Annotated in this window: 36 protein-coding genes and 1 tRNA gene; 24 read left to right on the top strand and 13 right to left on the bottom strand. The window is 72.2% G+C overall.

Translation table 11 applies throughout. The features are described from left to right. A partial coding sequence (locus NBZ83_RS05160; RefSeq protein WP_261565470.1) for a hydrogenase maturation nickel metallochaperone HypA occupies positions 1 to 363 on the top strand: 363 nt, incomplete at its 5' end. Between the two features lie 90 nt (positions 364 to 453). Next, positions 454 to 1170 carry a hydrogenase nickel incorporation protein HypB gene (hypB, locus tag NBZ83_RS05155; RefSeq protein ID WP_261565469.1) on the top strand — a complete coding sequence of 239 codons (717 nt, stop codon included), beginning with the start codon at positions 454 to 456 and terminating at the stop codon, positions 1168 to 1170. Between the two features lie 553 nt (positions 1171 to 1723). On the opposite strand, the gene NBZ83_RS05150 is transcribed toward hypB, so the two are convergent. Then, entirely contained in the window at positions 1724 to 2101 is a 378-nt protein-coding gene (locus NBZ83_RS05150) for a hypothetical protein (RefSeq protein WP_261565468.1), read from the bottom strand. Positions 2102 to 2585: 484 nt separating this feature from the next. Then, positions 2586 to 3227, bottom strand: a complete 642-nt coding sequence (locus NBZ83_RS05145; RefSeq protein WP_261574437.1) for a DUF4232 domain-containing protein — start codon at positions 3225 to 3227, stop codon at positions 2586 to 2588. A gap of 566 nt (positions 3228 to 3793) precedes the next feature. Here NBZ83_RS05145 and NBZ83_RS34465 point away from each other — a divergent pair. The 4 genes from NBZ83_RS34465 (at position 3794) to NBZ83_RS05125 (ending at position 7851) form a co-directional block, all read left to right on the top strand. Further along, complete coding sequence (locus NBZ83_RS34465) at positions 3794 to 3925, top strand: hypothetical protein (RefSeq protein ID WP_498041041.1); 132 nt, start codon at positions 3794 to 3796, stop codon at positions 3923 to 3925. Between the two features lie 616 nt (positions 3926 to 4541). Beyond that, positions 4542 to 5819 carry a glucans biosynthesis protein MdoC gene (gene mdoC, locus NBZ83_RS05135; protein WP_261565466.1) on the top strand — a complete coding sequence of 426 codons (1278 nt, stop codon included), beginning with the start codon at positions 4542 to 4544 and terminating at the stop codon, positions 5817 to 5819. A gap of 232 nt (positions 5820 to 6051) precedes the next feature. Further along, positions 6052 to 6303: a hypothetical protein gene (locus NBZ83_RS05130; protein WP_261565465.1), complete on the top strand. Its 252-nt coding sequence runs from the start codon at positions 6052 to 6054 to the stop codon at positions 6301 to 6303. Positions 6304 to 6948: 645 nt separating this feature from the next. Beyond that, complete coding sequence (locus tag NBZ83_RS05125) at positions 6949 to 7851, top strand: NADP-dependent oxidoreductase (protein ID WP_261565464.1); 903 nt, start codon at positions 6949 to 6951, stop codon at positions 7849 to 7851. 199 nt (positions 7852 to 8050) lie between these two features. On the opposite strand, the gene NBZ83_RS05120 is transcribed toward NBZ83_RS05125, so the two are convergent. Continuing rightward, positions 8051 to 8123: transfer RNA gene (locus tag NBZ83_RS05120), tRNA-Arg, on the bottom strand. 235 nt (positions 8124 to 8358) lie between these two features. Then, the gene (locus NBZ83_RS05115) at positions 8359 to 9258 is read right to left on the bottom strand and encodes an aldo/keto reductase (protein ID WP_261565447.1); all 900 of its coding nucleotides are present in this window, start codon (positions 9256 to 9258) and stop codon (positions 8359 to 8361) included. 380 nt (positions 9259 to 9638) lie between these two features. On the opposite strand from NBZ83_RS05115, the gene NBZ83_RS05110 reads away from it, so the two are divergent. Then, a complete protein-coding gene (locus NBZ83_RS05110) occupies positions 9639 to 10385 on the top strand; it encodes a single-stranded DNA-binding protein (RefSeq protein ID WP_261565446.1) in 747 nt (248 codons plus the stop codon). A gap of 17 nt (positions 10386 to 10402) precedes the next feature. Further along, complete coding sequence (locus tag NBZ83_RS05105) at positions 10403 to 12676, top strand: DUF7846 domain-containing protein (protein ID WP_261574435.1); 2274 nt, start codon at positions 10403 to 10405, stop codon at positions 12674 to 12676. Positions 12677 to 12699: 23 nt separating this feature from the next. On the opposite strand, the gene NBZ83_RS05100 is transcribed toward NBZ83_RS05105, so the two are convergent. Next, complete coding sequence (locus tag NBZ83_RS05100; protein ID WP_261565444.1) at positions 12700 to 14034, bottom strand: DUF1254 domain-containing protein; 1335 nt, start codon at positions 14032 to 14034, stop codon at positions 12700 to 12702. 185 nt (positions 14035 to 14219) lie between these two features. Here NBZ83_RS05100 and ettA point away from each other — a divergent pair, with 185 nt between their 5' ends. After that, on the top strand, positions 14220 to 15902 hold the full coding sequence (gene ettA, locus NBZ83_RS05095; protein ID WP_261565443.1) for an energy-dependent translational throttle protein EttA: 1683 nt from the start codon (positions 14220 to 14222) through the stop codon (positions 15900 to 15902). Between the two features lie 78 nt (positions 15903 to 15980). On the opposite strand, the gene NBZ83_RS05090 is transcribed toward ettA, so the two are convergent. Beyond that, positions 15981 to 16385 (bottom strand): globin, encoded by a 405-nt coding sequence (locus NBZ83_RS05090; RefSeq protein WP_261565442.1) that lies wholly within the window; start codon positions 16383 to 16385, stop codon positions 15981 to 15983. Positions 16386 to 16434: 49 nt separating this feature from the next. Continuing rightward, on the bottom strand, positions 16435 to 18228 hold the full coding sequence (locus tag NBZ83_RS05085; protein ID WP_261565441.1) for a glycoside hydrolase family 13 protein: 1794 nt from the start codon (positions 18226 to 18228) through the stop codon (positions 16435 to 16437). A gap of 476 nt (positions 18229 to 18704) precedes the next feature. Between NBZ83_RS05085 and NBZ83_RS05080 the strand changes: the two genes are divergently transcribed. Further along, positions 18705 to 20987: a SpoIIE family protein phosphatase gene (locus NBZ83_RS05080; RefSeq protein ID WP_261565440.1), complete on the top strand. Its 2283-nt coding sequence runs from the start codon at positions 18705 to 18707 to the stop codon at positions 20985 to 20987. 73 nt (positions 20988 to 21060) lie between these two features. On the opposite strand, the gene NBZ83_RS05075 is transcribed toward NBZ83_RS05080, so the two are convergent. Both NBZ83_RS05075 and NBZ83_RS05070 read right to left on the bottom strand, forming a co-directional pair. Continuing rightward, on the bottom strand, positions 21061 to 22722 hold the full coding sequence (locus NBZ83_RS05075; RefSeq protein ID WP_261574434.1) for an SDR family oxidoreductase: 1662 nt from the start codon (positions 22720 to 22722) through the stop codon (positions 21061 to 21063). A 52-nt stretch (positions 22723 to 22774) separates the two neighbouring features. Beyond that, complete coding sequence (locus NBZ83_RS05070) at positions 22775 to 23290, bottom strand: HNH endonuclease (RefSeq protein WP_261558065.1); 516 nt, start codon at positions 23288 to 23290, stop codon at positions 22775 to 22777. A gap of 399 nt (positions 23291 to 23689) precedes the next feature. On the opposite strand from NBZ83_RS05070, the gene NBZ83_RS05065 reads away from it, so the two are divergent. From NBZ83_RS05065 to NBZ83_RS05040, 6 genes are all read left to right on the top strand, one after another. After that, positions 23690 to 25006, top strand: a complete 1317-nt coding sequence (locus tag NBZ83_RS05065) for a mechanosensitive ion channel family protein (RefSeq protein ID WP_261565438.1) — start codon at positions 23690 to 23692, stop codon at positions 25004 to 25006. 176 nt (positions 25007 to 25182) lie between these two features. Next, the gene (locus tag NBZ83_RS05060; RefSeq protein ID WP_261565437.1) at positions 25183 to 25896 is read left to right on the top strand and encodes a response regulator transcription factor; all 714 of its coding nucleotides are present in this window, start codon (positions 25183 to 25185) and stop codon (positions 25894 to 25896) included. Positions 25897 to 26141: 245 nt separating this feature from the next. After that, positions 26142 to 27641 (top strand): HAMP domain-containing sensor histidine kinase, encoded by a 1500-nt coding sequence (locus NBZ83_RS05055; RefSeq protein WP_261565481.1) that lies wholly within the window; start codon positions 26142 to 26144, stop codon positions 27639 to 27641. After that, entirely contained in the window at positions 27638 to 30037 is a 2400-nt protein-coding gene (gene malQ, locus NBZ83_RS05050; protein WP_261574433.1) for a 4-alpha-glucanotransferase, read from the top strand. Before NBZ83_RS05055 ends, malQ begins: the two co-directional genes overlap by 4 nt. Before the next feature lie 10 nt (positions 30038 to 30047). Further along, on the top strand, positions 30048 to 30488 hold the full coding sequence (locus tag NBZ83_RS05045; RefSeq protein ID WP_261565435.1) for a hypothetical protein: 441 nt from the start codon (positions 30048 to 30050) through the stop codon (positions 30486 to 30488). Further along, positions 30475 to 30906, top strand: coding sequence for a DUF5130 family protein (locus tag NBZ83_RS05040; RefSeq protein WP_261565434.1), 432 nt, complete (start codon positions 30475 to 30477; stop codon positions 30904 to 30906). The genes NBZ83_RS05045 and NBZ83_RS05040 overlap by 14 nt, the downstream gene beginning before the upstream one ends. Before the next feature lie 84 nt (positions 30907 to 30990). Here NBZ83_RS05040 and pepN read toward each other — a convergent pair whose 3' ends face one another. Further along, entirely contained in the window at positions 30991 to 33537 is a 2547-nt protein-coding gene (gene pepN / locus NBZ83_RS05035; RefSeq protein ID WP_261565480.1) for an aminopeptidase N, read from the bottom strand. A gap of 604 nt (positions 33538 to 34141) precedes the next feature. Between pepN and NBZ83_RS05030 the strand changes: the two genes are divergently transcribed. Genes NBZ83_RS05030 through NBZ83_RS05020 form a run of 3 tightly spaced genes read left to right on the top strand, consistent with a single transcriptional unit; the run spans position 34142 to position 36567 of the window. Continuing rightward, the gene (locus NBZ83_RS05030; RefSeq protein WP_261565433.1) at positions 34142 to 35344 is read left to right on the top strand and encodes an AI-2E family transporter; all 1203 of its coding nucleotides are present in this window, start codon (positions 34142 to 34144) and stop codon (positions 35342 to 35344) included. A 46-nt stretch (positions 35345 to 35390) separates the two neighbouring features. Beyond that, on the top strand, positions 35391 to 36059 hold the full coding sequence (locus NBZ83_RS05025) for a DsbA family protein (RefSeq protein ID WP_261565432.1): 669 nt from the start codon (positions 35391 to 35393) through the stop codon (positions 36057 to 36059). A 19-nt stretch (positions 36060 to 36078) separates the two neighbouring features. Then, on the top strand, positions 36079 to 36567 hold the full coding sequence (locus NBZ83_RS05020) for a ribose-5-phosphate isomerase (RefSeq protein ID WP_261565431.1): 489 nt from the start codon (positions 36079 to 36081) through the stop codon (positions 36565 to 36567). Here NBZ83_RS05020 and NBZ83_RS05015 read toward each other — a convergent pair. Then, a complete protein-coding gene (locus NBZ83_RS05015; protein ID WP_261565430.1) occupies positions 36510 to 36968 on the bottom strand; it encodes a hypothetical protein in 459 nt (152 codons plus the stop codon). The two genes, NBZ83_RS05020 and NBZ83_RS05015, sit on opposite strands and share 58 nt — an antisense overlap. A gap of 661 nt (positions 36969 to 37629) precedes the next feature. Here NBZ83_RS05015 and NBZ83_RS05010 point away from each other — a divergent pair. The 3 genes from NBZ83_RS05010 to NBZ83_RS05000 all read left to right on the top strand — a co-directional run bounded on the left by NBZ83_RS05010 (position 37630) and on the right by NBZ83_RS05000 (position 43937). Then, positions 37630 to 38976: a dolichyl-phosphate beta-glucosyltransferase gene (locus NBZ83_RS05010; protein ID WP_261565479.1), complete on the top strand. Its 1347-nt coding sequence runs from the start codon at positions 37630 to 37632 to the stop codon at positions 38974 to 38976. Between the two features lie 256 nt (positions 38977 to 39232). Further along, on the top strand, positions 39233 to 43306 hold the full coding sequence (locus tag NBZ83_RS05005; protein ID WP_261565429.1) for an alpha-(1->3)-arabinofuranosyltransferase domain-containing protein: 4074 nt from the start codon (positions 39233 to 39235) through the stop codon (positions 43304 to 43306). A 64-nt stretch (positions 43307 to 43370) separates the two neighbouring features. Further along, positions 43371 to 43937, top strand: a complete 567-nt coding sequence (locus NBZ83_RS05000) for a RyR domain-containing protein (protein WP_261565428.1) — start codon at positions 43371 to 43373, stop codon at positions 43935 to 43937. Between the two features lie 10 nt (positions 43938 to 43947). Here the strand turns inward: NBZ83_RS05000 and NBZ83_RS04995 are convergent, their stop codons facing one another. Beyond that, positions 43948 to 44595, bottom strand: a complete 648-nt coding sequence (locus tag NBZ83_RS04995) for a hypothetical protein (protein ID WP_261565427.1) — start codon at positions 44593 to 44595, stop codon at positions 43948 to 43950. 574 nt (positions 44596 to 45169) lie between these two features. On the opposite strand from NBZ83_RS04995, the gene NBZ83_RS04990 reads away from it, so the two are divergent. Beyond that, positions 45170 to 46537, top strand: coding sequence for a condensation domain-containing protein (locus NBZ83_RS04990; protein WP_261565426.1), 1368 nt, complete (start codon positions 45170 to 45172; stop codon positions 46535 to 46537). 53 nt (positions 46538 to 46590) lie between these two features. Here the strand turns inward: NBZ83_RS04990 and NBZ83_RS04985 are convergent, their stop codons facing one another. Further along, positions 46591 to 48288 (bottom strand): glycosyltransferase family 4 protein, encoded by a 1698-nt coding sequence (locus NBZ83_RS04985; RefSeq protein WP_438803288.1) that lies wholly within the window; start codon positions 48286 to 48288, stop codon positions 46591 to 46593. Positions 48289 to 48430: 142 nt separating this feature from the next. On the opposite strand from NBZ83_RS04985, the gene NBZ83_RS04980 reads away from it, so the two are divergent. After that, on the top strand, positions 48431 to 49624 hold a 1194-nt coding region (locus NBZ83_RS04980; protein ID WP_261574432.1), incomplete at its 3' end, for an MATE family efflux transporter.

The following is a 49624-nucleotide window of genomic DNA, read 5'->3' as shown; positions in this document are numbered from 1 at the left end:
ATGCATGAACTGTCGATCTGCCGATCCGTCGCGGACATCGTCACCCGGCACGCGGCCGGCCGGCGGGTGACCCGGGTGCATCTACGGGTGGGTGCCCTGCGGCAGGTGGTGCCGGACACCCTGATCTACTGCTGGGAGTTGGCGCACGCCGACCGGCCCGAAGCCGGGGTGCTGGCCGGGTCGGAACTGGCGGTCGAGTTCGTCCCGGCCGCAGCGCGCTGCCGAGCGTGCGGCGCGCACAACGAGCTCGCCGTGCCGGTCCTGCGTTGCGCCGCGTGTGGCGCCGCCGATGTCGACCTGGTCAGCGGCGAGGAATTCCTCGTCACCTCCTTCGAGGTGGCGACAGACGCGGCGGAGGCGTGACGAAGTATGGGCCGATTCCATCCGCACCCGGACAGTCATCCGCACCCGGACAGTCACACGCACCCGGACAGTCACACGCACCCTGGTTCGGTGGGGGACCATTCCGGCTACAGCACCGGCGCGGAGCGGGTCGAGGTGCTGGAGCGGATTCTCGGGGAGAACGAGCGGGTCGCGCGGGCCAACCGGGCGGCGTTCGACGCGGCCGGCGTCACCGTGGTGAACCTGATGTCCGCACCCGGCGCGGGGAAGACGATGCTGCTCGCCGAGACGCTGCGTCGCCTCGCGCCGCACCGGCGGATCGGGATCATCGAGGGGGACATCGAGACCAGCCTGGACGCCGATCGCCTCGAGGGGTTCGGCGCCGCGATCGCCCTGGTCAACACCGGAAACGGCTTCGGCGGGGAGTGCCACCTGGATGCGCCGATGGTCGCCTCGGCGCTGCCTCGGCTGCCACTGAGCGAGCTCGACCTCGTCATCATCGAGAACGTCGGCAACCTGGTCTGCCCCGCCGAGTTCGCCGTGGGGGAGGACCGGCGCGCAATGATGTTCGCCGTGACCGAGGGCGAGGAGAAACCCCTCAAATATCCGGTGATGTTCCGTTCCGCAGATCTTGTACTTGTCAACAAGACGGATCTGTTGCCTTATCTCGACTTCGACGCCGAGGCGTTCCGACGTAACCTCGACGCCGTTCATCCGAGGGTGGACGTGCTGGCGGTCAGCGCCCGCACCGGCGAGGGAATCGACGCCTGGTGTGACTGGCTGGCGAACCTGCTCGGAGCACCTGGAGTGGCGCCGATCCAGCGTTGAGATGTGCCGGGATTATTTGACATTTCGGCGTCGGCGGGAATTCCGGTGGTCCGTCTGCGGCGGGACGGTGATCCAGAGAAGTTCGGGTAATGGATCGAGGGGGGCTCGGCGCGTCGCGTTCGGTGATCGCAACCGATCCGTTAGAAAGACAGCGATCGGAAATGGCGGCACGTGGAGAGGTCGAGACATGCGTCCATCCAGCAGTAATCGCAAGCATCCACGTAACGCGAGAAAGCGCCGGGCCCTGGCCGCCGTCGCGGTGGCCGCGACCTTCGGTTTTCTCACCACGGGCGCCGGCTGCCCGCCCCCCGGCAACCCCTGTCCGCCGTACCCGCCGTCGGCGGTCTGCTAAGCCCTGCCGGCGCGGGGAATCATGCGAAACATTCCCCGACGCGAGCGCCCTCTCCGTGCCGGGCTCACCGACACCTTGCTGGCCGCGCCGCTCCCACCCACCTGGGCGAGGCGCGGCCAGCGAGGCGCAGCATGGCCACCTGACCGCGCTCGGCTACCTCACGACAACGGCCCCCGTCGCAACTCGGACATCGGGTAGTACTCAGACATCGGGTAGTTCGGTGTCCACCGCTGTCGGGACCGCCTCACCGCTGGTGACCGCGGCCGGCGCGCCGGCGAGCTCCGGCCTGCTGGGCGGGTTCGACTTCGTCCCGGCCCAGGTGCCCCGGAGCACGGCGACGGCGTGGTCGTAGGCATCGTGGGTGGGCAGCAGGCGACGGATGTTCAGGGGCAGCAGATCCTCTCGGTTGGTTCGGCCGCAGCGAGGGCAGGTCTGCTGGCTGAGGGGGAGCAGCACGCCGCAGCCGCCCTCCTGCGCCCCGCAGCGGCGCCAGTCCCGGCCGACCTCGATGTGCCCGGTCGGCTGCCAGCGGCGCGCGGCCGTGGCGGGCTCCATCATGGTGGTCGCGCCGGTCTCCACCAGGGCGAACGCCCCCGGGCGGAACCATCGTGCGCTCCTCCTCGCGGTCCATCGCGATGACAAGGCGCAGCGCCTCCCTATTCGTCCGGTTACTACCTATCTTGTGGTGGTTCCTCCCTGGCCTCTCCGAGGGAATCGCCTGGCGCGGCTGTAGGCAAGCGAACGGCACCTTCGGGTGATGCGCCGACTGCGCCCGCCCTCGCGTTTCAGCTGCCTCGCCGGGACCGTGGCGATCCTGACGATCCGGGTGATATCCGTCCCAGCCTGGGTCGCAAGGCGCGCGCCGCCGCACAGGCCGCCGACGGTCTCCCCTTCCGGCTAACCCGGCGCGCAGGGGCAGCCGATCGCCACCCGGGGAGTTCGAACGCTCGTCACTGCGGTATGCGGGCCCCAACCTCGCCGTGCGCTCGCCTGGCGGCGGTCCCGTAGGTGTCCGCCGTGGCCTCGACCAGGACGGTCGTCGGTGTCGGTGTCGGTATCAATGTCAGGATCTCGGCTCGAGCGCCGAGATGTATGTTCCGGGATGCGTGGCAGCGTCCTGCCCGAGGACGGGGCCGAGTGTCCACGGGATTATCAGCGAGGTCTGTTCGTCAGGCGGTATGAGAACGAGGTCGGTCGGGCTGAAGACAGGGTTCCCGGTGCCGTCACTGGGATCGGTCGGCAGGTAGGTGAGCGTTGCGTGGGCCTGCGCGCCGGGCGCGAGGTTGATCGGCCTAAGGGTGACGCTGGGGGAACGTGCGAGGTCCCACCTGTCTCCGGTCGCCGACCGGAATTGCGCGCCGGGATATCCGTACAGTGTGCATTGGGCCGAGGACCGATTCCTGAACGTCACGTGGATCCTCTTCTGTGACGTGCCAGGGGTGGGCGTCTCGGGTATGGACGCGCGAAGGTCCGCCGTCGTGCACCGGCTGGCCGCCGCTGCCGTGGTTCCGGTGGACGGTCGGGCGGTCGACGCCGTGCCGGTCTGCTCGCCGGTCGACGCGGCCGCGCCGGCCGACGCAACGGAAGGTCTTGTCCCGGTGCCGGCGGAACTGGCGGAGCCGCTGCATGACGACAGAACGGCGACCAGGAGCAAGACGGGCCCTGCCGCCCACCCGTGCCGCACCACACCTGACAGCTGACGCATCCATCCTCCACGCTGTTCGTCTTTCGAGGCCATTGGCTGGCCGCGGCCGTGCCGTGTCCGGTCATGGCCGACGTCCCTGCCAACGCAGTCTCCGTCAGGGGCCCGGCTGCCGCGGCGCATCGCGAGCATGGGTGGCCGCCTCAGGGGTCGGTCGGATAATAGGGCAAAACGTACGATCCGGCCACTGGCGTGACGTCAGCGGCAATGCACACCCAGCCCGACGGCGCGGCCCGGCGGTGAGGCCATCGACGGAGCTGTGGAAAGAATTGTGCCGAGCGTCAGGATCGCGATCAGAAAAAATTACTTCGGACCCTTCCGGAACTTCATCGCTACTGCCTCCGGCGCCGCGCCGCCACCGCTTCGGAAAAATCCCGTGGACCGCGAGCCAGAGATAATCCGGGTACGGCTGTGCCAATATCTTCGGCGGTGCCGTAGGGAATCACCGATGTCGCCGAGAGGTAGGAATCTGGTGGCTCAGCGCCTCGCGATCGTCGAGGCCCATGCGGGACGGATGCGCGCGGTGCGGGCTCGAGCTATAGTTCGTCAGGATAATCCCGGATCGTGCGGTGATCGCACGATGGCGAGTCCGGCGGGGGTCCAGTGGAGAAGTCCGACTACATTTTTCTGATGGTGCTCGTGACCGTGAACGTGCTTGCCCAGGGGCCGCTGGTATGGCTTGTGCGCTCCCGGCATGGTGAGGGCGCCGGGACCATGACCCTCGATGTCACGCGTGGCGCCTATGGTCTGATCTCAACCGTATGGGTGTCGGTCACCTGGGGTTTTCTCTGGCCGGGGGCCGTGGTTGGCCTGGGAATGCTTTTGGTCATGGTGGGAACGTGGCTGTACCGGCACCGCGTCGCCATGAGACTTCAGATGCAGGCAGAGCAACAGGTTGCGCCCGACCCACGTGAGCCGGCATAGCGCCTCCACGTGGACACAGCGCCTCGGGGCGTAATCACCTGACCTGACAGCCACCGCGCCGTTCTGATGCGGGTCGCGCTGTCCAGGGGCGAACGGGTCGAATCGCCCGTCGCGACAGCCCACCAGGCATCCGCTCTATCGAGCCGCCACAACTACGCACATCTTAAGCTCTTCTGCAACACAATAAAAGAACAACGCAGCGAAAAGGCCGGGCTCCAGGTCGGAGTCGACCGGCTGTCCGGCCGCAGCCCCTTGGCGCTCCCGACCCCGACGCGCGGGACAACCGTCGCTTTCCATATGATATGGCGAATAAGGGGTCCGGCCGCCTCTTCGTCGGAAGGCGTCGTCCGTAGGGGTATGCCGGAGCGGTCCGGTGGTCTTGGTGGAGGCATCGTGGGGGGAAAGACGGCACCGTCCGCGCCGGACGCGCATTACCATCATCTGGACGCGTTGCGCGGCATCTTCATGCTGGGCGGAGTCTTCGTACACGCCTCGACGCTCGGTGACGATCCGATCTTCAACGGGATCGCCTACGCCTCCGGTCTCTTCCGGATGGCGGACTTCTTCCTGATCTCCGGATTTCTCTCCGCGATGCTCGTCGGGAAGTACGGACCCGCGCGCACCGTGCGCCGCAGGCTCGCCAGCGTGGGAATTCCCTTCCTGTGCACCCTGGTCCTGTTCAACCCCACCGCCCTGTGGCTGAGTTACAACTTCCACAACCCGGACGTCTCGTTCCTGGACTTCCTGCGCGGACACACCGTCCCCGAGCCGGTGGGCGAGCTGCGCTGGTTTCTGCAGCTGTGGTTTCTCGTGGCGCTGCTCGCCTACGCGCTGTGCACCCCGGCGGCCGTGACCCTCCTGTCCCGCCTCGCGTCCAACTCCGTCTACCAGCGGGCCACCAACGGTCGACCCCGCATCATGGCCACGATCATCGCGTTCGCCATGGTGAGCACCGTCCTCATTCGCGGGGGATACCGGGCCGCCGTCGTTCCCGTCATCGGCGCCGATCCCCTCGACCTCCCGGTCGAGGAGACGCTGGACTTTCTACCGTTCTTCCTCCTCGGCGTGCTTCTCTACCTGGATCGGCGGCGGCTCCTGCCGGCCTTCCAGCGGCTCGCGCCGATACTGCTCTGTGTGGCCGGCGTCCTGCTGCTGGCGGCCACCCGGGGCTGGGTGGGCGGGCTGTCCTCGTCCACCGGAGTGGTACTCAGCCGGACCCTGTTCACCATCGCGATCACCGCCAATCTGTTCGCCGTGGCGAACCGACTCGTTCCCGGGCCCCGGCCGGCCGTCCGCTACCTTTCCGACGCCTCCTACACCGTCTACCTCTTCCACTACTTCTGGATCTACGTCATCGCGACGCTTCTCTCGTTCGACCCGAGCCTGCACTGGCCGCAGATGCTCCTGGTCACTGTTCTCACCTTTGGCGTGACCCTCGCCCTGCACCATTTCGTCATCCTGCGGTCGCCGTTTCTCCGCAAGATCTTCAACGGGAAGTTCCCGGCCGCCGGCCGCCACGGCGCCGGCCGGCCCGCCGCGGCGACCGCGACCGCGATTCCGGCCGCAGCGGCCGCCGGGCCGGAGTCCGAGCTGACCCAGCCGCTGCGCTGGCTTCCCCAGGCCGGCCAGCTGGACCCGGAGCGGACCCAGCGCCTCCACTGGACCCTCTAGCCTCGGGCTTTCCCGGTGATCGTTTGCGGGTGGGCCGGGGATGGGAAAGGTGCTCCTGGCCTGAGGGGATGAGGTTGTCGAGGCCTTATCCGCCCGGGGCGGAGATGGCCCTGCTGTGCGCCGAGTTCATAGGTCCGCGGGTTGGCCGCTTCGGATCCGATGCTGCATCCGGGGAACGCCGGGGCAAACACAGTGATCTCCAGCGGGCGCTGCGGTGGGTGATAATCAGGTCGTGGCGGAGCGTCCGGCAGCACGGCGAGATGCGGTCCGGGATCGCTGGACCGTGCATCACTTCTCGCAGGCAAATCCCGCGGGGCCCGGTCAGGACGACGTGGGTGCCCTGCTGCGACGGGTCGCTGACTCGATCGATGCACTGGGTGACGTCGAGGTTCAGGATCTGGTGATGCATGCCGAAGCCACGGCCGACGGCAGTTGGCACTCAATCACCGTCTACTACCAGTGCGACGCTGAACCAGAGGACTAGGGGTCACGTCCACCGCTGATCCACCCAGCCATGCATCTGCGGCCCCGGTCCACCTCGGCCTCCAACGCCAGCAGCTGCTCGTCATCGAGCCCGGCCCGGGGCTGGCTGATACCTGGCGCCCCAAGCTCACGTCGCCAGCGGCCTACGCATCCGTGCAGCGTCGTCATCGCAGCGTTGTCCGCTGGTCGATCGACAAGGTCGGGAATAGCGGGCCCGCGGTGGGCGTCTCAGTACAGGATTGAGGCTGTGAGCACGGGTGATGGTCCGCGCGGACGACGACGGGAGCGGGTGTGATGGTGCGGTCCGCGCGATCGGCGCGGTGCCCCGTCACCGAGGCCCTTGCCTCATTCCGGGCCTACCGGGCGCTGCACGTCGATCTGCAGCGGGTCAGCGCCGCACTGTGTTCGCACTGAGCGCGTCCGTCTTCCGCAGCTGACAGCGCCGCCGAATCCGCGCCGTGGCGATCTGATGGGCGGCGAGGCCCCCCGTCGAGCACAGCCGACCCGGGGTCACCCGCAACGGCAGGGCGGCGATCCGGTACCCAGAGTCTCACTCGGCGAGTCTCACTCGGCACACGTCGACACCGGCCCGCGGTGTCGACATCGAACCGATGACCACATCGAACCGATGACCAAGGAGTCCAGGATGAGCGTGAAGATCTATTTCGAGGAGTACGGCAGCCCGACGGTGCTGGTGCAGGCCGAGGAGACGGTGGGGGAGCCGGGTGCGGGGGAGGTCCGGATCGTGAACCGGGCGATCTCGGTCAACCCGGTCGACTGGAAGGTCGTCGCCGGCTACCTGAAGGACTTTGTGCCACTGCAGTTGCCCGCCGTGCCGGGTAACGAGACGGCTGGCGTGGTCGACGCGGTCGGCTCGGGCGTGGACGGGTTCGCCGTCGGTGACGAGGTCATCTGGTCAGGTTTCACCGGTGGTTACCGCGCGCAGGCCAACGTGCCCGCGAAGTCATTGATCGCGAAGCCGGCCGCCGTCGACTTCGAGCAGGCGGCGTCACTGCCCGTCGCGGCCGGGACCGCGTACTCCGCGGTGCACCAGATCGGTGTCCGGGAGGGCGACACCGTGCTCGTCCACGCCGCGGCCGGGGGAGTGGGAACGGCGACGGTCCAGATCGCCAAGGCGCTCGGCGCCCGCGTGATCGGCACGGCCTCCCCGGCCAACCACGACTACCTCCGCTCGATCGGCGCGGAACCCGTCACCTACGGGGATGGTCTGGTGGATGCCGTGAAGGCTCTCGGAACGATCAACGCCTCGGTCGACAATGTCGGCGGTGCGGCGTCGGTCGCGGCGACGGTGGCGCTTCTTCCCGACCTGTCCCGCGCGGTCACGGCCGTAGCCGACGAGCATGCCGCCGCCGCCGGGATTGCGGCGGTCGTCGCGTCCGAGGACAGGCTGACCGCGGTCGCGAAGCTGGCCGAACAGGGCGTGATTCGTTTCGAGATCCAGGACCGCTTCCCCCTCGCCGAGGCCGCGAAGGCGTTCGAGCTCAGCCTCACCGGCCACGTCCGCGGGAAGATCATCCTTGTCCCCTGACCCAAAGCCCTGACCTGGGCGGATCGCCGGAACCATGAGACACGGAGGCCGAGGGCCGGACACAGCCCTCGGCCTCCTGGCGATCCGGCCACCCGATGACCTTGGCAGTGGCGAGGGCTCTTGCGACGTGGGCTGCGGCGTAACCGGCAGACATGACGAGGGGATCGAAAAGGCGCAGCATCTGGGCCCGATCCCCGAGTGCGCCCGGCAGGGATCGAACCTGCGACCTGGTGCTTAGAAGGCACTCGCTCTATCCACTGAGCTACGGGCGCGTTGATACGGGATGGGCCTACCAGGAAGCTCCACCCGAGGGTAGACCCAGGGTAGCAAGCTCTGATCAGGCGTTGGACATGCGGGGACACGTTGCCGGCCGGTGCGTCGGGGCGACGACGTGGGGGCGCTGGGGCGGCTAGAGAAAGCGGCCGCGGTCCCGGTTCGCTGGTCCGATCGGGCCTGCCGAGGACGCGGGAACCGGGGCGCTAGACCTCGGGTGCGGGTGGCCGGGAGTCAGGAGGCCAGGCGGGACAGGTCGGTGAACTCGTCGTCGGTGAGCTCGACACCGGCCGCGGCGATGTTCTCCTCCAGATGGGCCACGGACGACGTGCCCGGAATTGGCAGTATCACGGGGGAGCGGCGCAGCAACCAGGCGAGGGCGAGCTGGGCGGGGCTGGCGCTGTGGTGCTTGGCGGCTGCATCGAGGACGCTGCCGGGAAGGGCGAGCCGGCCGGTGTCGACAGGGTTCCACGGGATGAAGCCGATGCCCTCCCGGTCGGAGTAGTCGAGGACGTCCTCGGCGGTCCGGTGGGCGAGGTTGTAGCGGTTTTGCACGCTGACGATCGACACCAGGGCGCGGGCATGGGCCAGTTCGGCGACGCTGACCTCGGACAGGCCGATGTGGCGGATCTTCCCTTCCTCCTGCAGCGCGCGCAGCTCACCGAGGGAGTCCTCGACGGGGGTGTCGGGGTCGATGCGGTGGAGCTGGTAGAGGTCGATCCGCTCCAGCTTCAGCCGGCGCAGCGACATCTCCACCTGCTGGCGCAGGTAGGCAGGACGGGCGACGGGAGTCCACCGGTTCGGGCCCTGCCGGGTCAGGCCGCCCTTGGTCGCGATGACCAGCCCCTCGGGGTAGGGGTGCAGCGCCTCGGCGATCAGCTCCTCGCTGACGTGCGGGCCGTAGGAGTCGGCGGTGTCGATGAAGTTCACCCCGAGCTCCACCGCCCGCCGCAGCACGGCACGGGCCTCGTCCGGATCGGCGGGGGGACCCCAGATTCCGCGGCCGGTGATGCGCATGGCGCCGAACCCGAGCCGGGTGATCGGCAGGTCGCCGCCGAGCAGGAAGGTGCCGCTGCCGGTGGCCGTGGTGGCGCCGTCCGGGCTGGTGCTCGAGCTGGTCGTGGTTGTCGACATCGCTGTCCTCCGGTTACGACGGTGCTGGTGGGCAACCACGTCAGCGGGACGTGATCGCCGGGCATCGGGTCGGGCGGGTGAACGCCGGTCCGGGTACCGCATCGTCCGATCGGGCCATGGCCGGGCGTCTCGCCGACTCACGGATCGGCAACCGGGCATCTGGGGACGGTGTTCCCGCTCCGGTCGTCCGTATTGCTCGCCTGGCCCGAACGGGGTCCGGCTGGGGTGGTCCGAAGCGGGGATGCGCAGGCTGTGGACGGACGCCGGTTATCCACAGCCCGACGGTCGGGGCTTCCGAGGTCGCCCCTCGCGGCTCACAGTGGAACGACGCCGGCGCACTGCCGCGCCGGCGCCTTCCTCCCTGATCCGAGGAGCACGCCATGCTGGACACGACCATCACCCTCGTCGGCAACCTCGTCGACAACCCGGAGCACCGGACGACGACGAACGGCGCCTCGGTGTGCAGCTTTCGCCTGGCCTCCACCCCGCGCCGCTTCGATCGTTCCGAGAATCGGTGGGTCGACGGCGCGACCCTGTTTCTGCGGGTGTCCTGCTGGCGGCAGCTGGCCGACAACGTCGCCGAGAGTCTCGCGCGCGGGGACCGGGCGCTGGTCTACGGCCGGCTACGCCAGCGTTCGTTCGAGACCAGCGAGGGAGAGCGGCGCGTCAGCTACGAGATCGACGCCGACGCCATCGGCACGGAGTTGACCTGGCACGCGGCGCGATCCCAGCGGCTCACCCGGGGGTCCGCCGTACCCGCCGCACCCGCCGCCGTCCCCGTCGCGGACACCGGGCTCCGTCTGCCCGGCGGTGGGCCGCTGGTCGACCTGCGCGAGTCCGCCCTCGACGAGCGGCTGGAGCCGGAGCCCATCGCGCCGATGGCGGTGACCGGTGGCGGGGAGGAGCTGGTCCATTCCGCGGCGTGGGACGGCCAGCCGATCGGGGTCGCCGCGATCGGGTCGCGTTCGGCCGGCCTGGCGTCGGGGGTTTCCGTGCCGCTGGCCACGGCGGCGGCACGGGCCGACGGACTGGGCACAGGGAGTGCAGGGGCCGCATCCTTCCCGTCAGGGGCGGGTGCGGACGGGTCGCCCTGGCGGTCGTTCTCCACCGCCGCTGAGCAGCGCTGATCGCCTCATATCCCAAGGTGACCGCATTGAGCAAGGGTGGGGTGGCCCTGCCGCCGGCGCTGCCGCCGGCGCTGGGTAGCGTGCCGGGGGTGAGTAGCCGGCACGAGAACAGGCAGCGCATACCCGCGCGCGCCGGGCCGGACTCCGGTTCGGTGATGCCGGCTGTCCCGGCGCAGCGGGCAGCCCGGGTGAGGGTCCCTCCGGGCGGCGGCGAGGAGCCGGGCGGGGACACCCTCGGCCGGCGACTGCAGGGCCGCCTCGCTGCTGTCCCAGGGGCCGCGCGGTACGTCGCCGTGCTGGCCGTCCTGAGCGCGGCCGCCGCCGTCGCGCTGCGGCACACCGTCTTCCCCCTGCTGTCGGTCAACAACGACGAGGGCATCTACCTGCTGCACGCTCGGACACTGGCCGAGGGCAGGCTGTTCCCGCCCGCGCCGCATCCCGCGCAGTCCTACCTGCCGTGGCTCGGCACCGTCGTCGACGATCACTACGTTCTGAAGTACACGCCCTTCGTGCCCGCGATCTTCGCGGCCAGCCTGTTCGTCGCGGGCAGCATCGATCCGGCGCTTGCCGTGATCGCGGCGGCGGCGGTTGTCGTCACCTACCTGCTCGGCGTCGAACTGTCGGGCAGCCGCAGGGTCGCGGCGCTGTCCGCGACCCTGCTCGCCCTGTCCCCACTGGTCCTCCTGCAGAGCGCCATGGTGCTTAGCTATCTGCCGGCGCTGGTCCTGCTCCAGGCGACCGTGCTCGGGGTGCTGCGGGGCCGGCAGTCTCACCGCGCGCCGCCCCTGGTTGGCGCCGGGGTCGCGCTTGGCGTCGCCGCGGCGGTGCGGCCGTATGACGTCGTGCTGCTGCTGGTGCCCCTCGCGGTCTGGCTGCTGGTGTCCTGCGCCGGGCGGCGCTGGTGGCTGCTGCGCTGGCTGCTGTGCGGCCTGGCCGTGCCGGTGGTGATCGTTCTGCTCACGAACGCGGCGGCGACCGGGAACCCGTTACGCCTGCCGTTCGCACTGCTCGAACCCGACGATCGGATCGGCTTCGGGCGGCGCAGGCTCTACCCGGCCGATGGGCGCCACGACTTCGGCTTCACCGAGGGCCTGAGCTCCGTCGGGGACCATCTGTGGCTGCTCGGCGGCTGGGCCTTCGGCGGAGTCGTGCTCGCTGTGGCGGCACTCGCGGCCGGGGTGCGGCGGCGGCTGCCCGGGCCAGCCGTGATGCTGGGCCTCGGCGGACTGCTGTTCCTGATCGGCTACGTCGGTTTCTGGGGGGCGTGGAACGCCGCCGAGCTGTGGGGCGGCATCCGCTACGTCGGCCCCTTCTACATGGTTCCCGTTCTCATCCCGCTCGTGCATCTCGGCGCGTCCGGATCCGCGTGGGGTGCGGCGGCACTGGTCGCCCGTGGCCGCCGGCTCGGGTTCGCCGTGCTCGTCCCCGTCGTCGCCGCCGTCGTCGCTCTCACGATCGTCGTTCTCGCCGCGGCGGTGCGTGACAACCTCACGTTGACCGGCAACGACCGGGATCTGCGCGCCATGATGCGCCGGCTGCCGCAGCGGCCGCTGGTGTTCGTCGCGGCCAACCCGGCCTTCCTCGGCCATCCCACCCCCGTGACGGCCAACGGCCCGGATCTCGACGACCCGGTGCTGTATGCGATCGCCCGCGGCGGCGACGACCTCATCGTGGCCGCGGATCATCCCGAACGGCCGGCCTACCTGCTGCGCCTCGCCCCCGCGTACGACCAGTCGCCCAGGTCGCCGTCGAGGGCGCGGGTCGAGCGGCTCGCGGTCCAGACGGGGGACCGGGTGGCGGCGACCATCGCCGTCCCGTCCGGCGCCACCCCGCGCGGGGCGCGGTCCGCCCGGCTCGTGCTGACCGCCGGAAAGACCCGGTTGTCCGTCCCCGTGGACCCGCGAGCCGCGACGTCCCTGACGGTCACCGTCGACGCCGACGGCCTCGACGCGGACGACGTCGACCTCGACGACTCGGAGCCGGCTCGGCCGGGTACGGCTCGCAGACCGCCCGCCCGCCCGACCGCGACGGTGGTACGCGACGGTCGCGGCACCTCCGTCACGGTGACGCTGTACGCGACGGATCGTGCGGGGCGCGAGCGCGGCGTCGACCAGCAGATCCTCCCCGTGCGGCTCGCCGGCGCCCGAGCCGCGCCGGACCCGGGCGGCGAGCCGGCGGTCACGGTGCTCGGGTCGGTGGGGCAGGTCGACGAGGTCGGCACGGGGGCCCGGCCGCCGCTGCGCATCACCCTCGCCGGCGTTGCCCGAAAGCCGACGTCACAGGGGAGATAGCTAAGGTCGCCCAGACCCGGCGATCAGTCGATGCGGCGGATCGGGGGCGGCGTGTACGTGCCGTCGAGGACCTCCTCGCCGGGGCCGTAGATCCGCAGCGCGGGCCGGAAGTCGCCGGTCGCCGCGGGCAGCCAGTCGGCCTGCTCGACCTCGTCGGCCGGGGGATCGCTCTGGATGCGGACGCGGACCGAGCCGTCCGGGCCGCGACGCAGGCCGCGGCTTCGGCTGCCCACGAAGTACCTGTGCTGGGGATTGTCCACCAGGTAGTACTCGGGGGCGTCGTACATCGTCACCGACCAGGACGCCGCCGGAGGCGGCGGCGCCAGGTCGAGGAGGTAGCGGTGCGCGCCCGTCAGACGGCGGCCCTCGGCATCCACCAGGCAGGTCGCCTCGATGCATTCGTAGCCGTGGGTCGCGCCGATCGGCTGACGCGCCGTCATCGCCCGGGCCAGCCGGGCCTGGACGCGGTCGGTCATCCGCCACGCCGGCTCGTCGCGAGTCCCCAGGCCCAGGTGGTCCAGGTTGAAGTCGAGGGAGTGCGGGGAGCTCGACCAGCCGTTGCTCAGCGCCCGCCCGGCGTGAGCGACGCGTTCCAGCCGATCGCGGCCGGCGCGCAGCCCGCCGCGCAGCGACCAGGTCAGCGCCGGATCAGGATCGACATACGGCGAGGGATCGTCGAGGATCCCGAGCGGGGCGAAGCGGCGGGCATGGTCGGCCTCAGCCGGCGGCGGGGGGCAGGCTCGCAGCCAGATCCGCAGCTCCTCCCAGAACCGCAGGTCGTCGCAGACGCTCTTCGAACGCTCCGGCGGTCCCTCCGCCCGGCGCGCGCCCGGATCCAGGGGACTCAGCCGGAGCTCGTCCTGGAGCCCGTGAACTGTGTGGGCGTCGGCCGGGTCGTCGAAGCCGAACTGGACGATCGCGGTCAGTAGGCGGGTTGGCGTCTCGATGCGGATCAGATCCGGCGGCGTGCCCTGCGCCCAGCCAGGCGGAACCAGCACGTAGGCGCCGCCGCGCCCGGCGCCGGTCCGCCGCCCCACATAGGCGAAGTTGTTGCGCCAGGCGTCGACGAACAGCAGCAGGCTGTACCGATCACCGCTGTCCGGGACGGACAGGACCAGCGGACCCGGGGCGAGGTCCACCTGCGCCACCGAGTGCAGCACGTCCGCGTGGACGCCGACGAACTGCGAGTATGGGCCCGGCAGATCCCGTATGTGGGCGAAGGCGTTGAACCCGGCGGGCGCGAGTGGCCCGATCCCCCCGTCGGCGAACCGACGGCTCAGCCGGACGGTGCTCACCAGCGGAAAGCCGAAGACATAGGCCTCGGCCGCAAGCCCGAACCGATGATCATCCGCACGCATGCCTCGCCGTCCCGCCGCCTCTCGCCGTTCTGTGTCGACCCTCGTACCGTCCGTGCCCGCAATCCGGTGGATGTATCCCATCGATGGCGCGAGGACAGGGCCGACCGGCGGTTGCGGGCAGCAGGCGGGTACCCCATCGATCACCGCCGCGAGGTTGGCCGCCGCGATGCCCTAGGGTTGACGACATGGCGCAGTACGTCTTCCAGTTGCGCAAAGCGCGCAAGGCCCACGGTGACAAGGTCATCCTCGATGATGTGACCCTGGCATTCCTGCCCGGAGCGAAGATCGGGGTGGTCGGTCCGAACGGGGCGGGGAAGTCGTCCCTGCTCAAGATCATGGCTGGGCTCGACCATCCGAGTAACGGCGAGGCACTCCTCAGTCCCGGCTACTCGGTGGGCATGCTCGCCCAGGAGCCGACGCTCGACGAGACCAAGGACGTCCGCGGCAACGTCGAGGACGGCGTGCGCGAGATCCGCCGGGTGCTCGCCCGCTACGAGGAGATCAACGAGAAGATGTCCGCGCCCGACGCGGACTTCGACTTGCTGCTCGGCGAGCAGGCCGAACTCATCGACAAGATCGAGGCAGTGGGCGCCTGGGAGCTCGACAGCCAGCTCGACCAGGCGATGGACGCGTTGCGGCTGCCCCCGGGCGACGCCGACGTGTCGTTGCTGTCCGGCGGCGAGCGGCGCCGGGTCGCCCTGTGCAAGCTGCTGCTCGAGGCGCCCGACCTGCTGCTGCTCGACGAGCCGACCAACCATCTCGACGCGGAGAGCGTCGCCTGGCTCGAGCAGCACCTCGCCCGGTATGCCGGCGCCGTGCTCGCCGTCACCCACGACCGGTACTTCCTCGACAACGTCGCCGGCTGGATCCTCGAGCTCGACCGGGGACGCGCCCACGCCTACGAGGGCAACTACACCACCTACCTGGAGGCCAAGGCGGGCCGCCTGAAGGTCGAGGGCCAGAAGGACGCCAAGCGGCGCCGGGTCCTCGCCCAGGAACTCGAGTGGGTCCGCTCCAACCCGAAGGCCCGCCAGACCAAGAGCAAGTCACGCCTGTCCCGCTACGAGGAGCTGGCCGCCGAGGCGGACCGGGCCCGTCCGCGCGACTTCGAGGACATCCAGATCCCGCCCGGCCCGCGGCTGGGCAACCAGGTCATCGAGGCCAAGGGCCTGGCCAAGGGATTCGACGGCCGTCTGCTCATCGAGGACCTGTCGTTCACCCTGCCGCGCGGCGGCATCGTCGGTGTGATCGGCCCCAACGGCGTCGGCAAGACCACGCTGTTCACGATGGTCACCGGGCAGGCGAGCCCCGACGCGGGCAGCCTCGTCCTCGGTGACACCGTCGACATCGCCTACGTCGACCAGTCCCGGGCCGGCCTCGACCCGAAGAAGAACGTCTGGCAGATCGTCTCCGACGGCCTCGATCACATCGTCGTCGGCAAGGTCGACTTCCCCAGCCGGGCGTACGTGTCGTCGTTCGGGTTCAAGGGCCCCGACCAGCAGAAGCCCGTCGGGGTGCTGTCCGGTGGCGAGCGCAACCGGCTCAACCTCGCCCTGACCCTCAAGCGCGGCGGTAACGTCCTGCTCCTCGACGAGCCCACCAACGACCTCGACGTGGAGACGCTGCGGTCGCTGGAGGAGGCGCTGCTGGAGTTCGCCGGCTGCGCCGTGGTCATCTCCCACGATCGCTGGTTCCTCGACCGGGTCGCCACCCACATCCTCGCCTGGGAGGGCACCGACGAGGACCCGGCCCGCTGGTTCTGGTTCGAGGGCAACTTCGCCGACTACGAGGCCAACAAGATCGAGCGGCTCGGCCAGGAGGCCGCCCGCCCGCATCGTGTCACCTACCGCAAGCTGACCCGCGACTGACACCCCACCGCCGCCCGAGCGGGAGATTCCGCACGGGCGGCGGGCGGCGGGCCGCCGGTGGCGGCTGGGGCGACGAGCTCAGTCGGCGCGGTTCTGCAGCGAGTTCGCCGCCATCCGCAGATAGTCCCAGAGCGTCTTGTGCTGGTCGGGCGGCAGGCCCAGGGAGTCGACCGCCGCGCCCATCACGGCGAGCCAGGCGTCCCGCTGGACCGGGCCGATCGCGAACGGCACGTGCCGCATCCGCAGCCGCGGGTGGCCCCGCAGCTCCTGATAGTCGCTCGGGCCGCCCCAGTACTGGATGAGGAACAGGCGCAGGCGCTCCTCCGCGCCCGCCAGATCCTCCTCCGGGTACAGCGGGCGTAGCACCGGATCGTTTGCCACCCCCTGGTAGAACCGTGCGACCAGGGTGCGGAACGTCGGCTCCCCGCCGACGGCATCGAAAAGGGTCGTCGTGGGCTGGGCCGGAGTGTGGGGCTGGCTCACCCATCCATTGTGCGTCACATCGGCGCGCGTCCGGACCGCCGGTACGATCTCAGCCGTCGCGGGGCGCGATCCACGCCGTGGTATCCGGCGGCAGGGTCAGCGTCGCGCCGTCATAACCCACAGGTCCGCTCGCGAGCACCAGCCGGCCGGCGAGGTTGATCGTCGCCTCCCGCCCTACCGACATAACGCATGTCATTCTCGCCGGCCCCACCGAGGTGGGCGCCCCCGGGGTCGCCCGTTCGAGGGCCGCCGCGCCGGCGGTCCGCCCGTCGGCGTCCGTCCGCCCGTCGGCGTCCGTCCGGTCGAAGGCGAGGCAGCCCGCGGGTGCGTCGTCGCGCCAGTGCAGCTCGTCGCCGCGCAGGTGAGGCAGGGCCCGGCGCAGCGCGAGCGCCCCGCGCAGGAGCCGCCAGGTCGACATCGGATCGCCGGCCTGCGCGAGCACCGCGAGGCCGGCCCAACCGGGCGGCTGCGGCAGCCACGGGTCGACTCCGTCCGCGGTGAACCCGTACGGCGGTGCGTCGCCCGACCAGGGCAGCGGCACGCGGGCGCCGTCCCGTCCCGGCAGAGTGCCCCCCGAGCGCGTGAACGCCGGGTCCTGGCGCGCCGCCGGCGGCACGTCGGCCTGCGCCAGCGCCAGCTCGTCACCCTGGTAGAGCACGGCGACACCGGGCAGGGCGAGCAGGGTCAGCAGCGCCGCCCGGGCGCGGCGCGTGCCCACCTCCCCGCCCCCGTAACGGGTCACCGGCCGCACCACGTCGTGGTTGGCCAGCACCCAGGTGGCCGGCGCGCCCACCGCCGCGAGTGCCGTGCGTTCGGTGTCGATCACCGTCCGCCAGGCCGGAGCCGACCATGGAGCGCTCAGCAGGGAGAAGGAGAACGTCAGGTGCAGCTCGTCGGGGCGGACGTACCGGGCCAGGCGCGTCGGGTCGCGTACCCAGGTCTCCCCGATCAGCACCCGGGGGCGGCCGTCCCGGGCGGTGTACTCGTCGGTGATCGCCCGCCAGGTCCGGTAGATCTCGTGCACGCCGTCCTGATCCCAGACCCGCGGTTCGCCATCCTCCCGGAACCCGCTGTCGTCGAGCACCAGACCGGGCGGGTTGTCGCGCAGCTCGCCGTCCTTGACCAGGCCGTGGCTGACGTCGATGCGGAAGCCGTCGACGCCCCGGTCGAGCCAGAAGCGCAGGGTCGTCTCGTGATCGGCCCGCACCGCGGGGTGATCCCAGTTCCAGTCGGGCTGCCCGGTGTCGAACAGGTGCAGGTACCACTGGCCGTCGGGGACCCGGGTCCAGGCGGGGCCGCCGAAGACGGACATCCAGTTGTTCGGGGGCTCGGCGCCGTCCGGTCCCCGCCCGTCGCGGAAGATGTACAGCTCCCGCTCGGGTCCGCCCGGCGGGGCCGCCAGCGCCGCCTGGAAGGCCGGATGCGCCGAGCTGGAATGGTTCGGGACGAGGTCGACGAGGACGGCGAGACCGGCCTCGGCGGCGTCGGCGAGCAGCGCGTCGAGGTCGGCGAGGCTGCCGAACAGCGGGTCCACATCGCGGTGGTCGGCGACGTCGTAGCCATGGTCGGCCATCGGCGACCGGTAGAAGGGTGTGATCCACAGGGCGTCCACGCCCAGCTCCGCGAGGGCCGGCAGATGCTGGCGCAGCCCGGTGAGGTCGCCGACGCCATCGCCGTCCGAGTCGGCGAAGCTGCGCAGGTACACCTCGTACAGCACGGCCCGCCGCCACCACCCGGCATCCCGGTCACCAATGCTGCCCGGAGACGAACGGGGGGTTTCCCCCCCGTTACCAGACCTCGATCCACTCGTGTAATAGTCAGTACTGGAATGATGTATCCCCATGTGATCCTTTCTTGTACCCATGGCCCCGTCTGGACCGGTACCCACTCTGGCGGCGTCGCTGGCGCAGGCGGGATGCCGGCTGTCCTGGTCGCCGACGGCGCATCGAGCATCGCGGGCCTGCCCGATCTGCCCCGACCGGTCCGACCAGTCCGATCGGTCCCACTGCTCCGAACTGTCCCACCGCGGCGGTTGTCCGGCTGCCGACGGACGGTCGGCCGCCCAGGTGCGACACATGCTCCTCCGGCGCGGGATCGGCTGTGGCAAAGCCGGCTTGAGGGTGCGAAGGGATGGCGATGGGGTACCGCTCCCGGGTCGGGCCGAGATTCTCGCCATGCGCGATATCCGGTTACCGAACTAGACTTCCGCGGGTGGACCAGGTGACTGGCCGTTACGGCGTAGTCCCGAGAGTCGGATTCGGTCGGGGGCGGAAGGATTCAGCCCCGACGTCCGGACCTGTCACCGAGAATTCGTCCGGCATGCCCGCGATCACCGTCGCGGCGGATGCCGAACTCGACCGCAGTTCGCGGGGGGCGGCCCGAATGTCGCAGCAGGTACGCCGCTCGGCGTCCGCGGGATTGCGCGGCGCGTGGGGGATCGCCCGCGCGCTGCGCGGTGGCGCGGGCAGCGATGGCAGGGGTGGGCCGGCCGCCTCGCCGTCGTCGTTCCTGGCCGACGCCGGCCTCGTCCTCGCCGGCACCCTCGATCCGGAGCACGTCCCGGACCTGCTCGCCGGGCTCGCGGTGCCGCGCTTCGGCACCGGCGCGATGGTCTGGGTGCGCGACGGAGACGACGTGCGGCTGGATGCCAGCGTCTTCGTCGATCCGAAGGTCGACAAGATCATGCGGGCGGTCGTCGCGATCCGCCATCCCACGCTCACCGACGACTTCCCGCCCGGCATCGTGCTGCGCAACGGGCAGACATACTGCCTGCCCGACTTCGACAAGGTGCGGGCCTCGCTGTCGTTTCCGCACGAGCCCGCCTACCAGCAGTTCCGCCGCATCCAGGGCGGCCCGACGGTGAACGTGCCGCTGTCGGCGCACGGGCGGATCCTCGGCGCCATCACCGTCGGCCGCCGCGCGGGCTTCTACACCAACGCCGAGGTCTCCCTGCTGGAGGACCTGGCCCGTCGCGGCGCCCTCGCGCTGGACAACGCCCTGCGCTTCAAGGAGGCTCAGGAGTCCGCGCTGACCCTGCAGCGTTCACTGCTGCTGGCCCATCCGCCCGCCCTCGAGGGCGTCGAGATCGCCATGGAGTACCGCCCGGGGACGGCCGGTACCGAGGTCGGCGGCGACCTCTACGACGTGATCCCGCTGTCCGGCGGCCGGGTGGGGGTCGCCATCGGCGACGTGATGGGCCGTGGGCTGCGGGCCGCCGCGGTGATGGGCCAGCTCCGCGCGGCCCTGCGGGCCTATGCGCTGGAGGACTGGTGTCCCGCGGAGGTCCTCACCCGGCTGGATCGGGTCGTCGGCCTGCTGCCCGGCCTGCAGCTGGCCACCTGCATCTACGCGGTCTACGACCGGCACACCGGCCGGGCGACCATCGCCAACGCCGGGCACCCCGCCCCGCTGGTGATTCTCCCCGACGAGGACCCGGACTACCTGGTGCTCGACCCGGGCCTGCCGCTCGGCGTCGGCGAGGGCGGCGGCTTCAGCGAGACGACGGTGACGCTGCCGCCGGGGTCGGCCCTGGTGATGTTCACCGACGGACTGGTGGAGTCGCGGCGCCGGCCACTGGTCGACGGCCTGGAAAACCTGCGCTGCGGGTTGATCGAGCAACGCGCCCGGGTGGCCGCCGCGCGGTCCGGCCTGACCGCGGCGGACGGCACCCCCGACGACGGTCGTCGGGCGAGCGCCGAGGACGCCGATGCGGCCGGTGGGCCGGCCAATGGGTCGGGCGGGGCGTCGACCGGCGTCTGGATCGACCGGCGGGCGCCCGGGCCCTCCCTCGGACCGCCGCGGGGCATGGCTGACCGCCGCAGCGGCCGGGAGCGTCGGACCGGCCCGGACCGCCGGGCCGGGGAGGATCTCCGCGCCGGCGGGGATCGCCGCGCTGGGGCCGACCGGCGCCGCCGGACCCGCGGCGACAGCTTCGCCGCGCGGAGCTGGTTCGGCCCGGACACGGTCGCCGGCACCGGCGAGGGCCCCGCCGAGGAGACGGCCCGTTCGCTGCTCGAACGCTGCCTGATCGCAGCCGACCTGCCGGCTCGCACCGACGACGACACGGCTTTGCTGGTGCTGACCACCCAGTCCGTGAACCCGCCGCTGCTCGAACTGGCGCTGCCCGCGGTGGCCGCCTCCGCCGGGCAGGCCCGGATGGCGATGCGCGACGTCATGCTCGACTACGGCATCACCGCGGTGGACGACGCGACCCTGCTGGTCAGCGAGGTGGTGACGAACGCGGTCCTGCACGCGCGCAGCGACCTGGTGCTGCGGGCGTCACTGGAGCCCGGCCGGCTGCGGATCAGTGTCGAGGACCGCGAGGGCGGGCATCTGCCGCGGCCGGGCGCGGCGGCGGCGAACAAGCCCGACCCCGAGTCGGGCTGGGGCCTGCTGCTCGTGGAGGCGCTGTCGCTGGCCTGGGGAGTCGAGACCACCCCAGGCGGCAAACGGGTCTGGTTCGACATCGAGATCCCCGACGTGCCGGGGGGCGGAATCATGGGCCGACTGCCGGCCGGATCCGAACCGCCGCCGGGGGTCGATCCGCCGGGGCGCGAGTCGTTTCCCCCCGATCCGCCCGCCCAGGGCCGCGGCTGGGCCTGACCGTACCCGTGCGGGCGCTCGCCGCCGTCCGGATGCTCGTCGCCGTGCGGGCGCTTGTCGTCGTCCGGACGCCTCAGTGGTGGTCGGCCGCCATGGGGGACGCCAGGGTTGTCTCGGCGGTGCGCACGATGTTGCGCAGCATGCCGCCGAACACGGCCGCGTGGAACGGACTGACCGCCCACCAGTAGAGCTGGCCGGGCAGCCCGCGAGGCAGGAAGATCGCCCGTTGCCGGTAGACGGTTGCGCCGTCGTCGTCGACGGCGGCACGCAGCTCCAGCCAGCCGTCACCGGGCATCTTCATCTCCGCACGCAACCGCAGTAGCCGGCCGGGCTCGATCTCCTCGACGCGCCAGAAATCCAGCGCCTCGCCGACGTGAACCCGCTGCGGATCCCGCCGGCCGCGGCGCAGGCCGACGCCACCCAGCACGGTGTCCAGCCAGCCCCGGGCCGACCAGGCCAGCGGCCACGAGTACCAGCCGTTCTCTCCGCCGATGCCCTCGATGACCTGCCAGAGTCGGCCCGATGGGGCGGCCACCGACATGCTGCGCTCGTCGACGTAGAGCGCCCCGCCGGTCCACTGCGGGTCCGCGGGGGTCGGCTCGCTCGGCGGCCGGGAAGCGCATGTGACGCCGCCACGTTCTGCCGCCGCCGTTCCCGGGGTCGGCGGCGGCAGGGCCCCGCCCGACTGGGCGATCCCGGCCAGTTGCGCGCCTGCGGGCGGGGTCACGGCCGGTTCCGGCGATGCGGCCGGCCACCTCGATCGAACGGACGAGCGGGTCGGCCAGACCGCCGTCGACCAGCGGGTCTCGACGCCGCGTTCGCGGACGCGGGCGAGGGCGTAGGAGGCCGCGGTGTCGAAGGGCATCAGCCCGTCCGGCGGGTCGGGGATCCACTGGCGAATCGCGCGCGTGTCGCGGACGACGACCTCGCTGCGCAGCGACCGGACCAGCGGCTTCGCGATGGCCTTGGGCACCGGGGTGACGACGCCGACCCACAGCGAGGACAGCCCTGGGGACAACACCGGCACCGGGATGATGACGCGCCGGCGCAGTCCCTCCACCGCCGCGAAGCGCTGCATCATCTCCGCGTAGGTCAGGATGTCCGGGCCGCCGACGTCGAACGACTGGTTGACCTCCGCGGGCACCCTGAGCGCACCGATCAGGTAGTACAGCACGTCCCGGACCGCGATCGGCTGGATGCGGGTGCGCACCCAGCGGGGAGTCAGCATCACCGGCAGTCGCTCGGTGAGGTAGCGCAGCATCTCGAACGACGCGCTGCCGCTGCCGATGATGATCGCCGCCCGCAGCACGACGGTGGGGACCCCGGAGTCCAGCAGGATCCTCGCGACCTCCTGGCGAGAGCTCAGGTGGGCGGACAGGCCGCCGCCGTCGTCCGCCGGGCTCAACCCGCCGAGGTAGACGATGCGCCGCACCCCGGCGGAGCGGGCGGCGGCGGCGAAGGCGCTCGCCGCCTCCCGATCCACCGTGGCGAAGTCCCCGCCTGAGTCGATGGAGTGGATGAGGTAGTAGGCGACGTCGATGCCGGCCATCGTCGCGGGCAGCGAGGCCGGGTCGCGGGCGTCGGCCTCGACCACCTGCGCCCGGTCCGCCCAGGGGACGTCGCGCAACCGGGCCGGGTCGCGGGTCATCGCCCGCACATCGTGGCCCTGGTCGAGGAGGCGGGGGGCCAGCCGCCCGCCGATGTAGCCGGTCGCTCCGGTGACGAGGATGCGCACACGGGCTACCTGCCCAGCAGTGACGTGGCGTACCCGGGACCGGACGGGCGCCTCAGGCCGAGGCGGCCTCGGTTACATCCGTGCTCAGGTAGGCCGACCAGCGCGGGTCCATCCGCCGGGACCCCAGAATGCGCCAGGCGGCTCCGCTCGGCGCTCGGGGGGCCGTACGGAGCCGCCAGCCAAGATCAGCCACGGCGCGGTCGGCTTTGACATGGTTGCAGCGACCACAGGCCGCCACGACGTTCTCCCACACGTGCGGGCCCCCGCGGGACCGTGGAACGACATGGTCCAGCGATGTTGCCGGCGCATTGCAGTACACGCACCGGTGATGATCGCGCGCCAGCACACCCTTGCGGGTCAGCGGGACCTGTGAGCGGTATGGAACCCGGACGAAACGCGCTAACCGGACCACGATCGGGACATCGACGGACGTCGTCGAGGACCGAAGAACCTGGCCCGCCGATTCGACCATCACGGCCTTGTCGGTCAGGACCAGGACCAGTGCGCGCCTTTGCGACACCACGCACAGAGGCTCGTACGTGGCATTGAGAACCAGCGCCTCTGCCACGCGCCGACCTCCTGCCCACCGAGGGCCCTTTGCGGGCCGTTCTGCCCAGCGTCTCCGGTGACAATGGACAGTCAACCGTCTTCGGCGGCAGAACGCGAGCCTGTTTGCATGGTCATCGGCATTCGTACCGTGGCGCTGCACATATCTGGTGGCCTTTGTCACTCTCTGCCTACCATTTGGTAAGGTTTCGACTACTCACCGTCGACCACTCGTCGGCGGGGGCATCATTGCGGCGCGTGGCCGCCCGTCGGCTCGATCCGGGGGTGGGCACCGATGGGCCGCCCTCATGGGCGAGACTGACCTCCGATCGTCGCCCCCAGGGTCGTGGGCGCGTCAGGCCGCGGATCGGCCGGCTCGGGGGTGTCACGACCACCATGATCGCCGGAACCGACAGGAAGGATGGCCGACGTCGTGACGCCCGCCCCGTCCCTGCTGGCTCAACCGCTCATCCCCGGGCTGGGGATGCTGCTGTCAGCCTCACCGTCACCCACCGAACAGTCGGGCACGCTGTCCGCTGCCGTGGCGACCACCCCGCTGCCCTCACCGAGTCCGTCGGCGACCACGGATCCGCTGGTCTCGTTCGAGGGGGTCGCCAATGCCCTGCGCGACGCCTGCGGGACCAGCCCCGGGCTGCTGTGTCGCACCGTCTATAACGCTACACACAGTAACTATCTTGCCTCTGGCGCTGAGGTGTTCCTGGGCACCCCGATCAGGATCATCCTCATCCTGCTGATCGCCCTCGTGGTGCGGGCGCTGCTGCACCGGTTCATCCGGCGGACCACGGAACGGGCCGGTTCCGGCGGCGCTGGCGGGCTCTTCCGCGGTTCCCGCGCCGGGACGCTGCTGGGCGCGTTCGGGGACCCGACGGTACTGATGGAAAGGCGCCGGCAGCGGGCCGCAACGGTCGGTTCGCTGCTGCGCAGCGTGACCTCCATCTTCGTCTTCGGGTTGGCATTCCTGAGCGTCCTGGGCGAGCTGGGCATCAATCTCGCGCCGATCGTCGCCAGCGCCGGAGTACTGGGAATCGCCGTCGGTTTCGGTGCGCAGAACCTCGTCCGTGACTTTCTGTCTGGGATGTTCATGCTGCTCGAAGACCAGTACGGCGTGGGTGACGTCATCGACGTCGGCCCCGTCTCGGGCACCGTCGAGGCGGTGAGCCTGCGGATGACGAGATTGCGCGATGTCGAGGGAACCGTCTGGTACGTCCGTAATGGTGAAATCACTCGTATCGGTAACAAAAGTCAACAGTGGGCGCGGACCGTGCTCGACGTCCCGCTCGACTACGACACCGAGGTCGCCAAGGCCAAGAGGGTGCTTGCCCGCACCGCCGACACGCTGTGGGCGGACCCCACCTGGAGCAGCCTCATCCTCGCCGAGCCGGAGGTGTGGGGCATGGAGACCATGACGGCCGACGGCTACACCCTGCGCGTCGCCATCAAGACCCAGCCGCTGAAACAGTGGGAGGTGGCCCGCGAGCTGCGGGAGCGGGTGCGCACCGCGCTCGGCGCCGCCGGCATCGCCCTCGGCACCGTCCAGCGCAGCGAGGTGACCGTGGTCGACGACGACGACGAGGACTCCGAGCGCAGCGGCGAGGAGGCGGAGGACGACGCAGGGAGCAGCGTGCCGGCGCTGTCGGGCGGTGGCCAGGGCAACTCGATCACCGAGGACCTGCCGCGACCGCGGCTGGACCCGCCGAGCCCGTCGCGCTTCGGCTGAGCCCGCCGGTGCGTCCTCGTCGCCCGCCGGCGGGCCGTACCCGGCTCGGATCCCCAGCCACCGCCGCGGATCCGGGCCGGCGGCTTGGCTGAAGCCGGCCTGAAGATCGCGGTAGGTGTTCCTGAGACAGCCCGGCGGCGTTCCACCCGCCCACCCGGCACAGGCAGACTGGAACCGTGCGGGTACTGGTGGTGGACGACGACGCGGCTGTACGGGAGTCCCTGGAGCGCTCGCTCCGATTCGAGGGATACGAGGTGAGGACGGCGGTCGACGGTGCGGACGCCCTCGACGCGGTGGGCCGCGACCAGCCGGACATCGTGGTCCTCGACGTGATGATGCCCCGCATCGACGGGCTGGAGACCTGCCGCCAGTTGCGGGCCCGCGGCGACGACGTCCCGGTGCTCATGCTGACCGCCCGCGACGGCCTCGCCGATCGGGTCAGCGGCCTCGACGTCGGCGCCGACGACTACCTGGTCAAGCCGTTCGCCCTGGAGGAGCTGTTCGCCCGGCTGCGGGCGCTGACCCGGCGGGCGGCGCTCGCCGCCCGGGCCGGCGGGCCGGGCGCCATGCCCGACTCGGTGCTTCGCTACGGCGGCGTGGACCTGGACCAGGCCAGCCGCCAGGTGACCCGGGGCGAGCGTGAGCTGACCCTGACCAAGACCGAGTTCGAACTGCTGGAGCTGTTCCTCAGCCATCCGCGGCAGGTGCTGTCCCGCTCCATGATCATGGAACGGGTCTGGGGCTACGACTTCGGCCCCACCTCCAACTCGCTGGAGGTCTTCGTGAGCTACCTGCGACGCAAGCTGGAAGCGGGCGGCGAGCCCCGGCTGCTGCACACGGTGCGTGGCGTCGGCTACGTACTGCGTGAACCGGTGGGGGACCGCGGGTGACGCGAGCCGGCGGGGGACCGCCGGGCAGTCAGGCGGGGCCGCCGGGGGCGGCGCCGCGATCCTGGGGGCGGCCGGTGCTGGCCTACCCCGCGCCCTCCGGCGGCGGTGAGTCCGGGCCGCCGGGCGGCGCGGCCCGACGCGACGGGTTCGCCCGCAGGGTCGGGCCGAGACAGCGATCCCGGCTCAAGTTCTCCTCACCGTTGAGCCGGCTCACCCTGCGGGCGCGGCTCGCGCTGCTCGTCGGCATGGCGGTGGCCGCCGCGGTCGCGGTGGTCGCCGGGGTCTCCCTCGGCGCCACCAGCATCGTGCTCAACCAGGCCATCGACGACCAGCTCATCGAGCAGGCGGAGGCGTCCGCGGACACCATCCAGACCAACTCGCTGGGCCTGGGACTCGGCCTGCAGGCGTTCAGTTTCGGCCTGGAGGGCCAGTTCCTCGACACCTCCGGCAACCCGCTGGAAAACGCCGTCTCATCCTGGAACAGCGTGCGGATCCCGGTCGACCCCGCCGACGCCCAGGTCGCCCGCCGGCAGCGGGCCCAGAACCTGCGCACGGTGACCATCGGCGGCCAGTCCTACCGGCTGGTCACCGTCCCGCTGCAACGCCCGGCGTCCGGCGGGGCGCTTCAGCTCGCCCGGCCCACGACGGACGTCGACCGCACCCTGCGCGATCTCGGGCTGGTGCTGCTCGTCGTCGGGATCGTCGGGGTCGTCGGCTCGGCGCTGGCCGGCCGGATCGTGGCCAGGGCCGCCCTGAAACCCGTCGACGCCGCCGCGGCGGCCGCCGAGGAGGTCGCCCGCACCCAGGACCTCTCGGCGCTGATCCCGGTGACCGGGTCCGACGAGATCACCCGGCTCGCGGAGAGCCTCAACAGCATGCTGCGCGCGCTGGAGGCCTCCCGGGCTCGCCAGCGTCAGCTCGTCGACGATGCCAGCCACGAGCTGCGCACCCCGCTGACCAGCCTGCGGACCAACATCGAGCTGCTGCTGCGGGCCGAGGCGAACCCGCACCGAGCGCTGCCCGCGGCCGACCGGGCGGCCCTGCTGCGCGACGTCGACGCCCAGATGCGCGAGCTGTCCGGGCTGGTCAGCGAGCTCGTGGAGCTCGCCCGGGACGAGGTGCCCACCGAGGAGGTGGAGCGACTGGACCTGGCCGAGATCGTCGTCGCCGCCGCGGAACGTGTGCGCCGCCGCGCCACCGGCAAGGGCATCCAGATCGAGGTCGACGCCGTGAGCTCCCCGGTGGACGGCCGGGCGAGCATGCTCGAACGAGCCGTCACGAACCTGCTCGACAACGCGGTGAAGTTCTCCCCGCCGGCCTCGGTCGTGCGGGTGCGCACCCGCGACGGAGAGGTGACCGTCGCCGACGACGGGCCGGGCATCGCCCCGCAGGAGAGGTCCCAGGTCTTCGATCGGTTCTACCGGGCCACCTCGGCGCGTGGGCTGCCGGGATCCGGGCTCGGCCTCGCGATCGTCGCCGACGCCGTGCAGACCCACGGCGGCACCGTGATCGCGGAGGGCTCGCCGAGCGGCGGGGCCCTGCTGCGGATGCGGCTGCCGTTGGCGACCCCCGACCCCTCGGACCCCGGGGACGCGCTGATGCTGGCGGGCGGTGCCGCGGGCCTGGACGCCGACCTGGCGTGGCGGCGGCCGGCCGACGGAGCTCTTACCACAGGCTCGCCGGCGCCCGAGCCGGCGGATGGTGTGTCGCCGGCCGGGCCCCGCGGCGAGAATCCTGGGGTGTGAGCCCAGACGATTCCGCCCGGTCCCGGCCGCTCGAGCACGCCGTCAGCGCGGCGGTCGCCAGCGATCCGGTCGCCAGCGATCCGGCCGCCGACCGGGACCTGGCCGAGCTCACCGAGCTCGCCGAGGTTGCCGGGGTCGCGACCGCGTACCGCGACGCCGAAGGGGGACTCGTGCGGGTCGCGCCGCGGACCGTGCGGGCGGTCCTGCGCCTGCTGGGGATCGATCCGAGCGACCCGGCGGCAGCCCTCACCGCGGCCCGGGAGGCGCCCTGGCGGCGCCGGCTGCCGGCCTGCGCCGTGGTGTCGGCCGCTGCACCGCGTCCGATCGTCGTCCACCTGCCCGCCGGCACGACGGCCCGGGCCGAACTGGAACTCGACAGCGGCCGGCGGATCCCCCTCGACCCGCCGGGCGACCCCGCCGAACGCCGCAACCTCGACGGCGAGCCGTGGGAGGCTCGGCCGCTCACCCTGCCCGCCGGGCTGCCGCTGGGTGATCACGTGCTGCACGTCGCGGTGGGGTCGCGGCGGCTGCGCTGCGCGCTCGTCGCCGTGCCGGACGCGGTGCCCGGCCCCGCGGCGCTCGCCGAGCCGGCGCGGGCCTGGGGCTGGATGATCCAGCTTTATGCTCTGCGGTCGGCGTCCTCGTGGGGCATGGGCGACTATGCCGACCTCGTGGATCTCGTGGACTGGTCCGGCCAGGCGGGTGCGGACGTGCTACTCGTCAACCCGCTGCATGCCGCGGCCCCGACCCTGCCGGTCGCCTCGTCGCCCTACTCGCCGGTCAGCCGCCGCTTCGCCGCGCCGCTCTACCTGCGGCCCGAGGCGACACCCGAGTACGCGCGGGCCGACGAGCGGACTCGGGCCGCCGTCGACGAGCTCGCCCGCGTGGCCCGTCAGGACGGCCGGCCGGACGGCCTGCTCGACCGCGACGCCGTGTGGCGGGCGAAGTCCGCCGCGCTGGAGCTGCTGTTCCGGGCGGCGGGCAGCGGCCTCGACGACCGCGGCGGACCCGACAACGGCAGCGGACCCGACAACGGCAGCGGACCCGACAACGGCAGCGGACCCGACAACGGCAGCGGGCCCGACGGTGACATGGACGCGGCCATCCAGGGACTCGACGACTTCGCGACCTGGTGTGCGCTGGCCGAGCGGCACGGGCCGGACTGGCGGGTGTGGCCCGAGGAGCTTGCACATCCCGGCACACCCGCCGTGGCAGCCGCCCGCGTCGAGCTGGCCGACCGCATCGCCTTCCACGCCTGGCTGCAGCGGCGCTGCGACGCTCAGCTCGCCGCGGCGCAGGCCGCCGCCCGCGGCGCCGGGATGGCCGCGGGGATCGTGCACGATCTCGCCGTCGGGGTCGATCCGGGTGGGGCGGACGCCTGGGCGTTGCAGGACGTTCTCGCCGTCGACGCCACGGTGGGGGCCCCACCCGACACGTTCAACCAGCAGGGCCAGGACTGGGGGCTGCCGCCGTGGCGGCCGCAGGCGCTGGCCGACGCCGGGTACGCGCCGTTCCGGCAGATGGTGGCCGCCGTGCTGCGCCGTGGCGGCGGGCTGCGGGTCGACCACATCCTCGGTCTGTTCCGGCTGTGGTGGATCCCGCGGGGCGCCGGGGCGGCGAACGGGACCTACGTCCGCTACGACGCGCAGGCGATGCTGGGGCTGATCGCGCTGGAGGCCGCGCGGACCGGTGCCGTCGTCGTCGGCGAGGACCTGGGCACCGTTGAGCCGTCTGTGGCGACGACGCTGGCGCGCACGGGGGTGCTCGGGTCGACGGTGCTGTGGTTCGAGCAGGACGACTCCGGCCGCCCGCTGCCGCCGGCGCGGTACCGGGCGGCGACGATGGCCAGCGTCAGCACGCACGATCTGCCCACCGCGGCGGGCTATCTCGAAGGCGAGCATGTGCGCCTACGCGCCGGTCTGGGCCTGCTCGGGCGGTCCGAGCAGGCGGAGACCGCCGGCTGGCGCGTCGAGCGGGATGCGCTGCTCGACCTGCTGCGAGCCGAGGGTCTGCTGACCGGGCCGGTCGACAGGACCGCGGACGGCGCGCAGTTCACGCCGCAGGTCCGCACCGAGCTCGTCTTCGCGCTGCACCGGCTGCTGGTGCGCTCACCGTGCCGCATCGTGCTGGCCGCCCCCGGCGACGCTCTCGGTGACCTGCACCAGCCCAACCTGCCGGGCACGGTCGACGCCTATCCCAACTGGCGCCTGCCGGTGCGCGACGCCGACGGCGGGGAGGTCACGGTGGAACGCCTGCGCACCGACCCCGCGGTGGCACGCCTCGGCGCATTGCTCGCCGAGGTGCGTGGCGCACCCGTTGCCGGTGGGGCTTTTCTCACCCCTGGGAGGGGACCGTCGGCACCCCTGAAAGAGGACCCTCGACCCACTTCCCGGTAACCTTCGCTGCGTGACTCCACGTCAACCGCGCTGGTCCCGCTGGCTGCCCCTCGCCGGTATGATCCATTCGTCACGAGGGCCGGGCGCCCGTTCGGCGTCGCGGCGCGGCACCGCCCTGCGCCGGATGCTGACCGTCGGCGGCCTCACGCTCTTCACGCTGCCGGTTTTCGCGGCAGCTGCCTCCGCCGGGGAGATCGGGACCAAGTACAACCCCGATCCGCTCTCCGCCCTGCAGACCTGGGGGATCTACGGTGGGACCATCGTCGGCGGGTTCCTGATCGCGATCCTGTTCGCCGCCTGGTCCAGCCGCAAGAGCGGGCCGGCGCGCTACCGGCCGGGTCAGCCCTGGGAGCATGACGAGGTCTGGATCGGCACCAAGCCGGAGGAGATCGAGGGCGAGCGGGCCGAGAAGGCCGTCCCCGGCGCGGGTGGTGCCAGTGGCAACTGGTGAGGCGTTCACCTCGGAGCAGCTCGAGCGGCTGAACCGGGCGTTGGAACTCGCCCAGAAGCACAGTGGTGTCCGCTTCGGCGTCCGGCTCGGCTCGGTCCGCGGCGACGTGCGCCTCGCCGCGGAGCGGATCCTGTCGACCCTGGTCGAGGACCCGGCCCGGGATCCCGCCGTGCTGATCCTCGTCTCGCCGGGGCAGTGCTTCGTGCGGGTCGCCACCACACCCGCGGCCCGTAAGCGGATCAGCGACTCCGCGTCCGGCCTCGCCGCGCTCACGATGACCTCCAGCTTCTCCCTCGGCGACCTGGTCGGCGGTCTCACGACCGGCATCCGCCAGCTCGGCGAGGCGGCCGGCTCCGCCGCCCCCGGCAGCCTCGCCGGGGCCAACCCCACCTCCGCGGGCAGCCCCGCGGCCCACTGACCCGGCGTGCCCCGCCACTCGTGGCCTCGCTGACCGGCACACCCTGGATCGGGGCGTGCCGGTCAGCGGCGTCGAGCGGGCGTCCTACGCTGCGGCGGTGTCCTTCGCGCGGGCGGCCAGCGCCCGGACGAGACCGTCGCGGCCCTCGAGCAGGGCGCGGCGCAGCGGCGGGACCGGGTTGCGGTCGGCGACGTACGCGTCGACCTTCGCGACCGTCTCCGGCTCGATGACGGAGGACGGGAAGAGCATCTGGGTGATGGTCGAGGCCGTGTCGAAGCTGCGGCTCTCCCAGATCCCGCCGATCTCGTCGAAGTAGCGGTCGACGTAGGGCCGGGTCAGCTCGAGCTGGTCGGAGATCCAGAAGCCGCTCATCGTCGCGACGGCCAGGTGGTTGGACAGCTCGTCCGAGTCCATCACCGCGGACCATGCGGCGGCCTTGGCCTCGGCGCTCGGACGGGCGGCCCGCGCGGTGGCCGCGCGCTTCTCGCCGGTGGCGGTGCGGTCCCGGGCGAGCTCGGCGTCGATCTCCGCGTCGCCGTAGACGCCACGCGCGACGAGCTGCGTCAGCAACGTCCAGCGCAGCTCGGTGTCGAGGACGAGACCCTCGATGACGTCGGTGCCCTCGAACAGTGCCCGCACCCGGGCCACCTGCTCGGCGTCCTCCGCCCGCGCGAACGTGGTCGTGTAGACGAGCTGCACGTCGCTGCCGGGCGGCGCGGAGCGGGCCAGCTGCTCGGCGCGCTCGGCCAGCGCCCGCAGCGCGGGGGAGCGGTTCGCCGGCTCGCCGTAGGCGTCGATCGTAAGGTCGGCCTTGGCCAGCAGCGACTGGACCACGCCGATGTCGTCCTCGGCGGTCACCCCGGACAGCACGAGCCGGACGTAGTCGCGCGCGGCGAGCTCCGCGTCGCGGGTCATGTCCCACGCCGCCGCCCAGCACAGCGTCCGGGGCAACGACTGGGAGATCGCGCCGATCGACTCGACGAGGGTGGCCAGCGACCGTTCGTCGAGGCGGACCTTGGCATAGGTGAGGTCGTCGTCGTTGAGCAGGATGAGGTCCGGCTGACGGGCGCCGACGAGCTTCGGCACCTCGGTGAGCTCGCCGGTCACGTCCAGCTCGACGCGCTCGCGGCGGACCAGCGCGCCGGCGGCGTCGCGGTCGTACAGGCCGATCGCGAGCCGGTGCGGGCGCAGCGCCTTCGACGCGGTCGGCGGGGCGCTCGGCGGCTCCTGCACCACGTCGAACGAGGTGAACAGGCCGGAGGAGTCGGTGAAGAAGCGCGGGCGCAGCGTGTTGACGCCCGTTGTCTCCAGCCACTCGGCGGACCAGCTCGTCAGCTCCCGGCCGCTGGCGTTCTCCAGCTCGTCGAGCAGGTCGCGCAGGGAGGTGTTCGCATACTCGTAGCGGCGGAAGTACGTCCGCAGCCCGGCCAGGAACTCCTCCTGCCCGACCCAGGCGACGAGCTGCTTGAGCACGGAGGCGCCCTTGGCGTAGGTGATGCCGTCGAAGTTCGTGCGCACCGCGTCCATGTCGGGCGCGTCGGCGACGATCGGGTGGGTGGAGGACAGCTGGTCCTGCCGGTAGGCCCAGCCCTTCTCCGCATTGGCGAAGGTCGTCCAGCCGTTGGTGAACCGGGTGGAACTCACCTGCGCCAGCACCGACATGTAGGTGGCGAACGACTCGTTGAGCCACAGGTCGTCCCACCAGCGCATGGTGACGAGGTCGCCGAACCACATGTGCGCCATCTCGTGCAGGATCGTCTCGGCGCGGCGCTCGCGGCGGGCCTCGGTGACCTTGGCCCGGAAGACGTACTCCTCCAGGAACGTCACGCAGCCGGCGTTCTCCATCGCGCCGGCGTTGAATTCCGGCACGAACAGCTGGTCGTACTTGCCGAACGGGTACCGGTAGTCGAACACGCGATGGTAGAAGTCGAATCCGGCCCTGGTGATCTCGAAGATCTCGGCCGGGTCGAGGAACTCGGCCAGCGATCGCCGACAGTACAGCCCGAGGTCGATGCCGTCGTGGTGGTCGCGGACCTCGTGGTAGGGACCGGCGACGAGCGCGGTGATGTACGTCGACATCACCGGCGTGGTGAGGAAACGGATGGTGCGCACGCCGATCGCGGCCTCCGCGACCGCCGCGACCGCGCTGTTGGAGATGGCCGACCAGTCCGCCGGCACCGTCACCGTCAGCGTGAACGTCGCCTTCAGGTCGGGCTGGTCGAAGCAGGCGTACATCCGGTGCGCGTCGTACGTCTCGAACTGGGTGTAGAGGTAGACCGCTTCGTCGACGGGATCGACGAAGCGGTGCAGCCCCTCGCCGGTGCGCGAGTACACGCCGTCGCCCACCACGGTGAGCCGGTTGGACTCGGCGAGGTCGTCGAGCCGGATGCGCTCGCCGTCGAACACGGCGGCGGGGTCCAGCGACCTGCCGTTGAGCACGACCTCGTCGACCTTGGCGGCGGCGAGCTCGATGAACGTCGACGCCCCCGGCTCGCGGGAGGTGAACGTGACCGCGGTCGTCGTACGGAAGGTCCCGGGGCCGGTCGTCAGGTCGAGTTCGACGTCGTAGGACGCCACGTTGAGCAGGCGGGCGCGCTCGCGCGCCTCGTCGCGGGTGAGGTTGTTGGGCACCCGGTTCCTCTCGGCAGGCACGGACTTCTCGGCAGGCACGGACTTCTCGGCAGGCACGGACGCACGCTCGTTGCCGCGGGCCCAGTCTCCCACGCCACGGGCGGGACCGGATGCTGCCGGTGGAGGTGGTCCGCTCGGGCCACACCTGATCGCGTTCACCGAACCAGGCTCCGGATTGTGGCGATTCGTGCGGGGTAGGCCCTCCGTTGGCTGGGCCGGTGGGGCACGATGACGACATGTCCCGCACCCGCGGGCGGGAACGTCCGGGCGTGGACGTCCGTCCGAGGTGTCCGTGCGGGCGTCGCAGGCGGAAGGGGTTCGGGTGAGGCGGGTCGCCGGGCTGGGCCGTGTGCCCGTTCGTCGGCGTTCGACGGGATCCGGAACGGGCACCGTCGGCGTGCAACCGGGCTCGGACGGGAGCACGGCCGCCGGGCCGGGCGGCAGGTCGGCTGCGGACGGTGGTTCGGCCGGCAGGACCGGTCCGGCCACCGGCGACGGCTCGGATACCGGTGGCGATCCGGGCAAGGCCAAGGGTTCAAACGCTGACAGCAACACCGGTGCGGGTGGCGGCGCGGTTTCAGGGGCCGCGGCCATCGCGACGGGGGTGGGCACGGGCCAGCGGCAGGGGATCGTTCCCCGCCGGCTGCGGCTGCTGCGGGCCGCGCGGTCGGCCGGGCCGGATGCGCCGGACGAGACCGCACCGCCACCCGCCGACGGCGGCGCCGGTGCGGAGCAGTCGGCCCCGGGCCGCGCCGAGGAGCATGTCCCGCTGGCTCTGCGGGTCTCGGCCGGCTGGTCCTGGCGCCTGATCGTCACCGGCGCGGCGATCTACATCCTGTTGATGGTGGTCGGCCGGGTCCGGATCGTGGTCATCCCGATCATCGCTGGGCTTCTCATCGCCGCGCTCATCCATCCGCTGGCGCATCGGCTTCAGCGTCTCGGCCTGCCGCGGCTCGGGGCCGCGTTCGCCGCGCTGTTCATCTTCTTCGCCGTGCTCGCGGGGGCCGCCGTCGCCGTCGGGTTCAACGCCGCCAACGAGATCCCGACCGTCAGCGACCAGGTCAGCGAGGGCGTCGAGCAGATCCGCGGCTACCTGACCGACGGGCCGTTCCACCTGTCCCAGAACCAGCTCGATGATCTCGTCGACGATATCCGCCGCAACCTGGCGAACAACCGCGGCCGGCTGGTCTCCGGGGTGATCTCCGGCGCGTCGGTGGCCGCCGAGGTGCTCACGAGCCTGCTCGTCGCCCTGTTCTCGACGTTCTTCTTTCTCTACGACGGCGAACGGATCTGGAACTGGATCGTCACCCGCTTCCCGGAGGCGGCGGAGGACCGGGTGCGCGGCGCGGGCCGCGAGGCCTGGCACACGATCACCGGGTACATCCGGGGGACGGTGTTCGTCGCCGCCGTCGACGCGGTCGGCATCGCCATCGGACTGATCGGCGTCGGCGTGCCGCTGGTCGCGCCCCTGGCGTTGCTGACCTTCTTCGGCGGCTTCGTGCCGATCATCGGGGCGACGGTGGCCGGCGTGGCGGCCGTCCTGGTGACCCTCGTCTCGCAGGGGGTGACCGACGCTTTGATCATCCTGGGGGTCGTGCTGGCCGTGCAGCAGCTCGAGGGGCACGTGCTCCAGCCGCTGGTCATGCGCCGGGCTGTGCAGCTGCACCCGCTCGCGATCGTGATCGCCCTGTCCGCCGGTGGCGTGCTGGCCGGCATCCCCGGGGCGATCGCCGCCGTGCCGTTCGTCGCCGTGGTGAACCGGGTCGCGGGCTATCTGGCCGCGACCGGGAAGCGTACGCCGTCCTGATCGGTTCTAGCCCGGCAAGCGGAGCCGTCGATCGAGGAGACCATCCATGAGCACCGAGACCCAGTCCACCCCGGCGCCGACACGGGCGTCGGAGGCGACCGAGATCGATCCCGACACGGTCTTCGCCGACCTGTGGTTCGACCCGATGTGTCCGTGGGCGTGGCTGACGTCGCGCTGGCTGGTCGAGGTGGAGAAGGTCCGCCCGGTCCGGGTCCGCTGGCACGTGATGAGCCTCGCCGTGCTCAACGAGGGGCGTGACCTGCCCGAGCAGTACGTGGCGCTGCTGGCGAAGGCGTGGGGCCCGGTGCGGATCTGCATCGCCGCCGCCGAGCGGCACGGCGAGGGCATCCTCGCTGCGCTGTACACCGCGCTCGGCCGCCGCCGACACGTGGAGAAGGCCGAGCTCGACGAGGCGGTCTTCGTCGCCGCGCTGACCGAGGCGGGTGCTGATCCCGCGCTCGCGGCCGCGGCGACCTCGACCGAGTGGGACGCGAAGCTGCGGGCCAGCCACACCGACGGCATCAGCCGCGTCGGCATGGACGTCGGTACCCCGGTCATCGCGGTGGGCGACAACGCGTTCTTCGGCCCGGTCATCACCCCGGCACCCAAGGGCGCCGACGCCGGCCGGCTGTGGGACGGAGTGCTGCTGGTCGCCGGCACGCCCGGCTTCTATGAGCTCAAGCGCTCTCGGGAGACGGAACCGATCTTCACGTGATCAGGCATGATGGCGCATCATGCGCGTCCATCTAGGTTCTGACCATGCCGGCTTCCATCTGAAGGCGGCGCTCACCGAGCGCCTGGTGGAACTGGGCCATGCGCCCGTCGACCATGGTCCCGACGAGTACGACCCCGACGATGACTACCCGCCGTTCGTCCTGGCGGCGGCACGGGCCACCGCGGCCGAGCCGGACAGCCTCGGCATCGTCATCGGTGGTTCCGGCAACGGCGAGGCGATCGCGGCGAACAAGGTCGTGGGTGTGCGCGCGGCGTTGGTCTGGAGCGAGCAGACCGCCACGCTGGCCCGCCAGCACAACGACGCCAACGTGCTGAGTCTCGGTGCCCGGATGCACACCGTCCCCGAGGCGTTGGCGTTCGCGGAGGTCTTCCTCGCGACGCCGTTCAGCGGTGAGCAGCGGCACGTGCGCCGGCTGCGGATGCTTTTCGCCTACGAGCGGACCGGCGAGGTCCCCTCGGCGTCCGGCACCGCGTCCCCGGCGTCCTGACCCGCTGGCCGTCGCGGCGGGGCGGGGGCCGGTCGGGGTGCAGGTGCGGGCCGGCGCGGTCCACCCGCACGCCCGTCGGGCCGGCGCGGCGGCCGCGACCGGCCCCCCTCACCCCGGCCCTGCTCCGCCGCCTGTTCCTGCTCTGGTGCCAGCCCGTGCTCGGCCGTCGGGACAGCGGGGTCGGCTGTCGGAGCGGTTCGCTGGCCGCGGCGCAGCACCACCGCGCGTTCCGCCTCGACGAGGTCGTCCTCGCTGGGCCGGTCGACATCGCGCGCCCGCATCGCCGTCACCGGGGACAGCCGCGAGTGGCCGGCGCCGACCAGGCCGCGTAGCTGGGCGTCGGGATCGCCGGGGTGTGGCGGTCGCGCCCGCGGGCGGTCGGCGCGTTCCGATCGTGGCATGAGCCCTCCTTCGGCGGCCATCCCCGCGGTGCGGCCAGGCGGGCGCGGCGGCGGCTCATGGACCCGTCGCCCTTCTGACCATCGGCCCCGTGATCGTAATCGGTGGGCGGGGTGACACATCGGTCACACGCGCCGGATCGGGTTGGCTTCGACGGCCCGACCCGGCGATGCAACGCGATTTGCGGGCGGGCGCCTCGCCGCTGCGGCACGCGGCCGGGTGACGGGGCGGATTCCGCAAGGCCCGTCCCATGGTGATTCGGCGCCAGAGGAATGCTCCTGTAGTGCTTCGGGTGGCCTTTCCTTGTCACTCACGAGATCGGACGGATATCTGACCGTCCGGAGTTCGTCGCTTTCCGTGAGGATCATTTCCGCCTGCCCGACTCGCCGCCGCCGCCCCCCTGCCCGATCTGTAACACGGTGTCCGTATGCTGGGCGCCGCTAGGGGAGTGCCCGATAACCCTATGTATGGCCGATAAGTGCCTGATCGCGGAGTAAGGGGATGAGGTCGGGATGGCGGACTTTGGTGCACATACATTGACACTCTTGGTGAATCCCCTGAAACTGCATGCTGATCTCGTCCGGCCGTCACCAATCGCTGCGCCCTCGCTGGCGTCTGTCACCGGTCCCGCCGTCGCAGCCTAGGAGTTGAGTCTTGGACAGCGTGCCTGTGAGCGTCATCATCCCGGCCTACAACGAGGCGATGCGCCTGCCCGGTTCGCTGCCCCCGCTGGTGTCGGTGATGCGCAAGATTCCCGACGCGGAAGTGATCGTGGTCGACGACGGGAGTACCGACGGCACCGCCGCCGTCGCGGAGGAGCATCTCGCGGGGATGCCGGGCGGCCGCGTGCTGCGGCTGCCGTGGAACTCGGGCAAGGGCGCGGCGGTGCGCGCCGGAGTCTCGGTTGCGCACGGCGCCTCGATCGTGTTCATGGACGCCGACGGCGCCTCGGATGTCAACGATCTGCCGTTGTTGCTGGCCGCCCTGGAACACGCCGAGGTGGCGCTCGGCTCCCGTCGCATCGGCGACGGCGCGGTGCGCAGCAGCGGCCGCCGGGTCGGTAGCTGGGCCTTCAATCAGATCACCCGATCGTTGGCCAGCCTGGATGTCGCGGACACCCAGTGCGGTTTCAAGGCGTTTCGCGGGCAGGAGGCGAAGCTGCTGTTCAGCCTCGCCCGCTCGTCCGGATTCGGTTTCGACGTCGAGGTGCTCTCGATCGCCCGTTCGATCGGATATCGCATCGCCGAGGTCCCGATCCGCTGGGCGGAGATCCCCGGCGGCACGTTCCGAGTGACCCGGCACACGCCGGCAATGATCGTCGATGTGGTGCGGGCCCGCCGCTACCTGGGCCGCGCCGCACCCGGCCTCGTCGTGTCCACCCCGGCGCGCCCGCCGGCCGCCGGCGCGCCCGCGGGACCCGCCGCGGCCACCCCGCCGGTCGCCGCGGCGGACCAGCCCGGCACCGCGGCTCGCCGGGAGCCGGGGCCGGCGGGCGCGGCGTCGCCGGTCGTCCCCGCCAAGCCTGCGCTGGCTGTCCCGCCCGGTTCCCCCGGTTCCGCCGGTTCCGCCGGCTCAGTCCGGCGGGCGCCACTGTCGCCGCCGCGCCGCCCTCGGCCCGAGGCTGTCCAGCCGGCCGCGGCGCGCCGCGTGGACCCGGCGCCGGATGCCCGGGGCGCTGGTCCCTCCCGCACGGACCTGGTCGTGCTCGAGTCGGTCGCGGCGGCCGCCGCCGGCCGCACCTCGGACGACGGGGGTGCGGGCCTGATCCTCCCGGGTACCACGATGGGTCTCCCGAACCCGGGTGTGAGCAGGCTCGCGAGTCCCGGGGGCGCCCGCGCGCTTTCCGGGGGGACCGTCGACGAACCCGTCGTGACCATCCCGTCGCCGGGCGGGGAACCCGGCATCGCGGCCGCAGCCGCGCGCGCCGCGGCCCTCACAGCGCCGGTGGGCGGCGGCGACGGGTCAGTGTTCCCGGCGTCCGAACGGGACGGCGCAGCCCGCTCGTCATAGCGGATCCGCACCTGCCGGGGAAACGGGATACACCGGGCGCCAGCCGGCCAGGTGGGGCGAGATAGTCCGGTTCCGACACCCTGGATAAGGTCGGGCATACCTGCTCTCGACCCTGGAGTCAGCGATCCCTTCCCCCGTCGGCGGTCCCGTCGCGACAGCGACTGGTCCGCGCGCATCCCGGTCATCGGCCGCATTCACCTCCGCGCCCGCCTCCCCGTTGCGCGCCCGCCGGACCTCGCGGTGGCCGCTGCTCGGGATGGCGGTCGGTTACGCGGTGCTCTACCTGCTCCAGGCGCCCGGCCGGCTGACCGCGGACACCAAGCTCGACATCCCGCTCGACCCGTGGGGCTTCATGGGCCGGGCCACCCACCTGTGGAACTCCCTCGCCGAGTTCGGTTACCTGCCGAACCAGTACGTCGGATACCTGTTCCCGATGGGGCCCTTCTTCGGCCTGGGCAAGCTGGTCGGCCTGCCGCCCTGGGCGACGCAGCGGCTGTGGATGGCGTTGCTGCTCACCGTCTCGTCGTGGGGCGTCGTGCGCCTCGCCGACGCGCTGCGCCTCGGCGTACCCGCCACCCGGGTGCTGGCGGGGCTCGCCTACACCCTGTCACCGATGTTCCTCGGCAAGGTCGGGGCGACCTCCGTCGCTCTCGCCGGTGCGGCGATGCTGCCCTGGATCACGCTGCCGCTCATCCTCGCGCTGCGCCCCGACGGCGCTTTCGGCGCTGACACCGGCACGGCCGCGCCCCCCGACCTCGGGCGCGGGGACGCCGGCGGGCACGATCCCGCGGCCGACCCGACGCGGCGGCTGTCCCCCCGTCGCGCCGCCGCGCTGTCGGGCCTCGCCGTCCTGGGGACCGGCGGCATCAACGCCACCGTCACGCTCTGCGTGTTGCTCTGTCCGGCGGTGGTGCTGGTGTTCGCGGGCGGGACCCGCCGGGCGTGGGCGCTGCGGGCCTGGTGGGTGGTGGCGGTCATCCTCGCCTCGGCCTGGTGGATGCTGGCGCTTGTGGTGCAGGGCCGGTACGGGCTGAACTTCCTCCCCTACACCGAGACCGTCCAGACGACGACGGCGACCACGTCGGTCGCCGAGACGCTGCGCGGCGCGGCGGACTGGATGGCGTACCTCCAGCTGCCGCGCCCCTGGCTGCCCGCCGCGACCGAGTACGTCTCCCGACCGGTGCCGATCGTCGGTTCGGCGGCCGTTGCCGCGATCGGACTGTGGGGGCTGTCCCGGCCCGATCTGCCTGCCCGCCGGTTCCTGCTGGTGACGCTCGCCGTCGGCACCGTCTCCATCGCCGCCGCCTACCCGGGCGACCCGGGCAGCCCCCTGTCGGGTGCGGTGCGCGATCTGCTCGGCAACCAGCTCGGCTTCCTGCGCAACGTCTACAAGTTTCAGCCGGTGGTGCGGCTGCCGATCGCGCTGGGCGTCGGGCACGCGCTGACAGCCCTGCCGGCCCGGGTCCGCCGGGCCCGGGGCCGGTGGGACTGGGCGCGCCCCCGGGCCGGCGTGACGACGGCCGCCGCCGCGGTGACGGTGGCGGCGCTCGTCTGCGGCATGACTCCCACGCTGTCCGGCCGCGCGCTGCAGCCCCGCCCGTTCACCGCGGTGCCCGACTACTGGGCGCAGGCAGCCGACTGGCTCAGCGGGAACCCGCAGGGTGGCCGGACGCTGATCCTGCCCGGTTCGCCGTTCGCCGAGTACGACTGGGGCCGTCCGCTCGACGAGCCGTTGCAGTGGCTGGCGAAGACGCCCTGGGGGGTTCGAAGCCTCATCCCGCTCGGCGGCGCCGGGGTGACCCGGCTGATGGACGGCATCGAACGCGAGCTGGCCGCCGGCTCCGCGCCGGGGCTCAGCGACGCGTTGGCCCGGGCCGGCATCGGCCAGATCGTGCTGCGCAACGACCTGGAGCAGAAGGACTGGGACATTCCCCCGTCCACCGACGAGCTGCACCGGGCGCTGCGATCCTCCGGGCTGACGCCGGCCGCCTCCTTCGGCCCGCAGGTGCCCGCGCGTGCCTCGGCGAAGGAACGGCTCGTCCCGGCGTTGCGCAATCCCAGACAGAAGGTGCCGGCACTGGAGATCTGGACGGTGCCGACGGGCGCGAAGCTCGTCCAGACCTACGCCGCCGACGGAGCCGTCGTCGTCTCTGGCGGGCCCGAGGCGACGGTGCAGCTCGCCGCGCAGGGCCTGCTCGGCGCGGACCGGCCCGTCGTGCTCGCCGCCGACCTCGCCGATCCGTCGGCCTCGGCGACCGCGGCGGCGTCGACGAGCCCGAACGCCATCAAGGTCGCACCGCGGGAGGTGATCGGGCCGTCGACCGCCTGGGTCGACACGGACACCTTCACCCGCCGGGACAGCACCTTCGGCATCGTCCACGACGCCAGCTCGTATCTGCTCGGGCCGACCGGCAACGCCGTGGGCAAGGCCGGAGAGCCCAACCAGTGGGCCGAGGGCGACGTGGCGGGCCATCAGACCGTCGCCGGCTTCGTCGGCGGCCTGTCGGTCACCGCCTCCTCCTACGGCTACGACCTGCTTGCCGCGCCGGATTTCGCGCCTCCGGCCGCCGTCGACGGGTTCACCGCGACGGCCTGGACGGCGATGCGCAAGCAGGGCACCACCTCCGCCGGCCAGTGGATCCAGCTCGACGTCGGCCGCCGGATGACCGTGCCCTACATCGACATCCGGCTGCTGTCGGAGGGCTCGTGGCGACCGGCCGTGCGGGCGATGCGGGTGACCAGCGAGACCGGTGCCGTCGTGACCGACGTGTCCCCGGTGGAGGACATCCAGCGCCTCGCCGTCCCGCCGGGGCAGAGCCGTTGGTACCGGATCGGGTTCGAGCGTGTCGACCGGGAGAACGACGACACTCTCGGCGCCGGCATCCGGGAGATCAACGTCCCGGGCGTCACGTTCGACCACTACGCGCAGCTCCCCGACGACGTCGGCCGGCTGTTCGCCGGCGCCGACCAGGGGAACGTCGCCTTCTCGCTGGCCCGGCAGCGGGTCGACCCGGCGCAGCCGTTCGGCGGGTCGGAGGAGCTGGCGCTGTCCCGCCGCTTCGACGTGCCCCGGGAGATGACCTTCACCATCAACGGTACGGCGAGCTTCCTGCCGCCCCCCCGAGGCACCCCGGCCGCCGACGACGAGCCGTTGGTCGTCGACTGTGGCAGCGGTCCCGCCCTGGTCGTCGACGGCAAGCGCTACCCGTTGCGGATCACCGGGCGCAACAGCGACGTCACTTCGGTGCTGCCGGTGAAGGTGTCGCTGTGCACCGACGGAAGCCGCCTCACGTTGCCGGCCGGAACCCACCAGCTTCGCGTCGACCAGGGCCTGACCTCGATCCTCGTCGACTCGCTGGGGCTGGTGGGTACCGGACACCAGCCGGCCGGGCAGGCGGCGCGCACGACGGCGGTGCGCCAGTGGGGTGCGGAGCACCGGACCATCCAGATCGGGGCGGGCACGCGGGCGTTCCTCGCTGTGCGGGAGAACGCGAACACCTCGTGGACGGCGAAGCTCGGCGGCACCACCCTCACGCCCGTGCGTCTCGACGGCTGGCAGCAGGGCTGGATCGTGCCGGCCGGCGCCGGCGGCACCATCCTCATCGACAACGTTCCCGGCACGCAATACCGGCGCAACCTCATCGTCGGGTTGCTGCTGGTGGTCCTGCTCGTCGTGCTCGCCCTGCTGCCGGCCCGCTTCCGGCTGCGGCGGCGCTCCGACGAGAACGGATACCCGGCCTTCCCGCCCGTGCCGCGGGCGGCCCGTGCGACCGGCCTCGCGCGGTCGTCGGGGACGCGGCCTGCGGGGGCGGTGGCCGGGGCGGTATGGACCGGGCTGGCGATGGTGGCGCTTGTCCTGGTGGCCGGCCCGGTCGCCCTGGCGGTGCCGTTGTTGGTCTGGTTCGGGCGGTCCCGGCCGTGGGCGCTGGCGTGGTTCGCCGCGCTCGCGATGCTCGCCGCGGGCATCGGAGTCGCGGCGCAGCCGAACAGCCAGCCCGGATCGGGCCACGGGGCGTTCGGCGTGCCCGTGCAGGTGCTCGGCTCCCTGGCGCTCGCCGCGGTGTTCGCCTCCCTGGCGGTCTGGGGCTGGGAACGGCCCGCGGACCCGGACAGCCCCGGACCCGCAGACTTCACCAGGGACGGTGACGACCCGAGCTCCCGTGGCCCCGACGGCGGCCCGTACGGCCGAGGCTCGTACGGCCGAGGTCCATACGGCGGCCCGTCTGGCGGCCCTCGTGGCGGTCCGTATGACGCCGGTAGCCGGGGATCACGTGTCGGGAGGCGGACTTGGGGTGGCGATGTGCGGACCGGAAACAAGAGACTCGACTAGCGTCACCGCGCCACCGACAGTTCGGCGCTTGTCCGCCGTCCGTCTAAGAGGGAGACACCGGACCATGACAGCGGTTGTGAACGGACTCTCGCCCCAGCAGCCCGGACCGGTCCCCGCCTGCGCGCTGGGCGCCTCGGCACAGGTCGACTCGGGGTCCATCGAGCGGATGGCGCAGGCGATCCACCGCCGCTACCTCGAACACGAGCTCGGCGAGCGGCACGAGGCGGGCTCGCGTCCGGGGTTGCGGCCGTGGGCGGAGCTGGCCGAGCCGCTGCGGGAGGCGAACAGGGCGCAGGCTGCCTACTACGCGGCGATCGTGCGCAACCCCGACTGGTTGATCGTCTCCGCCGGGCCGGACGGCGACCCGTTCACCTTCACCGACGCCGAGATCGAGGAGCTCGCCCGCGACGAGCACGTGCGGTGGCGCCGGCACGAGGAGCGGCAGGGCTACTCCTACGGACCGCTGCGCCGCGACGCCGGACCAGACAAGCGGCACCCGTCGATGGTGGGCTGGGAGAAGCTCAGCGACGAGGACCGCGAGCGCGACCGCGACGTCATCCGCAACATGCCTGCCGTGCTCGCGCAGGCGCGGCTGCGGGTTCTGCGCCGGCCGGCCGCTGACGCAGGCTGAGCCGAGGGCGTCAGTCGAAGCCGTTCTCTCGCAGCCACCGGCGCCGCCGGCGGGCGAGCAGGAGCCGAATGATGCGGGGCCGGCGGGCGAAATCCTCTTCGAGGATGCGACGATGGACGGTCATGTCCTCGGCATATCGGAAGCCGTCCTCGTCCGTCGATTCGCGATAGCCCATCTCGACCAGATCCTGGGAGTCGGGGGTGCGGTCCACCCAGCCCAGCAGGAACGCGCCGGCGGCGGGGAACTCCGCCGCCGCGGCGGTGAACTCGTGGGATGGGTCGAGGAGCAGCAGGCTCGCCGTCCGCCAGAGCGGGGCGAGCGCGCGTAAGTCGTCGCGGTAATCCATGCTGCGCAGGCTGGCGAGCCCGACGGCCAGCAGCCCCAGGCGCAGCAGGCCGGGGTCGGCGTGGCGAACCGCGAGTGAGGCCATCCGCAGCCCGAAGGCCCGCAGGGTCTCCGCCTCCACCTCCGGGCGGACCAGTGCCAGGAGCTGCTCGAGACCGCTGCCGCGCCGCGCCTTGTTCAACAGCGCGACGATGGCCAGGTCGCGGTCGTGGGGAATCGCCTGGTCGGCGTAGTGCGTCAACAATCCGCCCATGAGGCAGACGAGGTCCGCGAGTTCGATCTGGTCCGACGGGCCCCTGTCGTCGCCGGTCATCGCGCTCCTTTCCGAGCGGGCACAGGTCGCAGCCGGCTGCGGACCGCGGACTGCGGACTGCGGACCGCGGGCGGGCAAGGTCGAAATCCTTCCAGGTCCCGACGATGATGACCAGTAGGTAACAGTCAGTGACAGGGTGCCCGTTTCGGGGCTGGGGGTAGTACGAGGGTGCGGGGCGCAGGTAGACCTTTGGGATTCGTTACGCCTCCGCGTTGACTACCCGGCGTGAGCATTGGGCCGGTCCGCGGGCGGAATCTACCGCTCGGACCGGGCCTGTTTAGGGGGCTCTGCCTGGTGATGTCGCGGTTCGTGGTGGCCCCGTGAGGAGGGGTCCGGCTGGGCCCGCAGCGGGTGCCCCGTGTCCAGGGTGGGCGATTTCGCCTGGTTACGCTTGACTAGCTCCTCGACGGCGACGCGCGCCATCGCCGTGAAACCGCGAGATCCCCTGCAGAAAGGCCGGCCTACGACAATGGGATTGGCGCAGGACGGCGGCGCTTCGGCACCGCCGATACCCGATCGGGTGTTGACTCCGGGTGAGCAAATTCTCGCCGCCTCGGACCGGGCAAGTGCGCCGTTGACCTGTGGACTGTTCGTCCAGACGACTGGGCGGCTGGACCCGGCGCGGCTACGGGCCGCAGCGTGGGCGGTGATCCGTCGTCATCCGATGGCCCGCGCCGTGCTGTACGGATCCCGCCAGCACGCCTGGCGGTTCGTCGCCGAACCGACGGCCGATCCGGTCGGCTTCGTCGACGACGGAACCGACGGGTGGCGCATCCACGAGATCCTGTCCTCGGCGCCGTTCGACCTGCGCCGCTACCCGCCGGTCCGGGTGGCGCTGGTTCGTCGGCCCGACGGCGACCAGCTCAGCGTGGTGGCCCATCACCTTGCCTTTGACGGGCTGCGGCTCGCCGCGCTCGTCGCCGAGATCCTCGACCACTACCGGGAGGCGGCTTACGACGGGGACCGCGACGGCGCCGTCGCCCCGGACGAGGGACACCGCGGCGTGCCGGCGGGCGTGCAGCCGCTGGCCCGCACCGGCGCGCCGGGCTGGGCCACGCTCGTCCGCCGGTCCGGGCGCTACATCACGCCGCTGGCGGTGGGGGGCGACGGCTACGGCTTCCACCCGCTGATCCTGGCGGTGCCGACCGGCCGGCGGATGCTGCCGGACGGTCGGCGGATGACCATCAACGACCTGCTGATCGGTGCGGCGCATCTGGCGATCGACCGGTGGAACTCCCGCCGGGGCGGGGGGTCCAGCCGGCTGCGGATCCGGATGCCGATCGACCTGGCGTCCTCGCCGTCGTCGGCCGCGTCGCCGTCGTTCCCCGCGTCGGGCGAGATCAGAGGCAACCGGACCGGCCTGAAGATCATCTCAAGCGAGGTCGCGGACCGGGTGGACGCGCTGCAGCTCGCCGTCCGCGTGGTGGAGCAGACCGGCTCGGCCAAGCAGGCCGTCCCGCCGGTCGTGCCGGGGCTCTCCGGCGCGCTCGGGGTCGCCGCGGCGCGATTCGTGCCCGGCCCGTGGCGCAGCACGCTGCTGCGCTGCGGGGTCGCGGCGGGGCGCCCGATGCTCGCCCCGACCGCCGCGGTGAGCAACCTCGGTCGTTTCGACGGCCTGGCCGGGGCCGCCGGGCTGCCGATCAGCGCCGTGTACTTCACCGGGACGGCCGGGATGCCGCAGGGGTTGTTCATCGGCGTTCTCGGGATGGGCGACAGCCTGTACGTGACGTTCGGCTACCACCGCCACCTCCTCGGCCCCGGCTCGGTGCCGGCCTTCGCGGATCTCTACCGGGCCGCCTTCGTCGAGCTGGGCGACACCGACGCCACCTTGCCGACGCCGGCGACCGCGCCGACGCCCGCCGTGGCCAGGGCACCGCGGCCGGACCGCGCGGCAGCCCCGGCGGTGACCACCCGCCGCGGCGGGGCCGTCCCGTCGCGCTGACGAGAGGCCGGGCGGTGCGCCGGTGGGCCGGACGCACCGCCCGGCCGGGACGTTCACCCGCGGCCGGCGGACACCTCGGTGGCCGCCCGCCGGGATCCGGCGGGCGGCGGTGCGTCGGCCCCCGACACCAGCTCGCGGCTCGTGGCAAGCAGCAGGTCCTCCCCGGTGCCGGGGCGCAGCCGAGCCTCGGCGGACACCCCAGCCCGGGCCAACGCCGCCCGCGCGGCGGCCTCGCCGGCGCCGTAGAGGACGGCGACCGCCTCGGCCCCGTCGGGATCCGGCCGATACACCAGGTCGGTGCGGCGCAGGGCGGGGCGGGGTGCGCCGGCCGGCAGCGTGAACGCGGCGTGGGTGAGCTCGTCGTCGACCCGGCGGCGATCGTGCGCCGCCCTCCCCCCGCGACCCGAGCCACGTGCCTGCGCCAGCCGGTCGATCTCGGCGGTGACCACCCGGGCGAGCAGCTCGGCGCCGGCGTCCCAGGTGAAGCCGGCCGCCCAGGCACGTGCGGCCGCGCGCAGCCGGGCCGCGGCGGGCGGATCGGCCAGCGTCCGCAGCGCCGCGCCGATCGTTCCCGCCAGGGGCACGCCCTCGTCGACGAGCCAGCCCGTCGTCCCGTCCCGGATCGCGTCGCGCAGCCCCGGCACCCGGAACGCCACCGCCGGCACCCCGAGGGCGGCCGCCTCCAGTACCGACAGCCCCCAGCCCTCTCCGTGCGAGGGGTTCACCGTCAGCCAGGCCGAGGCGAGCAGCCGGTCGCGGGTGGCCGCGTCGGTGTAACCATGCCACCGAACCACGTCGCCGTCGGGGGAGTCGCCGTTGCGGCCGTGGCCTTCCCCGAGGGCGCCGTTCGCGGTCGCGCTCGTCAGGCCGAGCGCGACCGCGCGGGCGACCAGCCGCTCCCGGTCGGGGCCGTCGCCGACGACATGGACAGTGAGGCCCGGATGAGCGGCGACCAGCGCCGGCAGCGCGTCGAGGAGCAGGTGCAGCCGCTTGTGCGGCACGAGCCGGCCGACGCAGACGATCGTCGGCGCCGCGGCGGGACGCCCCACCGCCCGGTCCGCCCCATCACCCGAGGACGCCATGCCGGCGGAGGGGACGGTGGCGGTCACGGCGGAGGGGACGGCGGCGGTCACGCCGTTGGGGACGAGGAAGCGCGGGCCGGGCAGGCTCAGCACCTCGCGCGCCTGCGCCCGGGTCGAGGGGGAGACGACGACCACCGGGCGGCGCCCGTAGACCAGCCGGCTGCCCGGCGCCTCCAGCAACTGCCCGACCTTGGCCACGGGGCCCGGGAAGTACAGCGGGAACTGCTTCTGGTGGACATGGTGCAGTACCTGGACGATCGGCGTGGACGCCGGCAGTACCAGCGGGCTGAAGAACGGGATCCCGTTCTGGCAGTCGACGACCGCGTCGACGCGGTGCCCGGCCCGCCCGAGGCTCGCCAGCCGGCCCAGCACGGACGGGTACACCCCGAAGGTGCCGCCGCCGCGGCGGACGTCCACCCCGGCCACGTGTTCGGCCACCGGGAGCGCCTTCCCCCCGTCCCCGGCCGGCCGGGAGGTCAGCAGCGTGACCCGCGCGCCGGCCGTCGCGAACCGCTCGGCGATCGACTGGCAGAACAGCTCGGCCCCGCCGGCCTGGGGGTGGTTCTGATCACGCCAGTTGAGGAATACCACGTGCCGGCCGGTGAGGGTGGACAGGTACCGGTGCTCCCCGAGCCCGGTGGGATGCGGCGTGCTGGGGCTTCCGATCACCAGTGGCGTTCCTCTCCGGCCGATCGACAGGGCTTAGCATGTTCGCCTGCAACCTACAGATGTCGGAAAAATCGGTAGCGCATACCATGGCCGGTGTTCCATCGCGGGTGATCGACGTGTTCCGTGCCCGGTGGGGAGATTGATGGCGAAGCCCTCGCGAGAGGCTGTGTCCGGCCTACTGGCCGGCCCGGCAGCCCTGGCGGTCGCCGGCATGCTCGTCAACGGCTGTAACCTGCTGATGAATCTCATCGTCGCGCGTACGCTGGATTCCGATTCCTACGGCGCCGTGTCCGTTCAGGTGAGCATCTTCCTGATCCTGTCCGTCGCCGGTAACGCCCTGCTCATCGCCGTCGTGCAGCATGAGACGTCAGGTACCGGGGACACCCGCCGCGAGCAGTGGTCGTGGATCCGCCAGCTGCGTGGTGCCTGCGGTATCGGGATCGTCGCCGCCACCGTCGCCGCCCTGGTGCTGTCTCGGCCGGCGGCGGCGCTGATGTCCTACCCCCACCCGGTGGCGATCGCCGAGGCCACGATCGGGGCCGCGCTGTGGACGCTGCTGTGTGTCGAGCGCGGCCTGATGCAGGCGCGTGGTGCCTACCAGCGACTGGCCGTGAACTTCGTGGTCGAGGGTTTCGTCCGGATCGGCCTGGTGATCGCCTTCGTCGTCGCGGGCATGGGGGTCAACGGCGCGGGGCTCGGCATCGTCATCGGTGTGGTCGTGGGCGCCGAACACGCGCGCTGGGCCGTTGCCCGCACCCCGCGGCTACCCCGTCCGGCCACCGCCCGCCGGTGGTCGGTGCCGCTGCCCGAGGACGGCGTCGCACCGGCCACCGGGCCGATCCCGATGCCGATCCCGGCCCCGCGGGCCAGCGCCCGCCAGAGCGTCATCGCCGACACGACCGTGGCGCTCGGCGCGCTCATCCCACTGGCCCTGCTCCAGAACATGGACGTCGTCATCGTCGGCTGGCTGGGCACGGACGGGGTGGGCGGTTACGCGGCGATCTCGACGGCCTGCAAGGTGCCGGTTTTCATCGGGCTCGCGGTGGCCAACTTCCTGCTGCCCGAGGCGGCCCGGCGGCGCAAGGAGGGCCGCGGGGCCGGGGCGACCCTGGCGGTGGCCCTGGCGTTCGTCGTCACGCCCGGCCTGTTGCTCGCCGGGATCGGCCTGGTCGGGGCGAACTGGCTGATCGGCCTGGTCTTTGGTCCCCACCTGACCGGTGCTGCCCCTGCGCTGTGGGTGCTGGCGCTGAGCATGACGCTGCTGGCCGTCACGCTCATGTTCACCACGTACCTGCTCGGTGCGGGGGTGCGTCGGGTGGTCGGGGTGCTGGCGGTC

It is taken from the genome of Frankia gtarii, from assembly GCF_025403375.1.
GTDB lineage: Bacteria > Actinomycetota > Actinomycetes > Frankiales > Frankiaceae > Frankia > Frankia gtarii.
The sequence above is the reverse complement of the archived record's forward strand: the minus strand, read 5'-3'. Positions and strand labels throughout refer to the sequence as shown.

What these genes read in the sequence shown, in the direction of transcription:
- NBZ83_RS05115 (WP_261565447.1), bottom strand. Translation starts at nt 9,258, where the DNA reads ATGTCGACAACCACGACCAGCTCGAGCACCAGCCCGGACGGCGCCACC.
- NBZ83_RS05065 (WP_261565438.1), top strand. Translation starts at nt 23,690, where the DNA reads ATGGCCGACGTCGTGACGCCCGCCCCGTCCCTGCTGGCTCAACCGCTC.
- NBZ83_RS05000 (WP_261565428.1), top strand. Translation starts at nt 43,371, where the DNA reads ATGACAGCGGTTGTGAACGGACTCTCGCCCCAGCAGCCCGGACCGGTC.
- ettA (WP_261565443.1), top strand. Translation starts at nt 14,220, where the DNA reads ATGGCGCAGTACGTCTTCCAGTTGCGCAAAGCGCGCAAGGCCCACGGT.
- NBZ83_RS05125 (WP_261565464.1), top strand. Translation starts at nt 6,949, where the DNA reads ATGAGCGTGAAGATCTATTTCGAGGAGTACGGCAGCCCGACGGTGCTG.
- NBZ83_RS04995 (WP_261565427.1), bottom strand. Translation starts at nt 44,595, where the DNA reads ATGACCGGCGACGACAGGGGCCCGTCGGACCAGATCGAACTCGCGGAC.
- NBZ83_RS05020 (WP_261565431.1), top strand. Translation starts at nt 36,079, where the DNA reads ATGCGCGTCCATCTAGGTTCTGACCATGCCGGCTTCCATCTGAAGGCG.
- NBZ83_RS05005 (WP_261565429.1), top strand. Translation starts at nt 39,233, where the DNA reads ATGGCGGTCGGTTACGCGGTGCTCTACCTGCTCCAGGCGCCCGGCCGG.
- NBZ83_RS05025 (WP_261565432.1), top strand. Translation starts at nt 35,391, where the DNA reads ATGAGCACCGAGACCCAGTCCACCCCGGCGCCGACACGGGCGTCGGAG.
- NBZ83_RS05055 (WP_261565481.1), top strand. Translation starts at nt 26,142, where the DNA reads ATGGCGGTGGCCGCCGCGGTCGCGGTGGTCGCCGGGGTCTCCCTCGGC.
- NBZ83_RS05100 (WP_261565444.1), bottom strand. Translation starts at nt 14,034, where the DNA reads ATGCGTGCGGATGATCATCGGTTCGGGCTTGCGGCCGAGGCCTATGTC.
- NBZ83_RS05110 (WP_261565446.1), top strand. Translation starts at nt 9,639, where the DNA reads ATGCTGGACACGACCATCACCCTCGTCGGCAACCTCGTCGACAACCCG.
- NBZ83_RS05015 (WP_261565430.1), bottom strand. Translation starts at nt 36,968, where the DNA reads ATGCCACGATCGGAACGCGCCGACCGCCCGCGGGCGCGACCGCCACAC.
- NBZ83_RS05085 (WP_261565441.1), bottom strand. Translation starts at nt 18,228, where the DNA reads ATGGGGATACATCATTCCAGTACTGACTATTACACGAGTGGATCGAGG.
- NBZ83_RS05145 (WP_261574437.1), bottom strand. Translation starts at nt 3,227, where the DNA reads ATGCGTCAGCTGTCAGGTGTGGTGCGGCACGGGTGGGCGGCAGGGCCC.
- NBZ83_RS05080 (WP_261565440.1), top strand. Translation starts at nt 18,705, where the DNA reads ATGCCCGCGATCACCGTCGCGGCGGATGCCGAACTCGACCGCAGTTCG.